We start from the raw sequence: 41,206 nt of genomic DNA, 5'->3' as shown, positions 1-41,206 counted from the left end.
ACGATTAAACGGCTTGAGTCCGTTAGAATTCAGGACTCAAGCCGCTTAATACATTTTTTATTATTTCCACTGTCTACTTGACTGGGTGCAGTTCAATTGATTTTGAGCATGGGCATTTTTTGGTTTAGATATAATGCTAAAATCGACATTTTTGTGAAGAAATATTATTTTAGAGTATGATCAAATCTAAACGAAGATTTCAAGTGTTTAAACACAAAATTCACCAAAATGTTACTTTTGTATTATGAAAGAATCATAGGGGCGCCTAAAAGTGGCGGTATATGTGGCGCGAATTGGCGGTATTTATAAAATGGTTAATAGAACACCGCAAAAGAATAACGTAGTAACGCCAAATACCGGCGTTGAATTACCATTGAATTGGAACGTATGGAAATGATAGGGTATATGTACTCGAGGGGAAATATTTGCTATAGCAAACAGTAAGTATAAATCAAATGGAGGCGACCATCTTGCAACTAATAAAAAAATCAAATATGAAGTTAACAATTGTGGTAACAATGATAATAAGTTTATTTATTCTTCCGTTTGGATCAACAGCAATGGCTACTGAAGATTTTGAACGAAAGGGAACAATTATTGCGGAATCTGTTTATTACAATACACTAACAAAAAAATACGAATTTGATACTGAATTTGCGTTAAGTAATGGTTTGACAAAGAACGAGGTAAACAATGCTGAAGCCTATTTTGAAGGTTTATCAGTGACTGAAGTAGAACAGATGAATAATGAGATTGGTTTTGACGAAAGCTTAGAATTGCAAAATGGTGAAATAACACCTAGTTTCATTCCTGCAATTTTAATTCCTATCGCAAAATATTTGATAGGAACGGCAGGTGCAGTTATTATTTATCATGTAATTACTTATGGTATTATTAAAGCGTGCAAAAATTTAAAGGGTGAATACTGGTTCTTTACAGATTTTTGTGAAACAAATGGATGGCTTTAATAAAAAATAATACCTGAGGAGGGTTTACTTATGAAATTTTTAGATAGTAATTTTTTTATTTTTATTTTGGCTTTTGTAATTGCTATTGCGTTTGTCAACCCACCTGTAATGTATGATTTTAAAAGTATAATTTATTTTTCTATTTATTTAACGATTTTAATTTCAGCTGGATTTGTTACATTAAAGTTTTTATTTAAGATGTTTGATTTGGCTGTTTTGAAATTTAGTAAGAACTGAAAATTCCGTTTTACATGTCTATAAGTGAGAGAAGTCAACTCGTTAATGGGTTGACTTTTTTGATTTTATATATCTATATGCAATGAAAAAACCACTCATTTGAGTGACCAAAAATAATTTTTATTCAAATTCTTTAGCAAGTGAACCCGGTAATGCTATATCGAATCCAGCTTGGGATTTATATGAATATTACCCATAAATATCTCCGAAACAGTAATAATATCGTCATCCACAAAGTCCGTGTCACCATAATACTCTATAAAGATAACATCATTAGGATTAGATCCATAAGAAGTAGGTGTTACAGCAAGTCGGATATTTGTAATGTTGTCACCTCAAGAATTTGTAGAATCTTTCCAGTATATTTCACGTATTCCCCTTTGTAACGATCTGGATTCTTTTTCAATTGTGGATAGTCAATAGTTTTTGCGTTTGCTTTCTTAGTAGCAGCTTCATGCTCTGCTTTTTTACGAGCTTCTTCTTCCGCCTTAGCTTTTGCCGCAGCCTCTTCTTTTGCTTTCTGTTCAGCTAATGCCTTTTCCTTAGCTTCTTTTTTCTCGCGTGCAGCTTTTTTTTCGGATGTTTCTTCCTTATGTTTTGCTGCTGTTTCTACCTTTTCATTGTCTTTAGGGTCTTTAGATGACTCGGTGCCGTTTGTGGTACAATTATAAATCCAATTATAAAAACAACAACTGAAATACCAAGAACAAGACCAACTTCATTTTCTTCTTTATAAGTCAAATTACTAATAAAACTAGCAAAATCCTAACATACCAAAATGCTAACATAGTTCCCATAAATAAACTCTCCTCTCAATTGCCATCCTAGGAAATATGAGGTGAAAAGTTCATGCAAAAAAACAGACAACTGTGATTAGTTATCTGTTTCCTCATTATTTTCTACTTCTATAATTTTAAATAATTCGTTCATATCAGTTATTTCGAAAGCATTGATTAGTTCATTTAGTGACGCCTTTGGATAACTTTTTTGTTTCCCATTTACCATTTCACTTACTGCTCGATTCGATAAATAATTGACTTTGAAAATTGACTCCATAACATTAGATAACAGTAATCTATTAGGATAGTGTCAATGTACACAAACCACTATGGTATAATATAAAAAACGGAATAATAAGATAGAGGTACAAATCGGCAATTCGATTTGTTTAAAAGGGAAGATCGGTGTAAATCCGACGCTGTCCCGCAACTGTAAATGTGAGCATGTTTCAAAAGACCACTGTTACGCATTGTAATGGGAAGGTGAAAAGTGTGATGAACATAAGCCAGGAGACCTGCCTTTATCTAGTACAACCAAAAAACCTACGAGGATAGGGGGTGTTGAGTGTGACTAGAGAAATTCTCCTGCATGCTCATAGTACGATGATTGCAAAAAAGGTAGCTTCTATAACGAATAGCAAGCTTTTTTCGCCGTGTCAATCACCGTATTATGTCGTGTATTTGTCATAGTAGGCATCTTTCTGATGAAGGAAAGATGTTTTTTTATGTTAAAATTGAAGGAGTGTTACACATGAATCCACAAGTAATCGAGTATTATGAAAATCTATTAAAATTTGAAGTCATGGAAACGCAATATACAAGTACTTCTCAAACATTAAATGAGATAGTTGAACAGTATGTAGAGCAAAATGCTGTTCATGAAAATGATATTTTAACAGCTTATACGAATGTAATGAAAGAACTAATCGGATAAAGTGGCGTAATATCCCCACTGATTAATAGTCTTCACCAAGGTTAAAAGGCTACATAATGTTCATCTCAACGGGACATTATGTAGCCTTTTCTATGAAAACAAGGGTTTAATCTAATTATATCAATAGGAATACATCTATTTGTCATAAAAAAACCTCTAGGACTTCATACTTATTTCACTTTTTATCTATATAATAATTTTGCGCTTATTATTATAGATTGGAGAATTAGACATGAAGAACACGCTTTATCAGAGCTTTTGGCGAACGCACTTTTATGCCGCATTATTTATTACTCCACTTCTTATTTCACTAACGTTAAGTGGTATAGGTTTTTTATTTTATACCAATGTTGAAAATCAGTTATATGATAAATACTTTTTTGGTGAAAGTGGAAAAACCGAGGTTCAATCTATTGATGATGCTGTTAAACTTGCAGAAGAATCATATGCTAGCTATAAAGCAAATAAAATTATAGCGTTAGAAGAGCCTTACAATACTCGTTTATCGATGAAGAATGCAGATGGCAAAGAGAAATATGTGTTCCTAGATAGTCATAACCAAATTATCGGTGGTCAAGATGCTGATTACACATTTGCAAATATTATGAGAAATGCCCATAGTTCCTTATTTATTGGGGGAACGGTTGTCAATTATTTAGTAGAATTAGCGGCTTGTTGGGCTATTTTCTTACTATTTTCAGGCATTTACATGACGTTTAAAGCAAAAATACTAAAGAAAACAAAGCAGACAAATAAACGTCAAAAGAGTAGAAAATTCCATGCGCTTGTTGGAACAATTATAACAATTCCAATGCTTGTTATTATTTTCACAGGCTTACCATGGTCAGCACTAATGGGGAAATATATTTATCAAGCTTCACAAGATCATCCATCTTTTGGTACGCCGTTATTACAGCAGCAGCCACCTACATCTGATGTCAGTGAGATTCCTTGGGCTACTCGTCAAGAAACCCCTCCATCGTCAGATTCGGCTCATGCAGCGCACCATGGTATGGGAGCTAATATGGGCTATGTTGCTAACCCTAACCAACTGAGTGTGGAAAAGCTGCAACATGAAATTGATGCAATGAATATATCAAAACCATACGCTATTATTTATCCTACTAGTGAAGACGGTGTCTATACAGTTGCAAAATCTAGTAACACTGGTGTCACAGGGCTTGATGTTAGTCCGTATGATGAAACGACAATGTATTTTGATCAATATAGCGGAAAATATATAGACAAGGTTGGATATGAGGACTATGGTATTCTTGCCAAATGGTTCACATGGGGAATTCCTTTGCATGAAGGTCACTTGTTTGGTTGGCCAAATAAATTAATAAATTTACTAGTATGTCTAGCATTTTTAGTAGTTATTATTTGGGGAGTTAGTACATGGCTACTACGAAAGAAACAAGGTATGCTATCTGCACCACCTAAAATCTCTCAAAAGGTATCCATTCCTTTTATTATCTTCATGATTATTTTAGGTATACTGATGCCACTATTTGGGCTATCATTAATTGCTGTAGTATTCGTTGAAGTAATGATAAATTTAGTGTCTAAAAATAAAAAAGAAGTCCATTAAAAAAAGCGATTACTGTATCCTATAAATAAGGAATACAGTATCGCTTTTCTTTTTTTAAAGCCACCCTTTATCACTGGCGATTTGCACAGCTTGTTGTCTAGACTCGACATGAAGTTTTTGAATAGAGGTAGATAAATAGTTTCGAATAGTGCCTTTCGTTAAAAATAATTTTTTACTAATCTCATTTGTTGTGAGTCCTTCTTTTACAAGCTGCAGAACAGCAATTTCACGATCATTTAGTGGATTCTGTTCTTTCATAAATAACGTAGCAGCTAAATCTCTACTAACTACTTTTTCACCATTCATCACTTTTCTTATTGTTGCAATTAAATAGTCAATTGGCTCATCTTTTAATAAATAACCTTGTACCTCACAATCCATCGCTTTTTGTAAATAGCCAGGGCGTGCAAAGGTAGTGACAATCATCACCTTGCACGGTAAATTTGCCTGTCTTATTTTTTCAGCAAGTTCAAGACCAGTAAGATTAGGCATTTCGATGTCCAATACACAAACGTCGGGTAGCTCTTGTTGAATATATTCCCATGCTGTTTGACCATCTGAAACTTCTGCAATCACTTCTATATCTGGCTCAAACGACAATAAGGACTTTAAGGCGCCACGTAACATTTGTTGATCTTCTGCTAATAATACTCTAATCATGTAGTTGGCTCCTTTTTATAGTGTTGGATTGGCATTGATAATGTCACAATCGTCCCGCCTGTCGGGAAATTGTCAATGGAAGCATTTCCTTGAAGGGCATTCATTCGTTCTTTCATCGATGAAAGTCCATTCCCATGGCCTTGGTTATGTAAGCCAATACCATCGTCCACAACGTTTATCTTTAAAATCCCATTATTATAGTTGATATCTATTTGGCATTTTTTTGCTTGGCTATGTTTAATAATATTGGTAGTTGTTTCACGAAGACATAAGGACAGCATCGTTTCTTCCACACTAGCTAGTAGTAGCTTAGGACAGTTATTTTTTATTTTTATGGAGATATCTGCTGTTTGTAAGTGCTGCTTACAATGAATAAGCTCACTTTCTAACGAAATAAAATTCATATCGGAAACTAATTCTCTTACTTGCTTTAGCGCTGTTCGTGTTGTTGCTAAAATATCATTTAGCTCATCTTTCACACGCATTGTATCTTTGTCGACTAATTTTGTTGTTAGTTCGGTTTTTATTTTAATCATTGTCAATGTATGACCAATCGTATCGTGGAGGTCTCTCGCAATACGTTGTCTTTCTTCTTGCTGAACAAGCTGGGTATTTACCTCAGTTAATTCTGATTGTAATTTTTTGGACTTTTCTACGTAGTAAATTAGCATTGGAAGTAGTAGCTGAATGATCATGATTGGTATTAATGCTTGGAATTGTAATTTATAAGATGCTCCTGATTCAAACCAAATAACTATAAAAAACATTAAGGCAACGGCAATCATTCCTATAGCAATATGCCATTTTTTTTTAGCTCTCCCAATTAAATCAGCAAATGTAAATCCAAATAATAACATAGTAGATCCTTCATAAATACCCAGTATGATAATAAGTGTAAAGCCTAGTAAAGAAGCTAACAGTAAACGCCAATCTTTAAACCATAAAGCAATATAGAAGGCTACTAAAAATAACATAAGGATAATCATTTTAGCCATTAATGGTAATGGAGAATTCGAACTTAATACCATGGTAAATAAAAAAACTAGCGATACAACATCGATAATTAAATAGCGTTTTGCCTGATCTCTTGGATATATCTTTATAGTTCACACCAACCCTTGTCGATTATTTCTGTGTGACACTTTGAATGGCATGTTTGCGAATCCATTCCATTGGCCCTAAATGAAAATGCTTGATACAAATATGTGCAATAAAAAGTTGAAGAAGGGAAAGGGTTAACCAAATACCAATAACTTCAATGCTATTCAATTTTCCACCTAAACCTAAGCCCCAGCCATAGAAAATAATAGATGCAATAATATTTTGCAGCACATAGCAACTTAAAGACATTTTCCCAATCTCACCAAATTTCTTCCATAACCAATCTAGCTTCTTATATTCTACCATTTTACCTAATATTCCAATATAACCAATAGATAGGATTGGTGCAAATAAATATCGAACAGGTAAATCAAATACTCCTCCAGGAATAAAGATTAGGAGATTTAAAGGTATCCCAATAAAAATACCGATTTTGAATAGCTTTTGACGCGCCTGACGTCCTCTGTCATCTTGTAAAAATACACCATTCCTCATTAGCTTAACACCAAGTAAAAATAAAAAGATATTCATGGGGATAATAAAAATAGCTTCCGTTCTAAAATAAAGAAAATGTGTTAAACGATTTTGTATTTGCTCAAACCAAGTGCCATTTTCATAAAGACTAACGATTGGATCGAGCCCAACAATGGAAACATTAGCGCCGCCCTGCAATGTGCCGACTAAAATCAATAGAATCATTAGTGCATGGAAACTACCTAAAACGTATAACGCACGTTTAATCGCTTTGTCACCAAATTTGACGATAAAGGCAACGATAACAGCTGTCACAGCATAGCTCATTAAAATATCATATTCCATAACTAAGGTGAAGTGGATAAGACCCTCCATAAATAAAAAGACTATCGTCCAAATATACATGCCTGGCCAAACATTTCCTTTTCGCAAAGCTTGCTGATATTTTAATTCCAGACCAACACCAAACATGATTGTTAATAAACCAAGGAGTTTACCGTTTACTAAAAAAAGGACTGTCATTCGTAAAAAATCGTTCAATGACCACCAACCTGAATAACTACTCGTTGTGATATACGAAATGTCTCCAAGATATGCAAAAATCCAAATATTTGTGCCAAGTGTCCCTAATACGGCAAAGCCTCGTAACATATCGATTAGGGGTAATCTTTGTTGAACTTTCATCATAAAACCACTCTTTCCTTGTTTTCTTACAATAATGATAAGAAAACGAAAGGAAAAAACATATTCACACCAGTCAAAGGTTCCTTATGACAGGTGTCATTTTATGTAGCGAAAACTAACGGTCAGCTAAAAGACCTTACTTTAAATTAATGGGTTAACAATTGAATTGGGAGTTCAATTAGCATACGAATTGGACCCTTCTCATTTGTTGATATATAATGATTTTCGTCGTTTAAACAAGTTGGTTAGCATTGAAACTAACAATACAATTAGCAACAGTCTGTTAACTTTCTCAAAATAAATGACATCATCTATATGGAGTGACTGAAGAGAGTCTCCTCTTCATGTTAAACGGGAGGAACAATTATTTGAAAAAGTTTCGTGGAAAAAAGCGTTATTTCCGTAACTTATGGCGGGAGACAAAAGCCGAACGGTATAATTTGGACTTTGGAAAAGAAGGTTGGTTTGATTTATGGCACACCCATCTTGATTTTTACGGGGTTGGGAATAATAGTTTGAAAATAAAAAGAGAACATATAAAAGCAAATATAGCTTTATTGTATGGTTTATTAGAAGAACTCCAAACACTCGGAAAACCATATCAATCGTGGATTGAAATAGTTGACGAAGATGCTGGTTTAGATGCTATCTATATACATACTCCTAATCCAAATGAGGACAATTTTCCACTTAAGATAGAAAAATTAAACTGGCATTGCACTGTCCCTAAATATTTGAAGGATATAATTGACCTAAAAGAATTTAATGTAGGACACTATAAGTGGGACTCATATAACTCCTACATAATTCAGTCCAAAAATAACGAGCTTGAATTATAAATTTATTAAAGCGAATAAAAAGCAGCCGAGAAATGAACTGCACCCCAATTGTTAGACACAGCATCTAACAATTGGTGGTGTAGTTTTTTTATGACTAAATTTACGAGCGAGATAAAGTTAAAGATTATTCAAGGCTTTAATTCAAAGATTTTTTATAAAAAAAATAAATATTGCGAAAACTAATCAAATTAGTTAAAATGGTAATACAATTAGTCAACGAAGGGGATAAGAGTTAGAATGAAGATTACGAAGAATGGTACAGTGTTTCAATTGTCATTTATGCCAAGGATTTTTCCTGTTAATTGTTATATTGTAGAAGAAGAAAGCGAGCTTACACTGATCGATGCAGCCCTACCATATAGTGCAAAAAGTATAATAAAAGCGGCTGAAAGTATTGGTAAACCGATTACAAGAATCATCATTACTCACGCACATAGTGATCATATAGGAGCTCTAGATACGTTAAAAGAATTATTACCAGATAGTCAGGTGTGCATTTCTTCCAGAGACGCTTTGTTATTGGAAGGAAATAGTGCATTACTTCCAAATGAAAAAAATACACCAATTCGGGGAGGCATACCAAAAAATATTAAAACCAAACCAGACTTATTACTCGAAGAAGGTGATCGTGTTGGCTCATTAGAAGTGATAGCAACGCCAGGTCATACACCTGGCTCCATCACTCTTTTTGATACACGTAATAGAAGTTTAATTGCTGGTGATGCCCTCGTAACTAGAGGAAAACTACTAGTATCGGGAGTGGTGAATCCGTTGTTTCCATTTCCTGCTCTTGCAACATGGGATAAAAGCACAGCTCTAATAAGTGCAAAAAAATTAAGGGAGTTAAATCCAAGCTTACTTGCTGTAGGGCACGGGAAAATGTTAAAGCAACCACAGGAGCTTTTGGACATAGCAATAGCCGAAGCAGAAAAAAATTTTAGACAATCCAAATAGGAAGTGAAAAAAATGTCCCGTCGAATGAAAATAGATATATCGATTATTTTACAAAAGGCAATGGAGCTAGTTGATGAACAAGGATTGGACCAACTTTCAATTGGACTATTAGCTGAAAAATTGGAAATACGGCCACCTTCCTTGTATAACCATCTTGATGGATTGAATGAATTGAAGCAGAAGTTAGCTATTCAAGGCGTAAAAAAATTAAATGAATATATGCTTCAAGCTGCAGTAGGACGTTCAGGTGATAATGCTGTTCGTGCAATTAGTCAGGCCTATATTCAATTTGTTAGAGAGCACCCGGGGTTGTACGATGCTAGCACTCGCTTTCCGGATGCTAACGATCAAGAACTACAGCAAGCCCAAGAAGCTGTCGTGCAACTTGTACTTCAAGTGCTTGCTGCCTATAATTTGCAAGAAGAAATTGCGATTCATATGGTCAGAGGATTAAGAAGTATTCTACATGGATTCACTTCTATTGAACAAATGGGGGGATTTGGGCTGCCACTTGATATCAATAAAAGCTTCTTAATCTTAATTAATACTTTTATCGAGGGCATTCATGCAGTTACGTTTAATGAAGATAAATATATGCAAATGAATGATTAAGGAGGAAATTTTGCTCCATTTTAAAAGGGATATTCTGAATGGGGAAAAAAGAAAGAAGCGGGAAATGACACAGAGGATCAATTTCCCGCTATAACTTGTTGAATAGAATGGATGTTGGCATAAGAGATTTGTCGTTGAACGGGTCTGCTGCTCATTTTCATTTACATAGCAGTTAAGAAGTATGCTTTAGTTTGAATTACATCCCCACATTATTTAGTACATGAATAAATTCTATAGTCTAAAACGCCTTCATACTTTAAGTTCATATCAAAATGTTTATCCATTACTTCATAAAGTTCAGGTGCAATGTCCTTCGAGTGATGAAGTTCAGGAATGGAGAAGATCGATTTATTTTTTTGTATACGAATATTTTTAAAACCAGCCTGGTTAAACAAAGCTACCCAATCCTTTTTCATTGAACAAGAATCAAATCCATAAAACTGTTTGATTTCCTTGTCAATTTGTTCCTCAAGTGGTTGATGAATAGTAAATTCAATGGCAATAAACCGACCCCCATTTTTTAATAAACGAAAAATTTCTTTAAGGGCATTAGGTTTATTGACAAAAGAAAGAACAGATTCAGAAATAATAAAGTCAAATGTATGATCAGGTAATGGAACTTGTTCTATAGAGCATTGAATTATTTTTACGGGTAAGTGATTTTTTTTCATTCTCTTTTTAGCCTTTGCAACCATTTCAGGATTGATATCAATACCAGTTACTTTTGCTTTATATGTCTCCGCCAAGTAGGCAGCAGTTTGGCCTGTACCACAGCCTACATCCAAAATGCGGGAATTTTCGCTAACGCTCTCTACCTTGAATATTTCCTTTGTTAGATTAATACCACCAGGATGCGCACCGCCTACACCAAATTTGGACAGAAAATCTAGATATTTTGAATTTTGAATCGGAATCCCTTCTTTATTCGTATTTTTGTATAATATGAAATTAAAAATAGTATGGTTACTGAGATGTCATGAGGAACCTTTACAGAAAGGAAGAGGAGAATTATTAATAGTTGGGCTTCAACATTTTACAATACATATCTATATATTTTTTTAGCAACTTCTCCGATAGTCTAAACAATAAAAAAATACAGACGTATACTAGTAAAAAGATATTTGATAGGGGGTGAATTGATGCCATTTTATCCACCGAATCCTAGAATGAGACCATTCCCACCAAGAAATAGACAAGGTTTTGGCCCTCCTATTCAAGGTAGAAGAGGGCAACCTTTCTTTTACCCTAATCAGCAACCCCAAACTTCGAGATTTGGAAGATTACCACAGCATTTAAATACCATTATGAACCATGCAGGAACAATAACAAATGGAGTTGGTATGTTAAGGCAAATGGGAGCATTTTTAAATTTCTTTAGGTAGATTATTTCGATGGATCTTTTAAAGTCCGCCTTATAAAAATAGTAAGAAAGGCTTGAAAACCCCTCTGAAGAGTAAATTTTCTTAAGAGGGGTTGTTGTGATTGAATAATCATTGTTTAGAATGCTTATTTAAGTTGCTTTTCAATAATAGAGCGATTTTTCTCTTTAAACAATTCATTATGTGATGACACGACCCCATGACGATAGGCAGTAGGCTCTAAATACGTTTTAATAGAGTTCACGGCATTAGCTGCATCCTGGAAGGTACCTAGAAGTAGATTGATTTTTCCTTCAAACGCTAAAATATCACCTGCTGCAAAAATACCAGGCTGCACAGTTTCACCCGTTGCTTTTCCTTCGAAATAGTAATCTCTTTTTTTAGGAATGGTCAGTGATTGATCCAATTCTAATGATGCTTCGCGGTTATAGCCATGACTAACAATTACTTCATCGATTTGACGCGTATAGCTTTGCTTTGTTTTTGAGTTTTCACATGTCACTAGTTGAATCGCTGTTTTGTCAGCATTAGCAGTCAATTTTGAAATAGTTGTATGGCATTCAATCTTTACGCCAGCATCTAAAGCTTCTTGTATTGTTGCTTCATGCGCAGATAACTTATCTTTACGATAAACTACAGTTACATTTTTAGCGATAGGACTAAGTTCAACTGCCCAGTCAATAGCCGCGTTTCCGCCTCCTGAAATAATAATTTCCTTGTCCACAAAGTGTCGATAAGACTGCACAGTATAGTGTAAATTAGTCATTTCATATTTTTCTGCACCTTCTAGTGAGAGCTTTTGAGGGTTAATAATACCACCACCAACTGCTAAAAGAACGGTTTTAGAATAATGTTTATCTCCTTGTGTAGTATGTAGAACAAAAATATCACCTTGGCGCTCGATGAAATCGACTTTTGTACCTGTTAAAATGGTTGGATCAAAGGTTTTTGCCTGCGCAATTAACTGTTTGACAAATTGTTCGCCTAATACAGGAGGGTGTCCACCAATATCCCAAATGAGCTTTTCAGGATAAAGTAAAACTTTACCACCAAGCTGTTGCTGACTCTCAATTAATTTCGTTTTTAATCCTCGTAAACCACTATAAAAGGCACTATATAGACCTGCAGGGCCACCACCAATAATTGTTACATCGTATAAATGTTGCATTTATATCACCATTTCCTTAAAAAATAATAAAAAAGTGTTTGACAAAACTCTATAGGAAAACTAGACTAACTTTAGTGATAATGATTATCATTATCGACTAATCGTTATCATAGCATGGAAAGAAGTAAAAGGAAAGAGAGGTTATGTTGTGCGTTTACAAGTTGAATCGATTCGTATCGGCTATGAGGACAAAACGATTGTGCATGATTTATCGCTACAAATTCCGGACGGTAAAATAACGACCATTATTGGGTCCAATGGCTGTGGCAAATCAACACTTTTAAAGGCTATTACAAGGATTTTGAAGCATAAAAGTGGACAAGTCATATTAGATGGTCAAAATATCTCCGAGATGAACACAAAAGAATTAGCGAAAGAACTTGCCATCTTGCCACAAAGCCCGGAAAGTGCACATGGTTTAACAGTAGAAGAACTTGTATCCTACGGTCGATTTCCATATCAAAAGGGCTTCGGTAATTTATCGCAAAAGGATAAAGAAATGATTGACTGGGCCTTAAAGGTAACTAAAACGGATGACTTTCGTCAGAACACGGTTGATGCCTTATCAGGTGGACAGCGTCAACGGGTGTGGATTGCAATGGCATTAGCGCAAGAGACCGATATTATTTTTTTAGATGAGCCAACAACGTATTTAGATATGGCCCATCAGTTAGAGGTTTTAGAATTACTTTACAAGCTTAACGAAGAAGAAGGACGCACAATTGTTATGGTGCTACATGATTTAAATCAGGCAGCACGTTTTTCAGATTTTATCGTGGCGCTATCAAAAGGAGAGCTTGTGAAGTTTGGTACTGCAGAGGAAGTCATGGTACCTGAAGTATTAGAAAAAGTGTTTAATATTGATGCAGTCATTGGTAAAGATCCACGAACAGATAAGCCAATGTGCATTACATATAACTTACTAGAAACAGTGTAAAAGGGAGATATATTTATGAAAAAGTGGCTATTACCAATGTTTATGATGGTCGTACTAGTGCTTGCAGCGTGCGGCAATAAAGAAGAGAAGGCGGATGAGGGCTCTAAAGATAAAGCATCAGCAGAAACGATAACGTATCAATCAGAATCAGGTCCTATTGAAGTACCAGCTAACCCTAAACGTGTAGTTGTGTTATCTTCATTTGTTGGAGATTTACTACAGCTTGGCGTTAATGTTGTCGGTGTCGATTCATGGGCTGCAGATAATCCGAACTTCCAAGATGATATTAAAGATGCAGTAGTTGTTGAGAATACGGATATCGAAAAAATTATCGAACTTGAGCCAGATTTGATTATTGGTTTAAATGGTATTGAAAATGCGGATAAATTAGCAGAAATCGCACCAACTGTATTATTTACTTATGGCAAAGTAGATTATTTACAGCAATTTATTGAAATCGGTAAAGTTGTAAATAAAGAAAAAGAAGCAACTGATTGGGTAAAAGATTTTAAAGAGCGTGCTGCAGAAGCGGGTACAAAAATTAAAGAAAAAATCGGCGAAGAAGCAACGGTTACTGTTGCAGAAATGTTCAATAAACAATTGTATGTTTATGGAGATAATTGGGGTCGCGGAACAGAAATTTTATATCAAGAAATGGGCTTGAAAATGCCTAAGAAAGTGAAGGAAGGTGCTTTAAAACCAGGTTATTTAGCCATTTCTCAAGAGGTATTAGGTGATTATGCGGGTGACTATGTGATTTTTAGTACATTTAAAGGTGAGGATAGCGCCATCAAAAATGCTGCGTGGTTTAAAGATTTAAAGGCTGAGAAAAATGGTCATTTATTTGAAGTGAATGCCAACGAATTTTACTTTAATGACCCAATCACTTTAGAAAATCAACTAGATTTCTTTGAAAAGAAATTTTTACAATAATTTCAGTAGAGAGTAGCGAAGGCAAATGACAAAGTTTCGACATTTCCCATTTTGGCTTCAGGTGTTGCTTGCACTGATCTTATTAGCAGTGACAGTTACGATTTCGCTTTGTATCGGAGCGGCAAATACGAGTATTGAAGATGTCTTTCAAGCAATTGTTGGACGAGACGGCGGTAAGCATTATGCTATTTTACGAGAAATTCGATTTCCACGAATTATTGCTGCTATTTTTGTAGGTAGTGCACTCGCAGTTGCTGGGGCTATTATGCAAGGGGTTACTAGAAATCCATTAGCAGATCCGGGACTTCTTGGCATCACAGCAGGTGCGAATGCAGCACTTGCATTGACGATGGCATTTATCCCAAATACGTCGTATTATATGCTTATTTTTGCATGTTTCGTAGGTGCAGGCGCAGGGATGATTGTTGTCTATGGTATTGGCGCTTCAACTAAAAATGGTTTTTCTCCATTAAAGTTAGTTTTGGCTGGGGCTGCTGTATCCGCGCTATTACAAGCAATAGCAGATGGTACGGGAATATTATTTCAAATATCAAAAGATGTTTCGATGTGGACGAGTGGTGGTTTAATAGGCACTACATGGCAAGCTTTAATGATTGCTCCTGTTATTTTGGTCGGATTAATTGTTGCGTTTGCGTTTAGTCGTCAGCTAACCATTTTAAGTTTAAATGAAGAAGTAGCTGTTGGGTTAGGACAAAATACAGCCGTTATTAAAGGAATTATGATGTTTGTCGTTGTAATTCTTGCAGGGTCCGCAGTAGCACTTGTAGGTAATCTAGCGTTTGTTGGGTTAATGGTGCCACATATTGTCCGTGCAATTGTAGGGACAGACTATCGATTTGTTTTACCGATGAGTGCCATTATCGGTGGCTGGTTTATGGTAACAGCGGATTTTGCAGGTAGAATGATTAATGCTCCATATGAAACTCCGGTAGTTGCGATTATTTCAATTATTGGCCTTCCGTTCTTCTTACTTCTTGTTCGGAAGGGGGGGCGTCAAATTGTTTAATATTGGGCGAAAAAAACAACGTAGATGGTTATTGGTTTGGATCTTATTAACAATAGTCATTTTTGTTATGGGTATTTCAATGGGAGCAGCTTCGGTGTCGATTGATCGCATCATACCGATTTTAATGGGAGATGGTAGCTTCAAAGAATCATTCGTATTGTTCTCTGTTCGCTTGCCAAGATTGTTTGTGCTGGCAGCAGCCGGAATGGCTTTAGCTTTAGCTGGTGCCGTTTTGCAGGGGGTGACCCGTAATGACTTAGCGGACCCTGGTATTATTGGAATTAATGCAGGTGCAGGTATTGGGATTACGCTTTTTTATCTCCTTGTCAATGGAGATTTACCTAATTTTGCGTATATGTTACCACTTGTAGGATTTTGTAGCGCTTTATTAACGGCAATCTGCATTTACTTTTTCTCGTATAAACGCAATGAAGGTGTGCAGCCGGTCCAACTCATTTTAGTCGGAGTAGGTGTAGCATCTGCCTTATCGGGTGTAATGATCATATTAATTTCCTCAGCTGAGCGTAGTGATGTGCAATTTATCGCGCAATGGCTTGCAGGCAATATTTGGGGAGCAGATTGGCCATTTTTCTGGGCTTTATTGCCTTGGCTTGTGCTAGGCATTCCATTTATTTTTTATAAAGCAAATGTGTTAAATGTACTGGCAATGACAGAACAAACGGCGGTTGGCTTAGGCTTAAATATCGAACGAGAGCGCTTACAATTAATAGTTGTCTCTGTAGCACTAGCTGCGGCAGCTGTATCAGTCACAGGAGGCATTGCCTTTATCGGTCTCATGGCTCCACATATTGCAAAGCAGCTTGTCGGACCGCGTTTCCAGTTCTTTTTACCCCTAACATTGTTTATCGGTGCAAGCTTACTAATGCTAGCGGATACAATTGGCCGCGTAGCAATTTCAAGTGCGACAGTGCCAGCAGGTATTATCGTCGCATGTATTGGTGCACCATATTTTTTATATTTACTACGAAAAAACGACTGAATGGCTTTGGCTGTTCAGTTGTTTTTTTGAAAGGTTTTGCAGCGACGGAATGCAATCTCAAGGAGACGGATAGAATTTGTAGCGACGGAAAGGTAAGCCTCATCGACGGATAGAAGTCTCAGAACGACGGAAAGCGAGCAAAAAAATACTATCAAGAGCTGAAACGGTGGAAATTTTCCGTTCTTTCTGTCTAAAAAACTAGGTGAAAAATTTTATTTGTACTCTGTGATTTCAAGTTTTTTGGAACCCCTTTTTATGAGGTTCTTTTTTTATAAAATAGGTATAGGAGGTGAAAAAATGATTTTATTAGAACGTCATGAATCGGAGCAACACAAAATTTTAGAGGCATTGATACGAAGATTACCTAGCACACATACTGAATGCATGAATTATTTTGAGAGGTTGAGGCGTATACACGCAGGCTTTGCTGGGGAGCAAAGAGTAGATGCCGAATGGCTTGAAATCATGTTACCTCAACCTCATTATTTTCTTCATGATTTACAAATACTTAATCAGTATGGTACTACTCATCAAATAGACACCGTTTTACTTTGTCCTCAATTTATATTGATACTCGAAATTAAAAATGTGACAGGCTTTCTAGATTTCGATGAATCTTTTCATCAATTTACGCGAACTACAACAGAAGGCGATGTCGAGGGAATGACGAATCCAATTCATCAAAGTAGACGCCATATGGAGTGGATGATGGGTATGTTACAACAGTCAAGGCTTGAGATTCCCGTTCAATATGCTGTCGTTTTGGCAACGAAGAATGCTATTTTATCGAAAAGATTAAGGGGACAACCAATTTTTCATGTTTCAGGTTTACGTTATCACGTACGAGAATGGCTTCAACTGCATAAAGAGACAGTGGTGAATGAGGAAAAGCTCTTTCAATTTGCTTCTAAATTATTGTCCATGCATAGGCCCATAAAAAGAGAAATAGCATTGCCTGTTCAGGATTTAGTAAAAGGCGTGCTATGCGATAGTTGTTTAAATGGACAGACAATGAACTATCGTTACCCAAAATGGTATTGTCATCGCTGCGGAGCAGTTGATCAAGAGGCCATTTTTAGGACGCTTGAAGAGTATCGATTGCTAGTAGGCGAAACGTTAACAAATAGAAGCTTTTGTGAGTTTTTTGCAATCGATTCGCCGAATACCGCTTATAAATTACTACAAAAGTTACCTTTGAAAGCTGAGGGAACAAAAAGTAATAGGAAATATTTAATTGTTAATTAACTTACAAAAATTCAAGCGGTCTGAAATTTTGCTAAAAAATGTAGAAAGAAAAAAGTCTCGAAGCAACAGAAGGAACCAAGGTACCGACGGATGACAATCCTAAAGTGACGGATAGAATTAGGGGCGATGGAAAGGTAAGCCCTATCGACGGAAAGAAGTCTCGAAGCGACAGAAGCAATCAAGGTACCGACGGATGAAAATCCTAAAGTGACGGATAGAATTAGGGGAGACGGAAAGCAAAGCCCTATCGACGGAAAGAAGTCTCGAAGCGACGGAAGGAACCAAGGTACCGACGGATGAAAACCCTAAAGTGACGGATAGAATTAGGGGAGACGGAAAGCAAAGCCCTATCGACGGAAAGAACTCTCGAAGCGACGGAAGCAACCAAGGTACCGACGGATAAAAACCAAAAAGTGACGGAAAGAACAACCAGCCCGACGGCTCCCCCAGTTAAAAATGCCAAATTTCTCGCTAATTCCGACTAGACAAATAAAAAATAAAGATATATAGTTAGTTAGGCTAACTAACTAAAAAGGAGTGGTATTTTTGACGATTGAACAAGAATTTTTTAATCAGTACCGCTTAATGTACAGACCGTTTATCAATCTAGTGAATGAGCAGTTAGGGAAATATCAACTGTATAGCTCTCAATGGGCTCTCCTTCGGTTATTGATGGATAAAGGGCCGCATACATTTGTTGATATTGCGAATTTCATGTTTATTGAAAAGCCGAGTGTGACAAGGCTTGTACAAAAGCTTGTTGAGCTTGGATACGTGGAAACGGTAGCGGGTAGGGATAAACGTGAAAAGCTTGTACAATTAACGGTTAATGGTGAAGTGATTGTGCAAGAAATTCAAGCGCATTTAAAACCAACTATGGAACAGGCACTCGCAGGGGTATCAGAGCGAGATATTGAAATTGCGACACAAGTTTTAGCGAACATTTGCGCAAACATCAATCGGTAGGAGAGAAAAAAGTGGAAGCATCTAGACAAAAACTTTGGACGAAGGACTTTTTAATCGTCTCACTCATTAACTTTACCATTACCTTAATATTTTTTTTATTGATGGTAACAATTGCAGGTTATGCGGTTGAGCATTTTGGGGCTTCAACTAGTACGGCAGGGCTTGTATCGAGTATTTTTATTATTGGTACATTATTTGGTCGTCTCGGGACTGGACGTATCATTGGGGATTGGGGTAGCAAAAAAACACTATTTTGTGGATTATTATTGTTTATGTTATCAACGATGTCTTATTTTATCGCGACGAATTTGCTCCTTCTTATGCTCAATCGTTTAGTACAAGGGATTGCACTTGGGGTGGCTAGTACGGCGACAGGAACAATTATTGCACAAATTTTACCGCCTGAGCGACGAGGGGAAGGTATCGGTTATTATAGCTTAAGTGCTATTTTAGCAACGGCTATAGGACCTTTTGTAGGTATTCTTTTAACACAGCTGTTTGAAGATTATCGGATGATTTTTGCTGTTGATTCCGTATTAGCTATTGTTTGCTTTTTGATGTATTTTATCGTAACCATTCCAGATGCACCGAAGAAGGCAAAAGAAATGGCTGAGAAAACAGGGTTAAAGCTATCCAATTTTATCGAAATGCGTGCTGTGCCAATTGCTTTTGTGGCGCTCGTTATTGGCTTTGCCTATTCAGGGGTTATGTCATTTATGACGTTTTATGCGAAAGAGCTTGATTTGGTAACAGCGGGAAGTTATTTCTTTATTATTTATGCAATTGTCATTTTAGCGACACGTCCATTTACAGGGAAATTACTAGATACTAGAGGTGCGAACATTGTAATTTATCCATGTCTAGTCATTTTTGCAGTCGGTATGTATGCTTTTAGTTCGGCGACAAGTAGTATTGTCTTTTTACTAGCTGCTGCTTGCATAGGAATTGGTTATGGCAATTTCAATTCAGTAGCGCAAGCAATCGCTATTAAAGTTACACCAAATGAGCGTTTAGGACTTGCGACATCGACATATTTTATTTTATATGATTTAGGTTTAGGTGTTGGTCCTTATTTCTTAGGATTCTTCGTTCCGACTTCGGGGTACAGTGCTATTTTCTTCGCGATGGTATTCGTTATTTTAGTATCAATTGTCCTTTATTATTTTTTATATGGAAAAAAAGAAAATGTAAAACAAGCAAAAATTTCATAGTTTAGAATCTTTATATTGAAGAAAGAACATTATTATCATCTAGATAATGATGTTTTTTTCTTTAATTGAAAATACTTCTTGCAATCGAGTATGATAATCATTATCATTCTCGATATAAACTATTTCGGAAGTAGGTACTTAGCATGAAAAAAAATTCATTATTGTCAGTATTAGTTGCAGGGGGCATTCTTATGACTGGCTGTGGCAATACAGATGAAGCTAAAAAAGAAGATAAGTCTGCAACAGAGCAAGCAGAAAAAGGTACAAAAGTTGATCTATCCGTTGAAACTGCAGCCTATCAAAAATTTGCCTTAGAGCAAATGGATCAATTCTTACTAGAAACAGAAAAATTTGTGAACGCATTTAAAGCCGGTGACATTGAAAAAGCGAAAGCTGCGTATGCACCAGCACGTATGTATTTCGAGCGTTCAGAGCCCATCGCTGAGAGCTTCGGTGACCTTGACCCACGTATTGACGGTCGTTTAGCTGATATCCAAGAAGAAGGCAAGGGCGAAGAAGAATGGACGGGCTATCATAAGCTTGAACATGCGCTTTGGGTAGAAAATAAAACTACAGGCTACGAGGCAATTGCAGATCAATTACTAGCAGACGCTAAAGAATTACACGCTTTAGTTCAAACTGTAGAAGTATCACCAGATTTAATGATTACAGGTGCGGTTGATTTATTAAATGAAGTATCAACATCTAAAATCACTGGTGAAGAAGAAATCTATTCTCACACAGACCTATATGACTTTAAAGCAAACATCGAAGGTGCAGAAAAAATCTTTGAAATTCTACGTCCGAAATTAGAAGCGAAAGACAAAGACTTAGTAGCAACATTGGATGAAAAGTTCAAAGCAGTAGATGATTTATTGGCCAAGCATGCAACTGCTGATGGCGGGTATGTTTCTTATGAAGAATTAACTGAAGAAAACACAAAAGCACTTGCAGCAGCCGTAAATCAACTTGGAGAACCATTAAGCCAAATGGGTATTATTTTGGAGTGATAATAAATGACAGTGTCAAATGATGAAAAATGGAGCAATAAAAAAATATCTAGACGTGACATGTTAAAGTTAACAGGTATGGGAGTAGCTGGTGTAGCAATCGGTGCTTCTGGCTTTGGTGGTGTTATGAAAGTAATGGGCTATGATGTGTTTGAGCCTGTTGCAGACAGCACGACAGCAGTTAACAAAGTTGATTTCTATGGAAAACATCAATCTGGCATTATTACACCTGTTCAGACAAATATATATTTTGCTTCTTTGGATGTTTTATTTACATCAAAGAAAGAACTACAAGAGTTGTTCAAACAATGGACACCTCTTGTTGTACGTTTAATGAATGGTGAATTAATGGTAGATTTAACAACAAATACTAGAGTGCCTACAGGAGATACTGGTGAAGCGGATGGGTTAGATGCTTCAAACTTATCGATTACAATAGGTGTAGGACCTTCTTTGTTTGATAAACTTGGTATCCAGCATTTGAAGCCTGAGGAATTAAAAGACTTACCTCACTTCCCGAAGGATCAGTTACAAAAAGAATTTACTGGTGGAGATCTTTGTATTCAAGCATGTGCGGATGATCCACAAGTGGCATTCCACGCTGTACGTAATTTAGTTCGTGCAGCTTCTGGTAAGGTAGAAATTAAATGGTCACAGGCAGGATTTAACTCATTCCCAGCTGGCGGAGGCTCACCTAGAAATTTATTTGCATTCAAGGATGGTACGGTAAATCCATCGAGTACCGATGAAAAAGATTTAAATAAAGTAGTATGGGTCGATAAAGGTTGGCTAAAAGGCGGCTCTTATTTAGTTGCCCGTAAAATACAGATGCATCTTGAAACATGGGATCGTACATCTTTAAAAGATCAGGAAGCAACATTTGGTCGTTATCGCGATAGTGGTGCACCTTTTGGTAAAAAGAAAGAATTTGATGATTTCGATGTAGAGGCGAAGGATAGTAATAGTGAGTATATTATGCCAGATACTTCACATGTGCATTTGGCCCGTAAATCTGGTGCACGTATTTTACGTCGTTCATACTCTTATGCATCTGGAGTTATGACGAATACTGGTACGCATGATGCCGGACTATTATTTATATCTTATCAAAAAGACCCAGCCCAGTTTACAACAGTCCAAAATAGCTTAGGGCGAATGGATAAATTGAATGAGTACATTACCCATCGAGGCAGCGCAGTGTTTGCTTGCTTCCCTGGTGTATCAAAGGGGAGTTATATAGGTGAAGCACTTTTTAACGCGCTGTAGTTTAGTACTTTGCTTGTTATTGGCACTTGCTGTACCGGTGCAGGCAGCGCAATCATATAGTCAGTTGTACATTTCTATTAGTGATGCGCTAATGAATACGAAGCAGGACAAAGAAGCCGAGGCAGAACATGCACTTGAACAATTTGCCACAGACTGGGCATCGGTAACGTCTGAGCAAAAGGACGCAAAAGTAAAAGTAGATGAAATTCTTGCGCAAGCAGTTAAAGCTACTTCTAAAGAAGAACGTTTAAAGGCATTGTCTGACTTGTCAAATGCCTTACGTGCTTTAGAAAAGCTTGAGAATCCTGTAGATGAAGCTGCGCAGCGAGCAGAATTTGGCACGAAATTTAAACCTAACATGAAAGCATTTGAAGATGCCTTAGCAAGTGGTGATTTAACTAAAATCGACGCAGCGTATAAGGATTTTAATACAAAATGGAAGAAAATTGAACGCCCTGTACGTGAGCAAAGTATTGCGATGTACGGACAAATTGAAACACAGATGGCCTTTATCCGAATCTCACTTGCTTCCGAAAAGCCAGATGTAGCCTTAATGCAATCTCAATATGCAGAATTAAAACAAACAATCGAGGATTTTGTAGCAGGTAAAGATACGGCGGAAGTTGTTGAAGGTGAGTATTCTTTAGCAACACTAGTCGCTTATATTGATGAGGCAAACGATTTTATCGATGCAGGTGATTACAAGGCTGCATCTGATAAAATTCGAGAGTTCATTAAAATATGGCCAAGTGTAGAAATTGATATTTCAACACGTAACGGCAGCCTTTATACAAAAATTGAAAGTGATATGCCGATCCTCGTTAGTGATTTATTAAAGTCTAACGTCGATGCCAAAGCAATTAAAAGTAAGCTTGATACTTTCCGCACTGAAATTGAACTGATTCAAGGTGACTCGGATTATACTCTGTGGGATGCAGCATTAATCTTACTGCGAGAGGGCTTAGAGGCACTGCTCATTATTATGGCATTAGTATCGTTCTTAGAGAAATCTGGACAAAAAACAATGCGCAAATGGATATATGTTGGCGCATTTGTAGGAATCTTACTATCAGCGATAGCAGCTGTTTTAATGTCGACACTTTTCCAATCTGCGACAATTGATACAAGTCGAGAGCTGATGGAAGGGTATATTGGGTTACTAGCAGCTGCGATGATGATTGGAGTTGGTATTTGGCTCCATAGTAAATCAAGTGTGACAAGTTGGAATCGCTATATCTCCAAACAAATGGGCAATGCAATCTCAAGTGGCTCGGTGTTTGCGATGGCAGCAATTAGCTTCTTATCCGTTTTCCGTGAAGGGGCAGAAACACTTGTCTTTTATGCGGGGATTGCACCTAAAATGGAGACATCTCAATTTGTGCTAGGTATCGTAGTAGCACTTATATTATTAACTATTTTTGCATTTGTGTTATTGAAAGCAAGTGGAAAAATTCCAATTCATAAATTTTTCGCAGTGGCAACGGTGTTAATCTATGTATTGGCGTTTAAAATTATTGGTGTCAGTCTGCATACACTGCAGCTAAGAGATACAGTTTCAACTACAATTGTAGATGGCTTGCCAGTTGTCAGCTTCATTGGTTTTTATCCAACAGTAGAAACAATGATTGGACAAGCGATTTTACTTTTACTTGTTGTAGCTACAATTATTTATAAAAAGAAACAAAAATAAATAGAGGGCGGATGAATATACTTTCATCTGCCTTTTTGCTTTTCGATAAAAAATGAATCTATATGAAAGTCTTGCAATAAACAAAGGTTTGTTTTTTATGTAAACTCATGACTTCATAAACGGTGCTTCTAACGAATTGGACGTTGTTAGAATTTACTGCATCGTTACAAAAGGAGAATAAATAGGCTCATTTTCTACAATACAACTTTACGACTTTATGTAATTAATTGTATTGTCGCCTTTCCTGAATAAGTAGAAAAGAGTACTATTGTATGGGGAGGATGAATATGGTAAAAATTATAAAGAAAAATATACAATATTCGCTAATTTTTTTCATAGTATTTATTATAATTCAATGGTTATTTCGTGATGCCATTCAATGGGGGCAAATTATTGGAACTTCAATTTTATTTTTCCTTTTTAATATATTTTACGATTGGGCAAATATTCCCTATAAATGGAAGAAGGAGTAACTTATTTGAGTTATAATTCGAATAGGTAATTACTACGAGAGCTAACGCAAAGTTGGATCTCTTTCGGCGGATGGCGGAGCTTCCACTGAAATAGAGGAACTTAGTCCAAGAACACCATGTCCTGTGGCAATTTATCTGTGCGAAAGCGAAGCGCCAGCAACAATAGGTTTTATCTGTGCGAAAGCGAAGCAACAGGAACATCAACCATGACTCAGTGACCAACATCAAGTTGGCCTAAAGTAGACGGGGGAATGAAGATGGATTGTGGAAAATACGGTAATGAAAGTAATGAAATCTATAGTTATAATACCTACAATATTTTTGCGTATATTATTGGTATTCTATTTTCACCATTACTAGGGGTGATTATGGGAATTGTAGGTGTAATACAGCGTAAGAAAAATGCTTGGAGTATTATTATCATTTCAATTCTTGGTTGGGTTCTGAATGTACTCGTAATTAATAATCTATAAATGTAGCTTTATTGAAATAGGGATTATATAATCATTGAGTGCAATTTTCATAATGTTTTAGCTCCAACAATCTAGGGACTTGTGCGTATTACAACTCATATACGTAAGTCCTTTTGTTATGTTGTTCACTCATTTACAGGAGCGCATCGACATCTTCATATGTAGCATGCATCTCTTTGAACAGTCAAAGCTGTGATTATGATTGAATCAACGCTCACAAGTGCGACAGCTGCTTTGAATACTTCTGTAGTCTTAATCAAACTTTTTTACTAATAGCGGTGTCAGCCGTTTAAAATACCACCATCTTTAAAGGGGATATGCCAGCTAATGAAAAATATTTTTAATCATATGCATACAGCAGAAGTTTTAAAGCGTATGGACAAATTGAGTCCAAATTCACAACCACAATGGGGAAAAATGGACGTTGCTCAAATGCTAGCGCATTGTTCATCTTTCCAAGACATCGCAATGGGAAATTCTTTTCCACCAAGGAGTTGGTTAGGAATAATAGTAGGGAGGTTTGCAAAAAAAATGATATACAATGACAAGACATTGCCTCATAATATGTCTACTATTCCAACTATTTTGATTGCAGATGATAGAGATTTTGAGACAGAAAAAGAAAAGCTTAAACAAAAAATTATCACATTCCAAAATAACGGACCAGAGAAGTGCACAACTCATCCTCATCCTTTTTTTGGGAAACTCACTTCTGAGCAATGGGGTAAGGGAATATACAAGCATCTTGACCATCATTTTAAACAGTTTGGAGTTTAAGCATATTAATCGGGCGCTTTAATTGAGCAAGGAAACTTTTATAAAAGGATGATTCAATTGAATTTAGAAAAAACATGTTTTGACAATCTTTTTTCAAGGTTTTATAAATACCATTCAGCTTTCAGCAAACAATATAGTGTTTTTTCTCTGAGGGGGAATTGCTGTCTTCCCCTCTTTTAGAAGTTAGTTATCCCAATGCGACGGACGTTTTAGGTGGGAGGGTAATTTTGTTTGGTGATTGCCTTGTGCTGAATTTATTTGCATTTGGATTAAAAACATACTGCTAGAAAGGTCTGCGCCTCGTAAATTGGCGTCACGTAAATCCACACCTATAAAATCCACACCTCTTAAATCTGCATTTTGTAGGTTGGCAGCAATTAAATAAGCTCCTCTAAGATCAGTTGCTCTTAAATCCTTGCCCTTTAAATTCTTTCCAATCCAATCAACCCCACGATAGTCATACTTTCGAGCGCTTTTTCCATTAATCTCTTCGATAAAGCTTTGGCGAATTTGCTCACTTGTTTCTAACAGTAAAACATTCACCGACAGTCGGAAATTAGGAATATCTATTGCTAGTAATGCATCTACTTCTAGCTCAGTTGCACGCTGTAGCTGTTCTAATTGCCTATGTAGTTTGTTAAATAGGGATGAATCAACCGTATACGATAATGCCTCTGCTACGTAGGCAATCATTTCATAAAGTTGTTCCATAATCGGAAAGACACGAAACATTTTCTCAGAAATTTCAGGGTGTTGTCGCCAGTCTTGTCCATGGAAGGTTGTTTGTGACACTTTTTGTCCTGCTCCTAAACAATCAAAAACTGTACATCCTTTAAACCCTCGATCTCTAAGTTTACTATGAATTTGACAGCTAAAATCCGATTGTAGATTAGGGCAAGGTGTCCCAGCAGCTTTATTAATGGCAAAGTCGCTAGAAGCAGCAATATTTAAAGCTGTGCAACATAGACCAAAACAGCTTTGGCAATCTGCCTGTAAGCCTTTACGTATTTTATTTCCTATTGTATAATCGATTTTTTTTACTTCAGACATTATTGTTTACCTCACTTAACACATAAACTTTTTACATTTTATTCTATCACTTATTATGCGTTAAAAGGATAATTTTGTATGGATGAATTTATAGTGTACCTCTAAATAATAAATGGATAGTTTTTTACAGCCTATTGACAATTTATTGTAAAATGCTATAATTTTTATCGACAGACAGTCGGTCTAATAAGGAGGAATAAAAATGAGAAAAGAAGCGATGGAGCGCAGAAACGAAATACTTGATGCGGCTGATGAGCTTTTCGGTCAGAAGGGCTTTGATGGCACTAGTACTAACGATATTCTCGAAAAGGTCGGAATTGCACGAGGAACGCTGTATTATCACTTCAAGTCGAAGGAAGATATTATGGACGCGCTAATTGAGCGGTATAATGCTCAAATTTTAGGTGCAGCCAATGGAATTGCTGCAGATAAGAGTATAGCCGTTCACGAGCGTATTATCCGTGTTGTAATGGCATTAAACATAAGCGGCGGAAACGGTAAGGAAATTATTGACCATATACATAAGCCCCAGAACGCGCTTATGCATCAGAAAATACAAAAGGTTATTATGAACGGTCTTCCCCCAATACTGACGGAAATAATCCGTGAGGGGATTGAGCAAGGACTATTCAGTACGCCGTACCCGTATGAATGTATGGAAATGATTGTGGCCTATACGAATACCGTTTTTGATGATGATATGGTTAATATAACCGATGAAGAACGTGCTGCACGAATACCAGCTTTTGTCTTCAACGTAGAAAGACTGCTCGGTGTCGAAAGTGGAAGTCTTATGTACATGATGAAAATGTTTGGCGATGGGGGTGAAGAAAATGGAAACAACGATGGTTGATTCCAAGGGTTTTTTTAAAAAATTTCTTCTGCTTTGGTCAGGACAACTAATTTCAGCAATAGGAAGCGGGCTTACAGCGTTTGGGCTTGGGATTTATGTTTTCCAGAAGACGGGAAAGGCATCGGCAATGGCACTTGTAACTTTACTTGCGTTTATGCCTTCGCTTCTATTAAGCCCTGTGGCAGGAGTGCTTGCGGATCGTTATGATCGAAGAATTTTAATGGTGTTAGGCGACAGTCTTTCAGCGATAGGACTTGTTTATATTCTTATATGTATGCTAAGCGGGGAAGCATTGCTATGGCAGATTTGTGTGGGAGTTACGATAAGCTCGGTGTTTTCATCGTTGCTTGATCCCGCATACAAGGCAACGGTTACGGATTTATTGACCGAGGAACAATACACAAAGGCAAGTGGTTTAGTCCAGGTGGCGGGTTCTGCAAAATATTTGATTTCACCTATCATTGCGGGATTTTTACTCACCGTTTCCGATATAAAGCTTTTGCTTGTTATTGACATTTGTACATTCTTTGTAACCGTTACAACAGCTCTTGCAGTACGTAAAGGGCTTGCTTCAAAGACATGCGAACAGACACAATCGTTTTTCCGTGAGTTCAAAGATGGTTGGCGTGCAGTTTCTGAAAATCGAGGTGTGCTCGTTCTTGTCATCATGACATCGGTGCTGACATTTTATCTTGGAATTATTGAAACACTTTCCATTCCGATGTTGCTAACTTTTACGAACAGCTCCGTAATAGGAACGGTGGAAACAGTTGTCGCTACAGGGATGCTCGTATCCAGTGTCATCATCGGATTTCTTCCAATCAAAAAAGGCTATGTGAAAATTCTTTCGTTTTCGCTGTTTTTTGAAGGAATATTTATGGCGGTATTCGGACTTCGAGAAAATATAGCTCTAATCTGTATTTCAGGTTTTTTCTTTTTTGCCATGATGCCATTTGCAAACTCAACTTTGGATTTTCTTGTTCGTACCAATATTGATAATGCTGTTCAGGGTAGAGCGTGGTCACTTATAGGGGTAATTTCACAGTTTGGATTTGTAGCGGCCTATGCGCTTTCGGGAGTACTTGCGGATTATGTGTTCACTCCTTTTCTAGTTGACGGCGGATTGCTTGCTGACAGCGTAGGGAAAATTACCGGTACAGGTCAAGGTAGAGGAACGGGCTTACTCATCATAATTGCTGGCATTTTATTATGTGTTACTTCGTTCATTCTGTGCAACTTGAAGTCAGTTAAAAAGCTTGAAAACAGAGGTGACGTATGTATTTCAGATTAATCCGTAATGACATTGCTAAAAGCAAACTGATAACGCTGACAACAATGATATTTGTCGCTGCTGCGGCTATGCTCGTTTCCCTTTCGGTGATACTTATTGTCAATCTTTCTGGTGCGATCGATTCTCTAATGAATCAAGCGAAAACGCCGCATTTTATGCAAATGCACTCGGGGGATATTGATACTGTACGACTTGCGAATTTCGCGGAGCAAAACAACGATGTTGATGAATTTCAAGTGCTTGAGTTTCTTAATATGGACAATGGGCAAATTATTTTAGGTGATCATTCGCTTGCGAATAATGTTCAAGACAATGGTTTCAGTATACAGAGTGAAAAATTTGATTATCTTCTTGATCTTGACGGAAACGTCATAAACGTATCCGATGGCGAGCTTTATGTTCCGATAAACTATATGAAGGACATCGACATAAAGGTCGGTGATAAAGCCGAAATAGGTGGAAAGGAATTTACTGTAGAGGGCTTCCTTCGTGATTCACAGATGAATTCTATGTTGTCTTCCTCAAAAAGATTTCTAGTCAGTCCGAATGATTACGCGGCAATAAAAGACAATGGAAGTACGGAATATTTGATTGAGTTTAGATTAAAGGATTTATCTGCGCTTAGTGAATTTGAAACTGCTTATGCCTCCGCAGGGCTTGAAGCGAATGGACCAACGATTACGTATCCACTTTTCAAAACACTTAACGCAATTTCCGATGGGCTGCTGATAGCAGTTATCCTTCTTATAAGCGTTCTAGTCGTTGCAATCGCATTTATGTGCGTACGTTTTACACTCCTTGCGAAAATCGAGGATGATTACCGTGAAATTGGTGTTATGAAGGCGATAGGGCTGCGTCTTTCTGACATTAAGAAAATTTATCTTGCGAAGTACACAGCGATTGCAGCAGGGGGGAGTATTCTTGGTTTTGTACTTTCATTAATATTCAAAGACCTGCTTCTTGAAAATATCAGGCTTTATATGGGGGAAACGGAAAACTCCTCCTTTGCTGCAGCTTTAGGAATAATCGGAATTCTGCTTGTATTTCTCGCAATCATTGCCTATGTAAGCGGAGTACTGAGACGGTTTCGGAAAATATCTGCAGCAGAAGCAATCCGTTTTGGCACTTCACAGGAAAAAAACGCAGGAACAAAGCGCTTTTGCCTGCATAGAAATAAGCTACTTAACCCGAATATTTTTCTTGGTATCAAGGATGTTCTTGCAAGGAAGAGACTTTACGCTACAATGCTTGCAGTACTTGTAATTTCAGCATTTATCATTATTGTTCCACAAAACCTTTACAACACGATTTCCTCCACAAGTTTCATTAAATATATGGGTATTGGAAACTACGATATTCGTATTGATATTCAGCAGACTGATCATATTTCTAAAAAATCTGCCGAAGTTTTAACATTTATGAACAACGACAGTTACATTTCAAAATATACCATTCTTACAACAAAAACATTCAAAACAAAAATGGAAGACGGTTCGGAAGAAAATATAAAAATCGAACTCGGCGACCATTCGATATTCCCAATTCAATATACCGAGGGCAGAGCACCCGCAGTTGAAAACGAAATTGCACTTTCATCTTTGAACGCTGATGAATTGAGCAAAAATGTCGGCGATGTCATTACGGTCGTGATGAAGGGGAAGGATATAAAGCTCACGGTAAGTGGCATTTATTCCGACATTACGAACGGCGGAAAAACGGCAAAGGCTGTTTTTACTGATAATTCGGAAGGTATAATGTGGAGCGTGATTTGCGCGAAGCTTTCAGATAAATCTCTTGTTAATGAAAAAGTTTCAGAGTATGCAGACAGATTTACTTTCGCTAAGATTTCCAATATCGATGAATTTGTAACTCAAACATTCGGCTCGACCATAAAATCGATCGGGAAGGCATCCATTGCTGCAATTGCCATAGCGCTTGTAATAACGGTACTAGTGACACTGTTATTTATGAAAATGCTTGTCGCAAAGGACAGATATTCGATTGCCGTCATGAAAGCATTAGGTTTTACAAAATTGGATATTACGATACAGTTTGCTTCACGAGCGGTATTCGTATCAATGATAGGAATTGTTCTTGGCACTCTATTGGCGAATACTCTCGGAGAAGTACTTGCGGGCGCAGTTATCTCCTCGTTTGGGGCGTCGTCGTTTAGTTTTTCGATCAATCCACTTTCGGCGTACGTGCTTTGTCCGTTAATGATGGTTTGCTCGGTACTAATCACAACAATAATTGGTACATCGGGCGCGGGGAAAATAAAAATATCCGAAAATATAAAGGAGTAGTTTATGAAGAAGATTATCATCGGTGAACATATTGTAAAATCTTTCGGCGAGGGCGATGAAAAGTGCAATGTTCTCGACGGAGCGTCCGTTGACATAAACGAGGGTGAGTTTGTAGCGATAATGGGACCCTCTGGCTCGGGAAAATCAACGCTAATGTTTGCGCTGAGCGGCATGGACAGCGTTGATGGCGGAAAGGTTATTTTTGATGGTAGTGATTTATCTTCCGTCGGAGAGGTTGAACTTTCAGATATTCGTAGAACTAAAATGGGCTTTGTATTTCAGCAGCCAACGATGCTTAAAAATCTAAATATTCTCGATAATATTATTCTGCCATTAATGCGGGAGAATAGAAAAAATGTTGCAAAAATATCAGCGAAGGCACGAGCACTTATGAAGAGGGTAGGTATAGAGGAGCTTGAAATGCGCGACATTACACAAGTTTCGGGAGGGCAGCTACAGCGAGCAGGGATCTGTCGAGCGCTTTTGAACAACCCGAAAATCATCTTCGGAGATGAACCAACAGGTGCTCTTAACTCAAAATCAGCACAGGAGATCATGGACATCTTTTCCGAAATTAACGCGGGCGGAACTGCGATTATGCTTGTCACTCACGATGCAAAGGTAGCGGCGCGGACGGAGCGTGTTTTGTTTATGCGAGATGGAAAAATCGTAAGTGAGGTAAAGCTTCCAAAGTTTGACGGAACGAATATTGATGACAGAGTAGGGAAAGTAACGGAGAAAATGTGGGAAAGAGGGATATGAGTTGTTAGATCAACAAACGCTGAATGAGACCCTGGATCGAGCATCAGGGGAACGAAGACTAAAAGCATCACGTCCTGTGATAATGCCTTCGTGATCAACATCCTGTCGACCCAAGAGGCTCAGCGGACTGTTCCTTGCTTGGTTAGCGGCGGAATTTCAAGTTTTAGTGGCGTTCCTTGCTGGGTTAGCGGCGGAATTTCGGGTTTTAGCGGCGTTCTTCCTTTGGTTAGCGGCGCAACTCACACTTTTAGCGGCGAATTCCAACATAAGCTGGACAATTTGACAAAGTATAGAATTTTACACAATATTAAGGACTTACCGCTCTTTAGAAGGCGGATGTCGATAAAATTCAGAAGTTAGGTGATAAAACGCAAAAGTTAATCGATAAAACTAAAAAGTTGGGTGATAAAACGTCTGTCATGTGGATTAGTTGATTCGAGTGAAGACTTGACGCCCTCAGGAAATCACCTCCAATATTGCAGAAGATGTATATATTGCATTACAACCTGAAGGAAGAAGCCTATATTTTTAAGGTTCTTCCTTTTTTTGCTTTTAATACTTGCAAACTTAAAAGTCATAGTGTACTATTTAACTAGCACACTATGACTCGAGGTGTTTATGTTGAAAAATTTTGCAGGGCTGTTGAAAAAGGAATGGATGCTTTATAGGGCATGGCTATTCAGTGGAATTTTTATTGGGATCATGCTGTCAATAATCGTTCCATATTTAATTAGGCGTTTTAGTGGTGAATTTACGATGGAAAACCAGCTGCCATTTTTCTTTTCGATATTAGTACTTATGTTAGGTGTATTTTTTTCGGTATTACAATATCTAGTTAGTATTCGTAATGACTTAAGGACCAAAGAGATCTGGCTGCATTCAACTAGTTCCATTGCACAGCTTGTAGGTGTGAAAATTGTATTTTCCTTAATAGGATACGCTATCTTCAATTTTATCTTTGTAAGTATAGCTATATACAATATCAAAGAAGAGATTATAGGAAACTTCGCCCAAATCTTTTTATTGATTATGCTTGTTGTGTCAATTATTGTTATTTTCCAATTGATGATGTTTGTGATAGTGCTACTATTTTTTACATTTAATCTTCAGATGAAACACTTAATTGGTAACTTTTCTGTAGTTATCACGATGTTTACCTTTTTCTTCAGTTTGAATTTATGGTTCAAATTTACAGAAAGCGAATTATATGATAATATTTTCCATCATATTGGTATTCCATTAACGGGTCTGGAACCATTTTTCCCGAAGTCGTCAACAATGAATTTAAGTTGGGGCACAATGTATATCGTAGATGAAGTAGCAACTTTTATTTTGGTAGCCATCTTATTTATCATAGCGACAAAGTGGTTTGAAAAGGTGGTTTTACGATGACAATCGACTTTTCACGTGATAAGCCCATTTATAGTCAGCTCGTAGATAGGATATGTGGGGACATTCTGAAAGGGAAGTTAGTGCTTGGGGATCGACTTCCTTCGGTTCGAGAATATGCAGTGGAAACAGGTGTTAATGTAAATACTGTGCAACGGGTGTACAAGGAGTTAGAAGCGATGAATATAACGGAAACCAAACGAGGTCAAGGTACATTTATTACAACTGATAAAGAGCGAATTGCGCTTTTACGCGAAGAAATGAAAACACAATTAGCAGATCATTTTTTAACTTCCATTGAAGCACTTGGATTTTCAAAGGAAGAGATGCTCGTTGTTTTACAAAATAAATCGTGAGGTGAAATAAATGCTACAGTTATCGAATGTTTCTTTTCGTTATATGAAAAAGCCTATTCTACAAGATGTGTCTTTTTCCTTTCCGGTTGGACAAATCATTGGGCTTGTTGGAGAAAATGGTAGTGGCAAGTCGACACTATTAAAAGTGTTGACAGGCATATTACGTCCATCAAGTGGTGAAGTATTGCTAAATGGAACACCTGTTACACGTAGAAGTGCTGATAAAATTGCTTATTTACCAGATATTGATTTATTTTTTGATTTTTACACAGGTGAGCAGCTTTTTCAGCATTATGCTTCTCAATTCGAAGATTTTTCGTATGATAAGGCATGTATTGTTGCGGAGTTTTTACAGGTTGATAAAAGTGTGAAACTACGGCAATTATCAAAGGGGAATCGTGGTCGAATGAAAATGGCCGCAACTCTTGGGCGAGAAGTACCTTATTATGTAATGGATGAGCCATTTTCTGGTCTTGATCCTATTGTTCGTGAACAGCTCATTAAAGGGTTAATTCAATTTACTGATATTGAACATCAGACAATTTTATTATCAACACATGAATTATATGAAGTAGAGCCTATTTTAGATCAAATCATTTTATTGCAAAATGGTTCGATTATTGCACATGAGGAAGTAGAGACGATTCGAGATATGTCGAATAAGGATGCTGTGCAATGGATGAAGGCATTTTATAAGAAAGGGTGAAATTAATGACAACACAACCTATTGTTCAATTGCAAAATATTTCAAAAACCATTCGTGGTAAGCAATTGATTCAGCAATTGAATATCGATTTATATCCAGGTCAAATTACTGGATTTTTAGGACCGAATGGAGCAGGGAAAACGACGACAATTCGTATGATGACAGGGCTAATGCATCCAACTGAGGGGAAAGTCATTATTGATGGTATTTCTTTAAAGGAGAATTATGAAGAAGCGATTAGTAAGGTCGGCGTAATCGTAGAAAATCCGGAAATGTATAAATTTATGACGGGCTATAAAAACTTACTGCACTTTGCGCGTATGCATAAAAACGTGACAAAAGAGCGTATTGAAGAGGTCGTTAAACAAGTTGGTCTTGAGAAACGCATTCATGAAAAGGTATCAACGTATTCGTTAGGGATGCGTCAGCGTTTAGGACTTGCACAGGCACTACTTCATCGACCAAAATTTTTAATTTTAGATGAACCAACTAATGGTCTGGATCCAGCAGGTATCCGAGAGTTTCGTATGTACTTACGTAAAATTGCGGCGGAGGATGGAGTATCTGTTTTTGTCTCCAGTCATTTATTATCCGAAATTGAGTTAATGTGTGATCGAGTAGCTGTTATACAAAATGGCAAACTCATTGATATTCGTGATATCAACGTTGAAACTTCTTCGTTTTATTATATTGAAGCTACACCAAATGATCAGGCTGCAGCACTTCTACAAAAGCTTGATTACAACTTTGTGACAGAAAATAACGGTTATGTGGTGGAAATAAAGAAAGAGGATATACCGAAACTCATTTCGCAATTTGTTAATGAAGGAATTCAATTATTTGCTGTACAACCGCATCAAAAAACGTTAGAGGATCAATTCTTAGAAATGACAGGAGGTGGCCAAATTGCTGAAGCTAATTCAAAATGAATGGATGAAATTATGGCATAAAAAAGGAACTTGGGTAATGGTCGCGCTAGTTATCCTCTTTATTATTGGTCCAGGTATTCTGCTGAAATACTTTGATACAAAAATAACAGAAGATATAACGTGGCAAGAAAGTGAACAACAGGCCATTAATAATAATAAAGAGTTTATGAACGATGACAATATATCGGCAGAGGATAAAAAATACTTTGAGGAGCAAATTGCTATTTCGGAGTATCGATTAGCCAATAATGTGCCGTCACAAGTAGATGGAAGCATAGAAAGTTTTATGTCATTTACAGGTAGCATGCTGACTTTAGTGACATTGTTTACAGTTATTACTGCAGCAAGTATTGTATCTAGTGAATTCTCTACTGGTACGATTAAAATGCTATTAACGCGTCCGGTTTCGCGCGCAAAAATATTAACGTCAAAATTACTTACAACTTTCATATTTGGACTCTTATTGTTTGTTGTCAATGTAGTAGTAAGTGCTCTTGTTGGACTGATACTATTTGGCGGTTCAACTGGTGTTGAGCTAGAAATGGTCAACGGTCAAGTTGTTGAAAAAGCAGTATGGAATGATTTAGCTTATCACTATTTACTTTCTGGCGGAAGCTTTGTCATGTCAATATTGTTTGCTTTCTTAGTGGGGTCAGTTTTCCGTTCAAGCTCTTTAGCGATTGGCTTAACGATGTTCTTAACCTTTACAGGTGGAATGATTGTGATGTTCCTAAGCAGATTTAAAATCGTTAAATATATTTGGCTAACACATTCAGACTTAACACAGTATGAAAAAGGCAATTTTATAGTAGATGGTATGACAATGCCATTCTCACTCACAATTCTTGCGATTTACGCTGTAATTTTCCTTGCGATCAGCTATATGACATTTATGAAACGTGATGTAACAGCATAAAAATGCGTTAGCTGTTTCATGAACTGCACCTCAATTGTTAGAAATATAACTAACAATTGTAGGTGCTTTTTTTGTCTGGATGAGACAATTTTAGAATATAATTTTATCCAAAATAAAACAGATACATAAAGATAAGCGGTTGAATATAAGTTATGAAAATAGAAAATTCTGAAAATTGGTTATTTTTCGCTAGATAAAGAATATAATAGATAGTACAATAATTGGTATAGACAACTATACCTAGAGGGAGGCGGAAAATTGTTAGCTTTCTTACAAAAAATCGGTAGGTCGTTAATGTTTCCAATCGCTACTTTACCAGCAGCTGCATTACTATTACGTTTAGGCTCTGATGATATGCTTGGTGCAGTACCGAATAACGTTGTGCATTATATTGCAAGCATTATGGCTGCTTCAGGTGATGCTATTTTAGGTAATTTACCCATTATTTTTGCAATCGGTATTGCTATAGGCTTTGCGCACGATAATAGTGGTGGTGCTGCGTTAGCAGGTGCCATTGCCCATCTTATATTAGTCGCAGTCTTAGGGGCAGTTAATAAAGACTTAAATATGGGCGTATTTGGCGGTATTATTGCTGGTGTTACAGCAGGTTTACTGTATAACAAATTTTATAATGTTAAATTTCCAGAATGGTTATCCTTCTTTGGAGGACGGCGATTTGTACCCATTATAACGTCTATTACAATGGCGGTTTTAGCTAGTATTTTAGCTTTAGTGTGGGGACCAATTCAAGGTGGAATCGATGCAGTAGGGAACTGGTTTATTGGTGCAGGATCACTTGGGGTTGGAATGTATGGTTTTTTCAATCGTTTATTAATTCCAGTCGGTCTACATCATGTTATTAATACAATCATCTGGTTTGACTTTGGCGAATTTACAAATGCTGCAGGTGAACTGGTCAAAGGGGATATCCATCGCTTTTTAGCCGGAGACCCAACAGCAGGACATTTCCAAGCAGGTTTCTTCCCAATCATGATGTTTGGGTTACCAGCAGCGTGTCTTGCGATGTATTTTGCAGCGAAAAAGGAAAAACGTGCAGTAGTCGGTGGTATGTTTGTATCCATCGCGTTAACAGCATTCTTAACAGGCGTGACAGAGCCGATTGAATTTACCTTTATGTTCTTATCACCTATACTTTATGGTATCCATGCTGTATTAACAGGTATTTCGCTTGCGGTTTCTTATATTATTGGGTTCCGTGATGGTTTCGGTTTTTCAGCAGGTTTAATTGACTATCTATTAAACTTTGGTTTAGCAGATAGACCATGGCTATTAATTCCATTGGGATTAGGTTTTGGAGCTATTTACTTCGTCATTTTTTATTTCTTAATCAAGAAATTAGACTTAAAAACGCCTGGTCGTGAAGATGAAGAGGAGGACGGAACGGAAGTTGATTCAGCTATAGCTAACGATTTAGATGTTCGAGCGTACAAAACAATCGAAGCGTTAGGAGGACCAACTAATATTAAGCAAGTTGATTACTGCACAACCCGTCTTCGTATGACTGTTGGCGATGTGGATCGGGTGGATGAAAAAATGTTAAAACAAACGGGTGCGCGTGGTGTTATGCGAATTAATAAGACAAACGTACAAGTGATTATCGGTACATCAGTAGAATTTTTAGCAGAAGCTATGAAAGATCGCCTGAAAAAAGGTAACCCAACTCCTGCAAATATTTCTTTACAGCAAGATCCGTCTGTTATTGAAGAGACTGTAGCACAAGCAACAATTTCTTCAGATGATTTTGAAATGCCCATGACAGGTGATTTAATACCGTTAGCTGAAGTGCCTGACGAAGCCTTTTCATCAGGTATAATGGGACCGGGTTTTGGCATTCATCCGACAGATGGTACGGTTTATGCACCGTTTGATGGAAGAGTAGTCATGATTTTCCCAACGAAGCATGCTATCGGCTTAAAATCCGATACAGGTGTAGAAATACTAATTCATGTTGGTTTAGATACTGTCAAGCTAAACGGTGAGGGGTTTGAAATGATAGTTTCAGAGGGGCAATTAATTCAACGGGGTGATCCGTTATTAAAAGTAGACTTTAAGAACATTAAAGACAAAGTACCTTCTATCGTCACACCAATTGTATTCACAAGTTTAATTGGACGAGAAGTTACACTTGAAAAATCCGGTTTCCAACGAGCTGGTTCTAATAATATTATTTCTATTAAAAAGTAATAAACAAGAGATTCATGAACATCAATACTTCTGAGGGAAGATTACAACTTTTGAAATGTGATTTACAAGTAATTGAGCTTTAACGATTAAAAATTTGAGTAAAGGGGCATCTAGAATTGAAATTAGAACGTTATTCTTCCAGAAAAGATTTATACGCTCGTGCAGTAGACATTATAACGAATGCAAAAAATAACGGTGCTACAACGTTTGGTTTAGCTACAGGTGGTACAATGGAACCGCTATATTCTAAAATCTGTGAGTCTGAGGTTGATTTTTCCAATTGCGTTAGCTTTAATCTAGATGAATATGTTGGACTAAGTGCTAAACATGATCAAAGCTATGCATTTTATATGGATAAACATTTATTTCGCCATAAACCATTTAAAGAATCCTATTTACCAAATGGTTTAGCTGATAATCCTACAGAGGAAGCTGCATGCTATGAATCACTATTACAACAGCATTCGTTAGATTTCCAATTGCTTGGTATCGGACAAAATGGCCATATCGGTTTCAATGAACCAGGAACACCATTTGATTCATTGACACATCTGATAACGCTTGAACAATCAACTCGCCATGCAAATGAACGCTTCTTTGATTCAATCGATGAAGTTCCAACGCAAGCCATAACGATGGGGATTCAATCCATTATGCGCGCAAAATGCATTTTGTTAATCGCTGTTGGAGATGCAAAACGTGATGTTTTAAAACATGTACTTGCTTCTGACTATACTGAAGATGTGCCAGCAAGTGTTTTAACAAAGCATCCAAATGTTGTGATATTAACAGATCTACAAGAGTAGGGAAACGCCCTTGTACGTCCAGCTAGTCATGTACTATTAGACAAGATAATAAGCAGTTGAAGATACAAGAAATAGTAGTACTTCAACTGCTTTTTTAATTTATTGCAGCAGGTGTACAACATCCGCTGCAATAAGTTAAAGCCTCCGGCGGATGTCACGGAAATCGGAAAGAAGTTAATAAAGGATGTTAGCCTAAAATCCTCGCATCCATGCGATAACGGCTAACTGACCTGCATCGGTGCCGCTGCCGCTACGCTTTCGCGCAAAAAACATCTGTTGCTGACGCTACGTTAGCACTGCGCTTTCGCACAAAAGACATCTGCCGCTGCCGCTACGCTTTCGCGCAAAAAACATCTGCAGGCCTAAGCACAAAGCCAATTCCGAACGCAATTATGCTACGGCGTTAGTGTTGTGTAGAAAATGTTTCAAGACGTAAATAGAATTCGATATAATGAATGAAAAACTAGAGAGGCGTGTCTATGGAAACGTTGCAGCGAAAAAAGAAAATTTTCGTGAGATGCTGATTATTATAGGCGTAGCAAATACGATTACATACTGGGGATTGATTTAAAGAGAAAGATGCGCTTTTGCTTCCTAAATCGCTTATAGAGCCTTTAAACATTGAAATAGAAATCCATCTCCATATTTTATCTAAAGGAGGGGAGATATGATTGAATAATTGTTGAATGAAATACCTTTACTAAAAGACTAAACATATACAGAAAGAGTGAAAAAAATGATTAGTGCAACATTATTATTTATCCTCGCAGGAATCGGCGAAATAGGGGGTGGCTATTTAATTTGGCTTTGGTTAAGAGAAGGTAAACCATTTTATTGGGGAGTTATAGGCGGGATTGTGTTGGCTTTATATGGAGTTGTCGCTACTTTTCAGTCCTTCCCAACCTTTGGAAGAGTCTACGCTGCCTATGGAGGTGTTTTTATTGTCCTTTCCATTTTGTGGGGCTGGGGAATCGACGGGAAAAAACCAGACATCTTGGATTTCGTTGGGGCAGGCATTTGTTTGATTGGTGTTTTGGTGATTTTAATCCCTCGTTCATGATAGATAGAATGTTTTTATGAACCTTCACAATTTGAGTAAAATCATGATTGTGAAGGGTTTTTTTACTTTAAATTAAGGCGGTTTTCGAAAAGATTGTTGCTATTCAACTAACAGAGTTGTTCAATGGAAGAAAATGGTTTCTTAAATATATGTGGGAGAAAATGAGGGATAATTATTTTATCTTTGCAGTAATTTTATTTCTTTTATTAGTCGGTTGTTCACAACAAGAAACATTAACAAAGGCAGAAGATAACGCCTCGGATCTAGATATACCTACTAAGGAAAGTGCTTCAAAAGATGGTTATCCAACAAACGAAAATAAGCAAACCTATTGTCCTAATATGGGGGAACTAATGCTTGATGAATCTGACGAAGCAGTTAAATATAATGAAGCCAAAGCAAGAGAAATTTCCAACAAATGATATTCTGTCAGAAGAGGTAATGATAGCAAAAGCACCATTTAAAAAAATAAATAAAAAGCGTCGTATTCAAGTCGTAATTTCCATTTTGATTACTTTTATTATTACAATTATAGGCTCTTTTGTTGTTCAAGAAGTCGAAGCTGTCAATCAAATCTTTTTTCCGCTGAGTACTGCAACTGTATATTTAACGGATGATAAGGAAGAATGGAATACATTAATTAATGTAGTTTGAAAACTAGAAGTTTGCTAAAAGTACATGTAAATCCATTAAATCCTCAAAATGATATGGGAGAACGTATATTACTAAATGAAAATATATATTTTTTTTATTTACTTAAATTACTGGATATAACCAAGAGATTCCTTGAATTTAATCAAAAAGTACAAAAAGAAGGATTTTAAGAACTTGAAATCGAATATCTTATAGTAATCCTAGAAATGTTTGGAGGTTTGCAATTTTGCTACTTTATTTTTAATATCATCTACCTAAAAATTAAAAAATAATTTAGGAGTTGATATAAGTTGATATACCAAAATTCTCTTGATGGAATTTCTTCTGAAATGTTGAATGGTTTTTTTGTAGATTGGCCGAATCCGCCTAATCCACAAACTCACTTAAAGCTGTTAACAAACAGTAGTAAGATAGTCATTGCTTTAGATAATCATACGAATCAAGTAGTAGGATTTATAACTGCGATTAGCGATGGCGTATTATCTGCCTACATTCCGTTCCTTGAAGTTTTGCCGGAGTATAAAAATAAAGGTATTGG

Annotated in this window: 43 protein-coding genes and 1 riboswitch (1 of these 44 running past the window's edge); of the genes, 36 read left to right on the top strand and 7 right to left on the bottom strand. The window is 36.9% G+C overall.

Annotation, left to right across the window (positions count from 1 at the left end):
- Nucleotides 1–470 precede the first annotated feature (470 nt).
- Nucleotides 471–968 carry a hypothetical protein gene (locus ACIQZA_RS16325; protein WP_402882381.1) on the top strand — a complete coding sequence of 166 codons (498 nt, stop codon included), beginning with the start codon at nt 471–473 and terminating at the stop codon, nt 966–968.
- Nucleotides 969–998: 30 nt separating this feature from the next.
- Nucleotides 999–1,205, top strand: a complete 207-nt coding sequence (locus tag ACIQZA_RS16320) for a hypothetical protein (protein ID WP_402882382.1) — start codon at nt 999–1,001, stop codon at nt 1,203–1,205.
- Between the two features lie 873 nt (nt 1,206–2,078).
- Here the strand turns inward: ACIQZA_RS16320 and ACIQZA_RS16315 are convergent.
- Nucleotides 2,079–2,210 (bottom strand): hypothetical protein, encoded by a 132-nt coding sequence (locus ACIQZA_RS16315; RefSeq protein WP_402882384.1) that lies wholly within the window; start codon nt 2,208–2,210, stop codon nt 2,079–2,081.
- A 120-nt stretch (nt 2,211–2,330) separates the two neighbouring features.
- Nucleotides 2,331–2,521: riboswitch (cobalamin riboswitch) on the top strand.
- 214 nt (nt 2,522–2,735) lie between these two features.
- Between ACIQZA_RS16315 and ACIQZA_RS16310 the strand changes: the two genes are divergently transcribed.
- Together ACIQZA_RS16310 and ACIQZA_RS16305 are read left to right on the top strand one after the other, a co-directional pair.
- Nucleotides 2,736–2,918 (top strand): hypothetical protein, encoded by a 183-nt coding sequence (locus ACIQZA_RS16310; RefSeq protein WP_402882385.1) that lies wholly within the window; start codon nt 2,736–2,738, stop codon nt 2,916–2,918.
- A 232-nt stretch (nt 2,919–3,150) separates the two neighbouring features.
- Entirely contained in the window at nt 3,151–4,509 is a 1,359-nt protein-coding gene (locus tag ACIQZA_RS16305) for a PepSY-associated TM helix domain-containing protein (protein WP_402882388.1), read from the top strand.
- A gap of 54 nt (nt 4,510–4,563) precedes the next feature.
- Here the strand turns inward: ACIQZA_RS16305 and ACIQZA_RS16300 are convergent, their stop codons facing one another.
- From ACIQZA_RS16300 to ACIQZA_RS16290, 3 genes are all read right to left on the bottom strand, one after another.
- Entirely contained in the window at nt 4,564–5,169 is a 606-nt protein-coding gene (locus tag ACIQZA_RS16300; protein ID WP_400935683.1) for a response regulator transcription factor, read from the bottom strand.
- The gene (locus ACIQZA_RS16295; protein WP_400935682.1) at nt 5,166–6,143 is read right to left on the bottom strand and encodes a sensor histidine kinase; all 978 of its coding nucleotides are present in this window, start codon (nt 6,141–6,143) and stop codon (nt 5,166–5,168) included. The genes ACIQZA_RS16300 and ACIQZA_RS16295 overlap by 4 nt, the downstream gene beginning before the upstream one ends.
- Nucleotides 6,144–6,294: 151 nt before the next feature.
- Nucleotides 6,295–7,428 carry a DUF418 domain-containing protein gene (locus ACIQZA_RS16290; protein ID WP_402882580.1) on the bottom strand — a complete coding sequence of 378 codons (1,134 nt, stop codon included), beginning with the start codon at nt 7,426–7,428 and terminating at the stop codon, nt 6,295–6,297.
- Between the two features lie 368 nt (nt 7,429–7,796).
- On the opposite strand from ACIQZA_RS16290, the gene ACIQZA_RS16285 reads away from it, so the two are divergent.
- The 3 genes from ACIQZA_RS16285 (at nt 7,797) to ACIQZA_RS16275 (ending at nt 9,833) form a co-directional block, all read left to right on the top strand.
- Nucleotides 7,797–8,267 carry a hypothetical protein gene (locus tag ACIQZA_RS16285; protein WP_400935681.1) on the top strand — a complete coding sequence of 157 codons (471 nt, stop codon included), beginning with the start codon at nt 7,797–7,799 and terminating at the stop codon, nt 8,265–8,267.
- Nucleotides 8,268–8,504: 237 nt separating this feature from the next.
- Nucleotides 8,505–9,221 carry an MBL fold metallo-hydrolase gene (locus tag ACIQZA_RS16280; protein WP_400935680.1) on the top strand — a complete coding sequence of 239 codons (717 nt, stop codon included), beginning with the start codon at nt 8,505–8,507 and terminating at the stop codon, nt 9,219–9,221.
- 12 nt (nt 9,222–9,233) lie between these two features.
- Complete coding sequence (locus tag ACIQZA_RS16275; RefSeq protein ID WP_400935678.1) at nt 9,234–9,833, top strand: TetR/AcrR family transcriptional regulator; 600 nt, start codon at nt 9,234–9,236, stop codon at nt 9,831–9,833.
- 209 nt (nt 9,834–10,042) lie between these two features.
- Here ACIQZA_RS16275 and ACIQZA_RS16270 read toward each other — a convergent pair whose 3' ends face one another.
- On the bottom strand, nt 10,043–10,714 hold the full coding sequence (locus tag ACIQZA_RS16270; protein WP_483869519.1) for a class I SAM-dependent methyltransferase: 672 nt from the start codon (nt 10,712–10,714) through the stop codon (nt 10,043–10,045).
- A gap of 258 nt (nt 10,715–10,972) precedes the next feature.
- Here ACIQZA_RS16270 and ACIQZA_RS16265 point away from each other — a divergent pair, with 258 nt between their 5' ends.
- On the top strand, nt 10,973–11,215 hold the full coding sequence (locus tag ACIQZA_RS16265; RefSeq protein ID WP_400935676.1) for a hypothetical protein: 243 nt from the start codon (nt 10,973–10,975) through the stop codon (nt 11,213–11,215).
- 124 nt (nt 11,216–11,339) lie between these two features.
- Here ACIQZA_RS16265 and ACIQZA_RS16260 read toward each other — a convergent pair whose 3' ends face one another.
- Nucleotides 11,340–12,380 (bottom strand): NAD(P)/FAD-dependent oxidoreductase, encoded by a 1,041-nt coding sequence (locus ACIQZA_RS16260; protein WP_400935674.1) that lies wholly within the window; start codon nt 12,378–12,380, stop codon nt 11,340–11,342.
- Between the two features lie 148 nt (nt 12,381–12,528).
- On the opposite strand from ACIQZA_RS16260, the gene ACIQZA_RS16255 reads away from it, so the two are divergent.
- The 13 genes from ACIQZA_RS16255 to ACIQZA_RS16195 all read left to right on the top strand — a co-directional run bounded on the left by ACIQZA_RS16255 (nt 12,529) and on the right by ACIQZA_RS16195 (nt 25,388).
- On the top strand, nt 12,529–13,317 hold the full coding sequence (locus ACIQZA_RS16255; protein WP_248718757.1) for an ABC transporter ATP-binding protein: 789 nt from the start codon (nt 12,529–12,531) through the stop codon (nt 13,315–13,317).
- A 15-nt stretch (nt 13,318–13,332) separates the two neighbouring features.
- A complete protein-coding gene (locus ACIQZA_RS16250) occupies nt 13,333–14,250 on the top strand; it encodes an iron-hydroxamate ABC transporter substrate-binding protein (protein WP_400935671.1) in 918 nt (305 codons plus the stop codon).
- A gap of 25 nt (nt 14,251–14,275) precedes the next feature.
- Nucleotides 14,276–15,277 carry a FecCD family ABC transporter permease gene (locus tag ACIQZA_RS16245; protein WP_402882394.1) on the top strand — a complete coding sequence of 334 codons (1,002 nt, stop codon included), beginning with the start codon at nt 14,276–14,278 and terminating at the stop codon, nt 15,275–15,277.
- Nucleotides 15,270–16,277, top strand: a complete 1,008-nt coding sequence (locus ACIQZA_RS16240; RefSeq protein ID WP_402882395.1) for a FecCD family ABC transporter permease — start codon at nt 15,270–15,272, stop codon at nt 16,275–16,277. The genes ACIQZA_RS16245 and ACIQZA_RS16240 overlap by 8 nt, the downstream gene beginning before the upstream one ends.
- 297 nt (nt 16,278–16,574) lie before the next feature.
- Nucleotides 16,575–17,522 carry a nuclease-related domain-containing protein gene (locus tag ACIQZA_RS16235; RefSeq protein ID WP_402882396.1) on the top strand — a complete coding sequence of 316 codons (948 nt, stop codon included), beginning with the start codon at nt 16,575–16,577 and terminating at the stop codon, nt 17,520–17,522.
- Between the two features lie 546 nt (nt 17,523–18,068).
- A complete protein-coding gene (locus ACIQZA_RS16230; protein ID WP_400935660.1) occupies nt 18,069–18,488 on the top strand; it encodes a MarR family winged helix-turn-helix transcriptional regulator in 420 nt (139 codons plus the stop codon).
- An 11-nt stretch (nt 18,489–18,499) separates the two neighbouring features.
- On the top strand, nt 18,500–19,699 hold the full coding sequence (locus tag ACIQZA_RS16225) for an MFS transporter (RefSeq protein ID WP_402882401.1): 1,200 nt from the start codon (nt 18,500–18,502) through the stop codon (nt 19,697–19,699).
- Between the two features lie 143 nt (nt 19,700–19,842).
- Nucleotides 19,843–20,709, top strand: a complete 867-nt coding sequence (efeO, locus tag ACIQZA_RS16220) for an iron uptake system protein EfeO (RefSeq protein ID WP_402882403.1) — start codon at nt 19,843–19,845, stop codon at nt 20,707–20,709.
- A 6-nt stretch (nt 20,710–20,715) separates the two neighbouring features.
- Nucleotides 20,716–21,975 carry an iron uptake transporter deferrochelatase/peroxidase subunit gene (gene efeB, locus ACIQZA_RS16215; protein WP_400935655.1) on the top strand — a complete coding sequence of 420 codons (1,260 nt, stop codon included), beginning with the start codon at nt 20,716–20,718 and terminating at the stop codon, nt 21,973–21,975.
- On the top strand, nt 21,950–23,665 hold the full coding sequence (locus ACIQZA_RS16210; protein WP_402882405.1) for an FTR1 family iron permease: 1,716 nt from the start codon (nt 21,950–21,952) through the stop codon (nt 23,663–23,665). Before efeB ends, ACIQZA_RS16210 begins: the two co-directional genes overlap by 26 nt.
- Nucleotides 23,666–23,952: 287 nt before the next feature.
- Nucleotides 23,953–24,138, top strand: coding sequence for a hypothetical protein (locus tag ACIQZA_RS16205; protein ID WP_142507840.1), 186 nt, complete (start codon nt 23,953–23,955; stop codon nt 24,136–24,138).
- A 251-nt stretch (nt 24,139–24,389) separates the two neighbouring features.
- Nucleotides 24,390–24,611, top strand: a complete 222-nt coding sequence (locus tag ACIQZA_RS16200; RefSeq protein WP_402882406.1) for a hypothetical protein — start codon at nt 24,390–24,392, stop codon at nt 24,609–24,611.
- Nucleotides 24,612–24,938: 327 nt separating this feature from the next.
- Nucleotides 24,939–25,388: a DUF1569 domain-containing protein gene (locus tag ACIQZA_RS16195; protein ID WP_402882407.1), complete on the top strand. Its 450-nt coding sequence runs from the start codon at nt 24,939–24,941 to the stop codon at nt 25,386–25,388.
- Between the two features lie 183 nt (nt 25,389–25,571).
- On the opposite strand, the gene ACIQZA_RS16190 is transcribed toward ACIQZA_RS16195, so the two are convergent.
- Nucleotides 25,572–26,438: a pentapeptide repeat-containing protein gene (locus tag ACIQZA_RS16190; RefSeq protein WP_400935645.1), complete on the bottom strand. Its 867-nt coding sequence runs from the start codon at nt 26,436–26,438 to the stop codon at nt 25,572–25,574.
- Nucleotides 26,439–26,640: 202 nt separating this feature from the next.
- Here ACIQZA_RS16190 and ACIQZA_RS16185 point away from each other — a divergent pair, with 202 nt between their 5' ends.
- From ACIQZA_RS16185 to ACIQZA_RS16115, 15 genes are all read left to right on the top strand, one after another.
- Nucleotides 26,641–27,291, top strand: coding sequence for a TetR/AcrR family transcriptional regulator (locus tag ACIQZA_RS16185; RefSeq protein WP_400935643.1), 651 nt, complete (start codon nt 26,641–26,643; stop codon nt 27,289–27,291).
- Nucleotides 27,272–28,582 carry an MFS transporter gene (locus ACIQZA_RS16180; RefSeq protein WP_400935641.1) on the top strand — a complete coding sequence of 437 codons (1,311 nt, stop codon included), beginning with the start codon at nt 27,272–27,274 and terminating at the stop codon, nt 28,580–28,582. The genes ACIQZA_RS16185 and ACIQZA_RS16180 overlap by 20 nt, the downstream gene beginning before the upstream one ends.
- Nucleotides 28,567–30,885 (top strand): ABC transporter permease, encoded by a 2,319-nt coding sequence (locus ACIQZA_RS16175; RefSeq protein ID WP_402882410.1) that lies wholly within the window; start codon nt 28,567–28,569, stop codon nt 30,883–30,885. Before ACIQZA_RS16180 ends, ACIQZA_RS16175 begins: the two co-directional genes overlap by 16 nt.
- 3 nt (nt 30,886–30,888) lie before the next feature.
- Nucleotides 30,889–31,647 carry an ABC transporter ATP-binding protein gene (locus ACIQZA_RS16170; protein ID WP_402882411.1) on the top strand — a complete coding sequence of 253 codons (759 nt, stop codon included), beginning with the start codon at nt 30,889–30,891 and terminating at the stop codon, nt 31,645–31,647.
- A gap of 618 nt (nt 31,648–32,265) precedes the next feature.
- Nucleotides 32,266–33,039: a hypothetical protein gene (locus ACIQZA_RS16165; protein WP_400935635.1), complete on the top strand. Its 774-nt coding sequence runs from the start codon at nt 32,266–32,268 to the stop codon at nt 33,037–33,039.
- On the top strand, nt 33,036–33,392 hold the full coding sequence (locus tag ACIQZA_RS16160; protein ID WP_400935633.1) for a GntR family transcriptional regulator: 357 nt from the start codon (nt 33,036–33,038) through the stop codon (nt 33,390–33,392). The genes ACIQZA_RS16165 and ACIQZA_RS16160 overlap by 4 nt, the downstream gene beginning before the upstream one ends.
- A 10-nt stretch (nt 33,393–33,402) precedes the next feature.
- Nucleotides 33,403–34,098 (top strand): ATP-binding cassette domain-containing protein, encoded by a 696-nt coding sequence (locus ACIQZA_RS16155; protein ID WP_132362901.1) that lies wholly within the window; start codon nt 33,403–33,405, stop codon nt 34,096–34,098.
- A 5-nt stretch (nt 34,099–34,103) separates the two neighbouring features.
- Nucleotides 34,104–35,027, top strand: a complete 924-nt coding sequence (locus ACIQZA_RS16150) for an ABC transporter ATP-binding protein (protein ID WP_400935631.1) — start codon at nt 34,104–34,106, stop codon at nt 35,025–35,027.
- Nucleotides 35,005–35,943 (top strand): ABC transporter permease, encoded by a 939-nt coding sequence (locus ACIQZA_RS16145; RefSeq protein ID WP_142507830.1) that lies wholly within the window; start codon nt 35,005–35,007, stop codon nt 35,941–35,943. Before ACIQZA_RS16150 ends, ACIQZA_RS16145 begins: the two co-directional genes overlap by 23 nt.
- A gap of 258 nt (nt 35,944–36,201) precedes the next feature.
- Nucleotides 36,202–38,148 (top strand): N-acetylglucosamine-specific PTS transporter subunit IIBC, encoded by a 1,947-nt coding sequence (nagE, locus tag ACIQZA_RS16140; RefSeq protein WP_402882415.1) that lies wholly within the window; start codon nt 36,202–36,204, stop codon nt 38,146–38,148.
- A 116-nt stretch (nt 38,149–38,264) separates the two neighbouring features.
- Complete coding sequence (locus ACIQZA_RS16135; protein WP_402882416.1) at nt 38,265–38,954, top strand: glucosamine-6-phosphate deaminase; 690 nt, start codon at nt 38,265–38,267, stop codon at nt 38,952–38,954.
- A 736-nt stretch (nt 38,955–39,690) separates the two neighbouring features.
- Nucleotides 39,691–40,014 (top strand): YnfA family protein, encoded by a 324-nt coding sequence (locus ACIQZA_RS16130; RefSeq protein WP_100544371.1) that lies wholly within the window; start codon nt 39,691–39,693, stop codon nt 40,012–40,014.
- 161 nt (nt 40,015–40,175) lie between these two features.
- Nucleotides 40,176–40,436: a hypothetical protein gene (locus tag ACIQZA_RS16125; RefSeq protein WP_402882419.1), complete on the top strand. Its 261-nt coding sequence runs from the start codon at nt 40,176–40,178 to the stop codon at nt 40,434–40,436.
- Complete coding sequence (locus ACIQZA_RS16120) at nt 40,402–40,668, top strand: hypothetical protein (RefSeq protein ID WP_402882420.1); 267 nt, start codon at nt 40,402–40,404, stop codon at nt 40,666–40,668. Before ACIQZA_RS16125 ends, ACIQZA_RS16120 begins: the two co-directional genes overlap by 35 nt.
- Before the next feature lie 290 nt (nt 40,669–40,958).
- On the top strand, nt 40,959–41,206 hold the 5' portion of the coding sequence (locus tag ACIQZA_RS16115) for a GNAT family N-acetyltransferase (protein WP_402882422.1). It continues 160 nt past the right edge of the window; only the first 248 of its 408 coding nucleotides appear in the window; the start codon lies at nt 40,959–40,961; the stop codon falls past the right edge of the window.

The sequence above is a fragment of the Lysinibacillus sp. NPDC096382 genome (assembly GCF_044762845.1).
In the GTDB taxonomy this organism is placed as follows: domain Bacteria; phylum Bacillota; class Bacilli; order Bacillales_A; family Planococcaceae; genus Lysinibacillus.
The sequence above is the reverse complement of the archived record's forward strand: the minus strand, read 5'-3'. Positions and strand labels throughout refer to the sequence as shown.

Excerpts from the sequence above, each read along its gene's own strand:
- ACIQZA_RS16250 (WP_400935671.1), top strand. The coding sequence starts at position 13,333 with ATGAAAAAGTGGCTATTACCAATGTTTATGATGGTCGTACTAGTGCTT.
- ACIQZA_RS16280 (WP_400935680.1), top strand. The coding sequence starts at position 8,505 with ATGAAGATTACGAAGAATGGTACAGTGTTTCAATTGTCATTTATGCCA.
- ACIQZA_RS16235 (WP_402882396.1), top strand. The coding sequence starts at position 16,575 with ATGATTTTATTAGAACGTCATGAATCGGAGCAACACAAAATTTTAGAG.
- ACIQZA_RS16150 (WP_400935631.1), top strand. The coding sequence starts at position 34,104 with ATGACAACACAACCTATTGTTCAATTGCAAAATATTTCAAAAACCATT.
- ACIQZA_RS16170 (WP_402882411.1), top strand. The coding sequence starts at position 30,889 with ATGAAGAAGATTATCATCGGTGAACATATTGTAAAATCTTTCGGCGAG.
- ACIQZA_RS16165 (WP_400935635.1), top strand. The coding sequence starts at position 32,266 with ATGTTGAAAAATTTTGCAGGGCTGTTGAAAAAGGAATGGATGCTTTAT.
- ACIQZA_RS16300 (WP_400935683.1), bottom strand. The coding sequence starts at position 5,169 with ATGATTAGAGTATTATTAGCAGAAGATCAACAAATGTTACGTGGCGCC.
- ACIQZA_RS16185 (WP_400935643.1), top strand. The coding sequence starts at position 26,641 with ATGAGAAAAGAAGCGATGGAGCGCAGAAACGAAATACTTGATGCGGCT.
- ACIQZA_RS16205 (WP_142507840.1), top strand. The coding sequence starts at position 23,953 with ATGGTAAAAATTATAAAGAAAAATATACAATATTCGCTAATTTTTTTC.
- ACIQZA_RS16245 (WP_402882394.1), top strand. The coding sequence starts at position 14,276 with ATGACAAAGTTTCGACATTTCCCATTTTGGCTTCAGGTGTTGCTTGCA.
- efeO (WP_402882403.1), top strand. The coding sequence starts at position 19,843 with ATGAAAAAAAATTCATTATTGTCAGTATTAGTTGCAGGGGGCATTCTT.
- ACIQZA_RS16320 (WP_402882382.1), top strand. The coding sequence starts at position 999 with ATGAAATTTTTAGATAGTAATTTTTTTATTTTTATTTTGGCTTTTGTA.
- ACIQZA_RS16275 (WP_400935678.1), top strand. The coding sequence starts at position 9,234 with ATGTCCCGTCGAATGAAAATAGATATATCGATTATTTTACAAAAGGCA.
- ACIQZA_RS16160 (WP_400935633.1), top strand. The coding sequence starts at position 33,036 with ATGACAATCGACTTTTCACGTGATAAGCCCATTTATAGTCAGCTCGTA.
- ACIQZA_RS16260 (WP_400935674.1), bottom strand. The coding sequence starts at position 12,380 with ATGCAACATTTATACGATGTAACAATTATTGGTGGTGGCCCTGCAGGT.
- ACIQZA_RS16190 (WP_400935645.1), bottom strand. The coding sequence starts at position 26,438 with ATGTCTGAAGTAAAAAAAATCGATTATACAATAGGAAATAAAATACGT.
- ACIQZA_RS16125 (WP_402882419.1), top strand. The coding sequence starts at position 40,176 with ATGAGGGATAATTATTTTATCTTTGCAGTAATTTTATTTCTTTTATTA.
- ACIQZA_RS16315 (WP_402882384.1), bottom strand. The coding sequence starts at position 2,210 with ATGGTAAATGGGAAACAAAAAAGTTATCCAAAGGCGTCACTAAATGAA.
- ACIQZA_RS16130 (WP_100544371.1), top strand. The coding sequence starts at position 39,691 with ATGATTAGTGCAACATTATTATTTATCCTCGCAGGAATCGGCGAAATA.
- ACIQZA_RS16155 (WP_132362901.1), top strand. The coding sequence starts at position 33,403 with ATGCTACAGTTATCGAATGTTTCTTTTCGTTATATGAAAAAGCCTATT.
- ACIQZA_RS16295 (WP_400935682.1), bottom strand. The coding sequence starts at position 6,143 with ATGTTATTTTTAGTAGCCTTCTATATTGCTTTATGGTTTAAAGATTGG.
- ACIQZA_RS16175 (WP_402882410.1), top strand. The coding sequence starts at position 28,567 with ATGTATTTCAGATTAATCCGTAATGACATTGCTAAAAGCAAACTGATA.
- ACIQZA_RS16265 (WP_400935676.1), top strand. The coding sequence starts at position 10,973 with ATGCCATTTTATCCACCGAATCCTAGAATGAGACCATTCCCACCAAGA.
- ACIQZA_RS16120 (WP_402882420.1), top strand. The coding sequence starts at position 40,402 with ATGAAGCCAAAGCAAGAGAAATTTCCAACAAATGATATTCTGTCAGAA.
- ACIQZA_RS16290 (WP_402882580.1), bottom strand. The coding sequence starts at position 7,428 with ATGAAAGTTCAACAAAGATTACCCCTAATCGATATGTTACGAGGCTTT.
- ACIQZA_RS16305 (WP_402882388.1), top strand. The coding sequence starts at position 3,151 with ATGAAGAACACGCTTTATCAGAGCTTTTGGCGAACGCACTTTTATGCC.
- efeB (WP_400935655.1), top strand. The coding sequence starts at position 20,716 with ATGACAGTGTCAAATGATGAAAAATGGAGCAATAAAAAAATATCTAGA.
- ACIQZA_RS16180 (WP_400935641.1), top strand. The coding sequence starts at position 27,272 with ATGGAAACAACGATGGTTGATTCCAAGGGTTTTTTTAAAAAATTTCTT.
- ACIQZA_RS16310 (WP_402882385.1), top strand. The coding sequence starts at position 2,736 with ATGAATCCACAAGTAATCGAGTATTATGAAAATCTATTAAAATTTGAA.
- ACIQZA_RS16195 (WP_402882407.1), top strand. The coding sequence starts at position 24,939 with ATGAAAAATATTTTTAATCATATGCATACAGCAGAAGTTTTAAAGCGT.
- ACIQZA_RS16200 (WP_402882406.1), top strand. The coding sequence starts at position 24,390 with ATGAAGATGGATTGTGGAAAATACGGTAATGAAAGTAATGAAATCTAT.